This window comes from Burkholderia sp. IT-111MI5, from assembly GCF_949752865.1.
GTDB classification, from domain to species: domain Bacteria; phylum Pseudomonadota; class Gammaproteobacteria; order Burkholderiales; family Burkholderiaceae; genus Burkholderia; species Burkholderia pyrrocinia_C.
The window spans coordinates 1-56132 of sequence record NZ_CATKIF010000033.1 but is presented as its reverse complement, the minus strand read 5'-3'; the positions used below and the strand labels follow the sequence as shown (position 1 = coordinate 56132).

Annotated in this window: 50 protein-coding genes and 2 pseudogenes (1 of these 52 running past the window's edge); 29 read left to right on the top strand and 23 right to left on the bottom strand. The window is 66.2% G+C overall.

What is annotated here, in order from left to right; translation table 11 throughout:
- The 4 genes from ACM6JT_RS22140 to ACM6JT_RS22125 form a co-directional block, all read right to left on the bottom strand.
- Nucleotides 1–104, bottom strand: the start of a protein-coding gene (locus ACM6JT_RS22140) for a metal-dependent hydrolase (protein WP_175747537.1). It extends 802 nt beyond the left edge of the window; the window shows 104 of its 906 coding nt (coding positions 1–104); the start codon lies at nucleotides 102–104; its stop codon lies beyond the left edge, outside the window.
- Nucleotides 101–1036 carry an SDR family NAD(P)-dependent oxidoreductase gene (locus ACM6JT_RS22135; RefSeq protein ID WP_131949467.1) on the bottom strand — a complete coding sequence of 312 codons (936 nt, stop codon included), beginning with the start codon at nucleotides 1034–1036 and terminating at the stop codon, nucleotides 101–103. The genes ACM6JT_RS22140 and ACM6JT_RS22135 overlap by 4 nt, the downstream gene beginning before the upstream one ends.
- Nucleotides 1037–1057: 21 nt before the next feature.
- Nucleotides 1058–2638: a flavin-containing monooxygenase gene (locus tag ACM6JT_RS22130; protein ID WP_414857287.1), complete on the bottom strand. Its 1581-nt coding sequence runs from the start codon at nucleotides 2636–2638 to the stop codon at nucleotides 1058–1060.
- A 247-nt stretch (nucleotides 2639–2885) separates the two neighbouring features.
- Nucleotides 2886–3557: a lysoplasmalogenase gene (locus tag ACM6JT_RS22125; RefSeq protein ID WP_105392479.1), complete on the bottom strand. Its 672-nt coding sequence runs from the start codon at nucleotides 3555–3557 to the stop codon at nucleotides 2886–2888.
- A gap of 408 nt (nucleotides 3558–3965) precedes the next feature.
- Between ACM6JT_RS22125 and speB the strand changes: the two genes are divergently transcribed.
- Entirely contained in the window at nucleotides 3966–4934 is a 969-nt protein-coding gene (gene speB / locus ACM6JT_RS22120; RefSeq protein WP_414857286.1) for an agmatinase, read from the top strand.
- Between the two features lie 228 nt (nucleotides 4935–5162).
- Here the strand turns inward: speB and ACM6JT_RS22115 are convergent, their stop codons facing one another.
- Nucleotides 5163–5537 (bottom strand): MerR family transcriptional regulator, encoded by a 375-nt coding sequence (locus ACM6JT_RS22115; protein ID WP_414857285.1) that lies wholly within the window; start codon nucleotides 5535–5537, stop codon nucleotides 5163–5165.
- A gap of 99 nt (nucleotides 5538–5636) precedes the next feature.
- Between ACM6JT_RS22115 and ACM6JT_RS22110 the strand changes: the two genes are divergently transcribed.
- The 3 genes from ACM6JT_RS22110 to ACM6JT_RS22100 all read left to right on the top strand — a co-directional run bounded on the left by ACM6JT_RS22110 (nucleotide 5637) and on the right by ACM6JT_RS22100 (nucleotide 7256).
- A complete protein-coding gene (locus ACM6JT_RS22110) occupies nucleotides 5637–6464 on the top strand; it encodes an SDR family NAD(P)-dependent oxidoreductase (RefSeq protein WP_034180334.1) in 828 nt (275 codons plus the stop codon).
- Between the two features lie 104 nt (nucleotides 6465–6568).
- A complete protein-coding gene (locus ACM6JT_RS22105; RefSeq protein WP_081938434.1) occupies nucleotides 6569–6865 on the top strand; it encodes a cupin domain-containing protein in 297 nt (98 codons plus the stop codon).
- Nucleotides 6866–7115: 250 nt separating this feature from the next.
- Entirely contained in the window at nucleotides 7116–7256 is a 141-nt protein-coding gene (locus ACM6JT_RS22100; protein WP_165948173.1) for a hypothetical protein, read from the top strand.
- A 331-nt stretch (nucleotides 7257–7587) separates the two neighbouring features.
- Here ACM6JT_RS22100 and ACM6JT_RS22095 read toward each other — a convergent pair whose 3' ends face one another.
- The 4 genes from ACM6JT_RS22095 to ACM6JT_RS22080 all read right to left on the bottom strand — a co-directional run bounded on the left by ACM6JT_RS22095 (nucleotide 7588) and on the right by ACM6JT_RS22080 (nucleotide 11223).
- Nucleotides 7588–8568 (bottom strand): sulfonate ABC transporter substrate-binding protein, encoded by a 981-nt coding sequence (locus ACM6JT_RS22095; protein ID WP_414857284.1) that lies wholly within the window; start codon nucleotides 8566–8568, stop codon nucleotides 7588–7590.
- Nucleotides 8569–8692: 124 nt separating this feature from the next.
- Nucleotides 8693–9532 carry a MerR family transcriptional regulator gene (locus tag ACM6JT_RS22090; protein ID WP_414857283.1) on the bottom strand — a complete coding sequence of 280 codons (840 nt, stop codon included), beginning with the start codon at nucleotides 9530–9532 and terminating at the stop codon, nucleotides 8693–8695.
- A gap of 9 nt (nucleotides 9533–9541) precedes the next feature.
- Complete coding sequence (locus ACM6JT_RS22085) at nucleotides 9542–10105, bottom strand: GNAT family N-acetyltransferase (protein WP_414857282.1); 564 nt, start codon at nucleotides 10103–10105, stop codon at nucleotides 9542–9544.
- A gap of 98 nt (nucleotides 10106–10203) precedes the next feature.
- Nucleotides 10204–11223 (bottom strand): AraC family transcriptional regulator, encoded by a 1020-nt coding sequence (locus tag ACM6JT_RS22080; RefSeq protein WP_414857281.1) that lies wholly within the window; start codon nucleotides 11221–11223, stop codon nucleotides 10204–10206.
- A 433-nt stretch (nucleotides 11224–11656) separates the two neighbouring features.
- Here ACM6JT_RS22080 and ACM6JT_RS22075 point away from each other — a divergent pair, with 433 nt between their 5' ends.
- Complete coding sequence (locus ACM6JT_RS22075) at nucleotides 11657–13021, top strand: MFS transporter (protein ID WP_034180328.1); 1365 nt, start codon at nucleotides 11657–11659, stop codon at nucleotides 13019–13021.
- Between the two features lie 74 nt (nucleotides 13022–13095).
- Here ACM6JT_RS22075 and ACM6JT_RS22070 read toward each other — a convergent pair whose 3' ends face one another.
- Nucleotides 13096–13989 carry a LysR family transcriptional regulator gene (locus ACM6JT_RS22070; RefSeq protein WP_414857280.1) on the bottom strand — a complete coding sequence of 298 codons (894 nt, stop codon included), beginning with the start codon at nucleotides 13987–13989 and terminating at the stop codon, nucleotides 13096–13098.
- A 131-nt stretch (nucleotides 13990–14120) separates the two neighbouring features.
- On the opposite strand from ACM6JT_RS22070, the gene ACM6JT_RS22065 reads away from it, so the two are divergent.
- A complete protein-coding gene (locus ACM6JT_RS22065) occupies nucleotides 14121–15119 on the top strand; it encodes a quinone oxidoreductase family protein (RefSeq protein ID WP_414857279.1) in 999 nt (332 codons plus the stop codon).
- Nucleotides 15120–15218: 99 nt separating this feature from the next.
- Here ACM6JT_RS22065 and ACM6JT_RS22060 read toward each other — a convergent pair whose 3' ends face one another.
- Nucleotides 15219–16733 carry an MDR family MFS transporter gene (locus ACM6JT_RS22060; RefSeq protein WP_414857278.1) on the bottom strand — a complete coding sequence of 505 codons (1515 nt, stop codon included), beginning with the start codon at nucleotides 16731–16733 and terminating at the stop codon, nucleotides 15219–15221.
- Between the two features lie 233 nt (nucleotides 16734–16966).
- On the opposite strand from ACM6JT_RS22060, the gene ACM6JT_RS22055 reads away from it, so the two are divergent.
- Nucleotides 16967–18526 carry a methyl-accepting chemotaxis protein gene (locus ACM6JT_RS22055; protein ID WP_414857277.1) on the top strand — a complete coding sequence of 520 codons (1560 nt, stop codon included), beginning with the start codon at nucleotides 16967–16969 and terminating at the stop codon, nucleotides 18524–18526.
- A 56-nt stretch (nucleotides 18527–18582) separates the two neighbouring features.
- Here ACM6JT_RS22055 and ACM6JT_RS22050 read toward each other — a convergent pair whose 3' ends face one another.
- Nucleotides 18583–20250, bottom strand: a complete 1668-nt coding sequence (locus ACM6JT_RS22050; RefSeq protein WP_414857276.1) for an ATP-binding domain-containing protein — start codon at nucleotides 20248–20250, stop codon at nucleotides 18583–18585.
- A 107-nt stretch (nucleotides 20251–20357) separates the two neighbouring features.
- Entirely contained in the window at nucleotides 20358–21212 is an 855-nt protein-coding gene (locus ACM6JT_RS22045; RefSeq protein WP_034180325.1) for a helix-turn-helix domain-containing protein, read from the bottom strand.
- Between the two features lie 225 nt (nucleotides 21213–21437).
- Here ACM6JT_RS22045 and ACM6JT_RS22040 point away from each other — a divergent pair, with 225 nt between their 5' ends.
- The 15 genes and pseudogenes from ACM6JT_RS22040 (at nucleotide 21438) to ACM6JT_RS21970 (ending at nucleotide 38226) form a co-directional block, all read left to right on the top strand.
- Complete coding sequence (locus ACM6JT_RS22040) at nucleotides 21438–22772, top strand: NAD(P)/FAD-dependent oxidoreductase (RefSeq protein WP_414857275.1); 1335 nt, start codon at nucleotides 21438–21440, stop codon at nucleotides 22770–22772.
- An 84-nt stretch (nucleotides 22773–22856) separates the two neighbouring features.
- Nucleotides 22857–23951 carry a potassium channel family protein gene (locus ACM6JT_RS22035; RefSeq protein ID WP_034180323.1) on the top strand — a complete coding sequence of 365 codons (1095 nt, stop codon included), beginning with the start codon at nucleotides 22857–22859 and terminating at the stop codon, nucleotides 23949–23951.
- Between the two features lie 162 nt (nucleotides 23952–24113).
- Nucleotides 24114–24662: pseudogene (locus tag ACM6JT_RS22030) on the top strand (integrase core domain-containing protein); the annotation flags it as partial.
- Nucleotides 24663–25018: 356 nt separating this feature from the next.
- Nucleotides 25019–25570 (top strand): sigma-70 family RNA polymerase sigma factor, encoded by a 552-nt coding sequence (locus tag ACM6JT_RS22025; RefSeq protein WP_105392523.1) that lies wholly within the window; start codon nucleotides 25019–25021, stop codon nucleotides 25568–25570.
- Entirely contained in the window at nucleotides 25552–26526 is a 975-nt protein-coding gene (locus ACM6JT_RS22020; protein ID WP_105392487.1) for a DUF4880 domain-containing protein, read from the top strand. Before ACM6JT_RS22025 ends, ACM6JT_RS22020 begins: the two co-directional genes overlap by 19 nt.
- Nucleotides 26527–26657: 131 nt before the next feature.
- Nucleotides 26658–27122 carry an Lrp/AsnC family transcriptional regulator gene (locus tag ACM6JT_RS22015; RefSeq protein ID WP_105392488.1) on the top strand — a complete coding sequence of 155 codons (465 nt, stop codon included), beginning with the start codon at nucleotides 26658–26660 and terminating at the stop codon, nucleotides 27120–27122.
- 329 nt (nucleotides 27123–27451) lie between these two features.
- Nucleotides 27452–29812: a TonB-dependent siderophore receptor gene (locus tag ACM6JT_RS22010; protein WP_414857490.1), complete on the top strand. Its 2361-nt coding sequence runs from the start codon at nucleotides 27452–27454 to the stop codon at nucleotides 29810–29812.
- 31 nt (nucleotides 29813–29843) lie between these two features.
- The gene (locus ACM6JT_RS22005) at nucleotides 29844–30599 is read left to right on the top strand and encodes a TonB family protein (RefSeq protein WP_414857274.1); all 756 of its coding nucleotides are present in this window, start codon (nucleotides 29844–29846) and stop codon (nucleotides 30597–30599) included.
- Nucleotides 30600–30622: 23 nt separating this feature from the next.
- Nucleotides 30623–31357, top strand: coding sequence for a MotA/TolQ/ExbB proton channel family protein (locus ACM6JT_RS22000; RefSeq protein ID WP_131949485.1), 735 nt, complete (start codon nucleotides 30623–30625; stop codon nucleotides 31355–31357).
- Nucleotides 31358–31370: 13 nt separating this feature from the next.
- Nucleotides 31371–31793 (top strand): ExbD/TolR family protein, encoded by a 423-nt coding sequence (locus ACM6JT_RS21995; RefSeq protein ID WP_082146233.1) that lies wholly within the window; start codon nucleotides 31371–31373, stop codon nucleotides 31791–31793.
- On the top strand, nucleotides 31790–33562 hold the full coding sequence (locus tag ACM6JT_RS21990) for an ABC transporter ATP-binding protein/permease (RefSeq protein ID WP_414857273.1): 1773 nt from the start codon (nucleotides 31790–31792) through the stop codon (nucleotides 33560–33562). Before ACM6JT_RS21995 ends, ACM6JT_RS21990 begins: the two co-directional genes overlap by 4 nt.
- A 79-nt stretch (nucleotides 33563–33641) precedes the next feature.
- Nucleotides 33642–34865, top strand: coding sequence for a thioredoxin (trxA, locus tag ACM6JT_RS21985; protein ID WP_414857272.1), 1224 nt, complete (start codon nucleotides 33642–33644; stop codon nucleotides 34863–34865).
- A gap of 42 nt (nucleotides 34866–34907) precedes the next feature.
- Nucleotides 34908–36266 (top strand): TldD/PmbA family protein, encoded by a 1359-nt coding sequence (locus ACM6JT_RS21980; protein WP_105392493.1) that lies wholly within the window; start codon nucleotides 34908–34910, stop codon nucleotides 36264–36266.
- Between the two features lie 12 nt (nucleotides 36267–36278).
- Nucleotides 36279–37754, top strand: a complete 1476-nt coding sequence (tldD, locus tag ACM6JT_RS21975; RefSeq protein ID WP_105392494.1) for a metalloprotease TldD — start codon at nucleotides 36279–36281, stop codon at nucleotides 37752–37754.
- A gap of 40 nt (nucleotides 37755–37794) precedes the next feature.
- Nucleotides 37795–38226: a Fis family transcriptional regulator gene (locus ACM6JT_RS21970; RefSeq protein WP_414857271.1), complete on the top strand. Its 432-nt coding sequence runs from the start codon at nucleotides 37795–37797 to the stop codon at nucleotides 38224–38226.
- A gap of 58 nt (nucleotides 38227–38284) precedes the next feature.
- On the opposite strand, the gene ACM6JT_RS21965 is transcribed toward ACM6JT_RS21970, so the two are convergent.
- The 3 genes from ACM6JT_RS21965 to ACM6JT_RS21955 form a co-directional block, all read right to left on the bottom strand.
- Nucleotides 38285–39043 (bottom strand): SDR family oxidoreductase, encoded by a 759-nt coding sequence (locus ACM6JT_RS21965; protein WP_414857270.1) that lies wholly within the window; start codon nucleotides 39041–39043, stop codon nucleotides 38285–38287.
- A gap of 152 nt (nucleotides 39044–39195) precedes the next feature.
- Nucleotides 39196–39567, bottom strand: coding sequence for a hypothetical protein (locus ACM6JT_RS21960; RefSeq protein ID WP_111020042.1), 372 nt, complete (start codon nucleotides 39565–39567; stop codon nucleotides 39196–39198).
- Nucleotides 39568–39602: 35 nt separating this feature from the next.
- Nucleotides 39603–40547, bottom strand: coding sequence for a LysR family transcriptional regulator (locus tag ACM6JT_RS21955; RefSeq protein WP_414857269.1), 945 nt, complete (start codon nucleotides 40545–40547; stop codon nucleotides 39603–39605).
- 166 nt (nucleotides 40548–40713) lie between these two features.
- Between ACM6JT_RS21955 and ACM6JT_RS21950 the strand changes: the two genes are divergently transcribed.
- Complete coding sequence (locus ACM6JT_RS21950; RefSeq protein WP_414857268.1) at nucleotides 40714–41928, top strand: FAD-dependent monooxygenase; 1215 nt, start codon at nucleotides 40714–40716, stop codon at nucleotides 41926–41928.
- A 111-nt stretch (nucleotides 41929–42039) separates the two neighbouring features.
- On the opposite strand, the gene ACM6JT_RS21945 is transcribed toward ACM6JT_RS21950, so the two are convergent.
- Nucleotides 42040–42981 carry an alpha/beta hydrolase gene (locus ACM6JT_RS21945; protein ID WP_414857267.1) on the bottom strand — a complete coding sequence of 314 codons (942 nt, stop codon included), beginning with the start codon at nucleotides 42979–42981 and terminating at the stop codon, nucleotides 42040–42042.
- A 61-nt stretch (nucleotides 42982–43042) separates the two neighbouring features.
- Complete coding sequence (locus ACM6JT_RS21940; protein ID WP_034180944.1) at nucleotides 43043–44140, bottom strand: OpgC domain-containing protein; 1098 nt, start codon at nucleotides 44138–44140, stop codon at nucleotides 43043–43045.
- 382 nt (nucleotides 44141–44522) lie between these two features.
- On the opposite strand from ACM6JT_RS21940, the gene ACM6JT_RS21935 reads away from it, so the two are divergent.
- Nucleotides 44523–45677: a porin gene (locus ACM6JT_RS21935; RefSeq protein ID WP_034180296.1), complete on the top strand. Its 1155-nt coding sequence runs from the start codon at nucleotides 44523–44525 to the stop codon at nucleotides 45675–45677.
- Nucleotides 45678–45720: 43 nt separating this feature from the next.
- On the opposite strand, the gene ACM6JT_RS21930 is transcribed toward ACM6JT_RS21935, so the two are convergent.
- Nucleotides 45721–46632, bottom strand: coding sequence for a LysR family transcriptional regulator (locus ACM6JT_RS21930; RefSeq protein ID WP_034180295.1), 912 nt, complete (start codon nucleotides 46630–46632; stop codon nucleotides 45721–45723).
- 118 nt (nucleotides 46633–46750) lie between these two features.
- On the opposite strand from ACM6JT_RS21930, the pseudogene ACM6JT_RS21925 reads away from it, so the two are divergent.
- Together ACM6JT_RS21925 and ACM6JT_RS21920 are read left to right on the top strand one after the other, a co-directional pair.
- Nucleotides 46751–47020, top strand: a pseudogene (locus tag ACM6JT_RS21925) (aldo/keto reductase); the annotation flags it as partial.
- 140 nt (nucleotides 47021–47160) lie between these two features.
- Nucleotides 47161–47901, top strand: a complete 741-nt coding sequence (locus ACM6JT_RS21920) for a sulfite exporter TauE/SafE family protein (protein ID WP_105392503.1) — start codon at nucleotides 47161–47163, stop codon at nucleotides 47899–47901.
- Between the two features lie 102 nt (nucleotides 47902–48003).
- On the opposite strand, the gene ACM6JT_RS21915 is transcribed toward ACM6JT_RS21920, so the two are convergent.
- From ACM6JT_RS21915 to ACM6JT_RS21905, 3 genes are all read right to left on the bottom strand, one after another.
- Nucleotides 48004–50172, bottom strand: coding sequence for a hypothetical protein (locus ACM6JT_RS21915; protein ID WP_414857266.1), 2169 nt, complete (start codon nucleotides 50170–50172; stop codon nucleotides 48004–48006).
- A 496-nt stretch (nucleotides 50173–50668) separates the two neighbouring features.
- Nucleotides 50669–51055, bottom strand: a complete 387-nt coding sequence (locus tag ACM6JT_RS21910; RefSeq protein ID WP_204421352.1) for an ester cyclase — start codon at nucleotides 51053–51055, stop codon at nucleotides 50669–50671.
- Nucleotides 51056–51101: 46 nt separating this feature from the next.
- Nucleotides 51102–51998 (bottom strand): LysR substrate-binding domain-containing protein, encoded by an 897-nt coding sequence (locus ACM6JT_RS21905; protein WP_131949495.1) that lies wholly within the window; start codon nucleotides 51996–51998, stop codon nucleotides 51102–51104.
- A gap of 504 nt (nucleotides 51999–52502) precedes the next feature.
- Here ACM6JT_RS21905 and ACM6JT_RS21900 point away from each other — a divergent pair.
- The 3 genes from ACM6JT_RS21900 to ACM6JT_RS21890 all read left to right on the top strand — a co-directional run bounded on the left by ACM6JT_RS21900 (nucleotide 52503) and on the right by ACM6JT_RS21890 (nucleotide 55449).
- Nucleotides 52503–53366: a peptidoglycan DD-metalloendopeptidase family protein gene (locus ACM6JT_RS21900; RefSeq protein WP_414857265.1), complete on the top strand. Its 864-nt coding sequence runs from the start codon at nucleotides 52503–52505 to the stop codon at nucleotides 53364–53366.
- Between the two features lie 210 nt (nucleotides 53367–53576).
- The gene (gene bla / locus ACM6JT_RS21895; protein WP_034180287.1) at nucleotides 53577–54476 is read left to right on the top strand and encodes a class A beta-lactamase; all 900 of its coding nucleotides are present in this window, start codon (nucleotides 53577–53579) and stop codon (nucleotides 54474–54476) included.
- Between the two features lie 97 nt (nucleotides 54477–54573).
- Nucleotides 54574–55449: a LysR substrate-binding domain-containing protein gene (locus tag ACM6JT_RS21890; RefSeq protein WP_034180286.1), complete on the top strand. Its 876-nt coding sequence runs from the start codon at nucleotides 54574–54576 to the stop codon at nucleotides 55447–55449.
- Between the two features lie 46 nt (nucleotides 55450–55495).
- Here ACM6JT_RS21890 and ACM6JT_RS21885 read toward each other — a convergent pair whose 3' ends face one another.
- On the bottom strand, nucleotides 55496–55831 hold the full coding sequence (locus ACM6JT_RS21885; RefSeq protein ID WP_175747584.1) for a type 1 fimbrial protein: 336 nt from the start codon (nucleotides 55829–55831) through the stop codon (nucleotides 55496–55498).
- Nucleotides 55832–56132 lie beyond the last annotated feature (301 nt).

The window sequence follows — 56132 nt, the reverse complement described above, 5'->3', positions numbered from 1 at the left end:
AAGTGCGTGACCGGTACGCCCTGCACGTGCCAGTCCTTCGCGCGTTCGGGCGGCAGCGCGAAACGGATGTCGCGCCGCACGGGCATCATGTTCGGGGTCGTCATGATTGTTCTCCTCCCTGATTACCTGCGTTGTTGTAGGTTGCGTGCAGCGGTGCGGGCGCCGGCGCGCCGCGGGCGGCGTCGCGGCGGGCTCTCGCGGCCTCGCGGCGCGTCGCAAGCACGACGAGCGCCTGGTACGCGGACGGCAGGATGCGCGCCATCCAGTCGCCGGCCTTCGCATCGCGGCCGATCAGCACACGGCGCTTGTTGCGGCGCACGCCGGCGAGGATCGTGCGCGCGGCGTCGTCGGCGGTCGTGATGAAGAACTTCTCGAACGTGTCCCGGCCTTGCTGCTCGCTCGCGACCATGAAGCCGACCATGTTCTTCGACACGCGGCTGGCCTGCGCGATGTTCGTGCGGATGCCGCCCGGATGCACGCAGGTCGCCGACACGCCGCACTTCATCATGTCGAGCTCCTGGCGCAGCGATTCGGTGAAGCCGCGCACCGCGAACTTGGTTGCGTTGTAGCCGCTCATGCCCGGTTGCGCGAAGATCCCGAACAGGCTCGACGTGTTGATCACGTGGCCGTCGCCCGATGCCTTCAGGTGCGGCAGGAACGCTTTCGTGCCGTGCACGACGCCCCAGAAGTTGATGTTCACGATCCACTCGAGATCGCTGTAGTCCATCCCTTCGATCGTGCTCGACAGCGCGACGCCCGCATTGTTGAAGATCAGGTTGACCTTGCCGTGTTCCTTCGCGGTGTCGTCGGCCCACGCGAACATCGCGTCGCGCTCGCCGACGTCGAGCACGCGCGTCGATACGCGCACGTTCGGCGCGATCGCGCGGACGATCCGTTCGGTTTCCGCGAGGCCGACGCCGTTCTTGTCGGCGAGCGACACATGGCAGCCGGCCTGCGCGAGCTGGATCGCGAGCGAGCGGCCCATGCCCGAGCCGGCACCCGTGATCGCGGCGACCTTGTTGGCGAAATCTCTCATGTCGTTGGCTCCTTGTCTGGCTCAGGCCGCTTCGGCGGAAGTGGAAGCGGAAGCGGCGGGCGCGGCAACGGGCCGCGCGATCGTGTCGTGCGGTGCGCGATACGCGTGGTAATCGGCGATCGAGAAGCGCGCGGTTGCCTGGCGGAAGCGCCACGTGAAGCCCGGCCACAGCGTCGTGTTCTTGCCCGTGCGCGGATCGAGATACCAGCTCTTGCAGCCGCCCGTCGACCAGATCGCCTTCTTCAGCTTGCCCTGCAGGTCGCTGTTGAACTGCGCCTCGACGAGCGGGCGCACCTCGATCGCATCCGCGCGCTCGCGGCGCATCGCCTGCAGCGCGCCGAGGATGTATTCGATCTGCGACTCGATCATGAACACCATCGAGTTGTGGCCGAGGCCCGTGTTCGGGCCGACGATCATGAAGAAGTTCGGGTAGCCGGGCAGCGTCGAGCCGAGATACGCGTGCGCGCCGTCGCGCCATGCGTCGACGATGTCGAGGCCGCCGCGGCCGACGATCGCGCCGCGCGGATACGGATCGGCGACCTGGAAGCCGGTGCCGTAGATCAGGCAGTCGACTTCATGGCGGCTGCCGTCGGTCGTCACGACCGCGTCGGCCTCGATGTGGTCGATGCCGGTCGTGATCACGTCGACGTTCTTGCGCGACAGCGCCGGGTAGTAGTCGTTCGAGATCAGCACGCGCTTGCAGCCGAGCGTGTAGTTCGGCGTGACGGTCTTGCGCAGCTCCGGATCGGGAATCTGCTTGCGGATATGGCGCAGCGCGAGCTTCTGCACGTTCTTCATCAGCGACGGATGGATCGCGAAGCCGAGCACGCGCGATTCGAGCATCCAGTAGATGCCGCTGCGCACCACTTTCTGCGTGAACGGCAGCGTGCGGAACAGCCATTTCTCGAACCCGGTCAGGTTGCGGTCGGGCTTCGGCATGATCCACGGCGGCGTGCGCTGGAACAGCGCGAGTTCCTTCACGCGCGGCGCGATCTGCGGCACGAACTGGATCGCGCTCGCGCCGGTGCCGATCACCGCGACGCGCTTGCCTTCGAGCGCGTAGTCGTGATCCCACTGCTGCGAATGGAACGCGCGGCCCTTGAAATTCTCGACGCCGGGAATCGCCGGCAGCGCGGCGCGCGACAGGCCACCCATCCCCGACACCAGCACGCGTGCGGACAGCCGCTTGCCGTTCGCGAACGTGAGGCGCCAGCGCTGCGCGGCCTCGTCGTATTCGGCGCGCTGCAGCTCGTGGTTCAGGCGCAGGTGCGGGCCGATCCCGAAGCGCTGCACGCAGTCTTCCAGATACGCGCGGATCTCCGGCTGCGGCGCGAACATGCGCGTCCAGCGCGGGTTCGGCGCGAACGAGAACGAATAGACGTGCGATTGCACGTCGCATGCACACCCGGGGTAATGATTGTCGCGCCACGTGCCGCCGACCGACGCGGCCTTCTCGAGGACGACGAAGTCGGTCACGCCTGTTTGCCGCAGGCGGATCGCCATCCCGAGACCGGCGAAGCCGGTGCCGATGATGGCGATGTCGATGGTGTCGTCCAGGCCGTCGTGGCCGGGTGAACCGAAAGGCAACGTGCGAGCATTCATCCGGGTGTCTCCGATTTGGCTCATTTTTTAATGTTACATTGGTTGATGTAACGATAGTGGGTGAGCCCGGAAACCGCAAGAGGCTAGAAGCGGCGCTCTAAGGGCCTGAAACCAGGCGGGAAAAGGCTGAGCGGGGTTTGGAACAGCGCACTTTCCGCAATGCGGGATACGCGGAAAGGCTCGTCGACACGGGCGGAGCGGGGCGGAGACGAGACCGCCGGCGTGCGGCGGTCTGTTTGAAACGGAATCAGGGGCGGATCGATCCGGCGGCCGTCTCATGGAAAACCCCGGCCACGATCGTGACCTGCGCGAGCGCGTAGAGGCCCCAGATCAGGTAATCGATGCCCGGAAAACCGCCGAGGAACCGGCCGACGCCGATCAGCGTATCGGAGCCGACGAAGATCAGGCTGCCGACGGCCACCAGCGCGCCATGCGTGCGGGCAGCGAGCGCGAAGCTCGCCATCGCGCACAGCACGAGCATGTAGACGGCGACCGGCGCCAGCAGCTCGCCGAGGTGCGGCAGGAAGGCGAGGTAGAACGCCGGCGCGGCGATCCACAGCCCGACCAGCGCGACGATGCGCCAGCCGTGCGGCCGCGCGCGCCAGCGCATGAAGATCGCGCAATAGCACAGATGCGTGAGCAGGAACGCGCCGAGGCCGAGGACGAACGACAGCGGCCAGTCGGGCAGCGCGAGCAGCACGTCGCCGAGCACGGCCGTCGCGAGCGCCGCGCACAGCCACGCGCGTTCGCGCGGCGCGCCGCAGGTGCTGCCTGCCGCGAGCAGCAGGATGCCCATTGCGGCTTTCGCGGCGGCCTGGCCGGGATAGGGCGCAGCGGCAAGCGACAGTCCGTACAGCAGCGCGGCGGCGATGGCGAGCGGCCAGAGCCGGCGGTAGGTGGCGGGAAGCGTGGCGATCAAGGCGGGTGTCTCCGGTTTGTTGTTGTCTGCGGTGGACGGCGCGCCGTCGAGCGCGCGGCTGCGGCCATTATCCGGAAGAAAGGACGGGCGAAAACCGGCGAATCCTTCTAGGACGCAGTCGGGACGGCACGTGCAGGTGTGTGCCCGCCGCCGCCGCGATCCGGTGCTGCCGGGTGACGATGCGCGGGCGTTGCCGCCGGATTTTTTCAACGCGTTGCCCCTGCTGAACCGGGGCAACGGCTCCAGTTCGGCTTGCTATGATCGCCGCGGTATTGCCGTTGTCGTTGTCCCGCACGGCCGCGCGACTGGATGCGCAAGCCGTGCGTGCCCGATGAATCCACGCCGTGCCCGGCCCGCGCGCCCATGCAACGCGAGGCCGAGCCGGCCCCCACGAAAACAGGTTCGACCATGACCGAACTTCTCCACGGCGACGGTGCGATCCGTCGCACGACGCCGTACGGCTCCTCGATCGAAAACACCTATGCGGGCGTGCTGTCGTTCATGCGCCGCAACTATTCGCGCGCGCTCGACGGCGTCGACGTCGCGATTTCCGGCGTGCCGCTCGACCTTGCGACCACCTATCGCTCGGGCGCACGGCTCGGGCCGGCTGCGATCCGCGCGGCGAGCGTACAGCTCGCGGAGCTCAATCCGTATCCGTGGGGCTTCGATCCGTTCGACGATCTCGCGGCCGTCGACTACGGCGACTGCTGGTTCGATGCGCACAACCCGCTGTCGATCAAGCCCGCGATCGTCGAGCATGCGCGCACGATCCTGCACTCGGGCGCGAAGATGCTGACGCTCGGCGGCGATCACTACATCACGTATCCGCTGCTGGTCGCGCACGCGGAGCGCTACGGCAAGCCGCTGTCGCTGATCCATTTCGACGCGCACTGCGATACGTGGGCCGACGACGATCCGGACAGCCTCAATCACGGCACGATGTTCTACAAGGCCGTGAAGGAAGGGCTGATCGATCCCGCGACGTCGGTGCAGGTCGGCATCCGCACGTGGAACGACGATTTTCTCGGGATCGAGCGGCTCGATGCCGCGTGGGTGCACGATCATGGTTCGCGCGCGGCGGTCGAGCGGATCGTCGACATTGTCGGCGCGCGGCCCGCGTACCTGACGTTCGATATCGACTGCCTCGATCCGGCATTCGCGCCCGGCACGGGCACGCCGGTCGCGGGCGGGTTGTCGTCCGCGCAGGCGCTGGCGATCGTGCGTGGGCTCGGGGCGTTGAATCTGGTTGGGGCGGATGTTGTCGAGGTGGCGCCTGCTTACGATCATGCGGACATCACTGCGATCGCGGCCGCGCATGTTGCGTGCGATTTGCTGTGTCTGTGGCGGCAGAAGAAGGTGGCGGGCGCGTTGAAGTAGGGCGGCGCGCACGGCCACGCGATGCAAGAGGCCGGCGGGCAGGGTGCCCGCCGGCATTTTTCATGCGCTACGCGTGACTTCGCCGGATCGATGGCCGTGTGCTGATTGCCCGCCGTGGGGCACGCAAAAAAGGCGCTTCGCGGATTTCCGTGGATGGCGCTTTCCGACCTGACGCGGCCATCGACGTTCCTGTTCGATGCAGCATGACATTTGCACAGCCGCGACTCATCACGCTATTTCTTCTTCGACACAATCGCCGCCAACTTTGGCCAACGCATTCAGCAACCCTGTTCGCAGCGTGATCAACGCGAGACTCTTCGCATCGAGTTCGGCGAGCTTTGCTTGCAGGCACGCGACCTTCTGCTCAACGCCGAACGTCGGACTTTCCCATACATGGACAACGTCGCCAATTTCCGCCAGCGTGAAGCCCAACGCCTTCGCGTGGACGATCAGCCGTATCCGCTGTAACGAAAGTTCGGAATAGCGCTTGTAAGTGTTCGTCGCGTTCGGTTGTGTTGCTTTGTCCAGCAGACCCAAGCGCTCGTAGTAACGGACGGTGTCGCGCGATACACCTCCCCGCTTGCATAGCTCGCCGATGCGCATGCTGCCTCCAATCAATGTCGTGGAGCGTCATTTACGCTTGACCGTTGCCTATAGTCAACGGTTTAGAGTGCAACTCCCGTTCCACTCCATCAGCAAGCCATGAGTCAATCTTTCGATTTTCGCGGAAAAACAGCACTCGTCACCGGTGCATCGTCGGGTATCGGGCGCGCGTTTGCCTATGCGTTGGCCGAACGCGGTGCGAGACTCCTGCTGGTCGCACGCTCTCGCGACAAGCTGCGCGATCTGGCCGCAGAACTGCGGCGCGACCATGCGTGCGACGCCGATTTTCTGACGGTCGACCTGAGCGCGGCCGACGCCGTCGACACGATCGATCGTCATCTGAAGGAGACCGGCACGTTCGTCGATGTGCTGATCAACAATGCGGGCTTCGCAGCATACGGGCGCTTTGAAACGATTCCGTTGACGCGCCAGCGCGATGAAGTTCTGGTGAACTGCGTCGCCGCGCTCGAGCTGACTCATCTTCTGCTGCCGGGGATGCAAGCGCGATCCGGTGGCGCAGTCATCAACGTCGCGTCAACCGCGGCATTCCAGCCCGATCCGTATATGGCCGTCTACGGCGCGACGAAGGCCTTTCTCCTGTCATTTTCGGAAGCTGTTTGGGCTGAGAACCGGCATCGGGGCATCCGGGTCGTCGCGCTATGTCCTGGCGCGACGCAAACGGCCTTTTTCGACGTTGTTGGCGCGAAGGAGGCTGCTGTCGGCGTGCCGATGCCGGTCGCGAACGTGGTGCGGGATGCGTTGTGGGCGCTCGATCGCAACCTGAGCTATCGGGTTGTGGGGGCGCGAAATCGACTGCTTGCGAACTTGCAGAGACTACTGAGCCGCCAGATGTCGGCTCGGCTCGTTGAAAAAATCCTTCGGCCAAGAGAAGATCCGGATTTCGCGGCAACAGATCTGAAGGCTTAGGGCTGCGCCGTTTCCAGATGGTAGTCTCTCGACGTTGCGATCCGCAGATCGTCTTCGGCGGATACCCGACTAACCTCGTTGCCCACTTCGCCGAGGAAACGCTCATGGATCGTCCGCAGGCAGTTCCAACGCAGCAGGTATTCAATGAACGCGTGATAGTCACCGAGTGGCGATTTGCACCCGGCGCCGAGACCGGCTGGCATGTTCACGGGCATGACTATGTCGTGGTGCCGCAAACGGACGGCGAACTTCTCCTCGAGACAGCGCAAGGCAACCGGGAGTCGCAACTGCGCGCGGGGCAAAGTTACGCCGGGTTGAAGGGAGTGGAACATAACGTCGTCAACGCGACCGACCGCGAGGTGGTATTCATCGAGGTGGAGATTCGCCAAGGCAGCTCTTGAGAGGAAGCACAGACGAACGGCCGCTTCGAAGCGGCCAAGCCGACTGAGAGCTTCCGGCCCACACCTGTCCATCTGAGTTACTGGATCAGCGGGCTCCGGCATTTTTGCCTCGGAATAGTTTTGTCAGTCGAAAACGGGGCTGTGCTACGGCAGATCGGTGAACACGCTTCGCGACGGCGAGCTGAAATCAGCGCATACTGTTTGTGTACTCGAGCTTTCTGTCGAGCACTAATACCACTGGAGTAGTGTGATGGCAAAAGGTCAGTTGCGCAGCAATCGCGAAGCAAAGAAACCGAAGCAGCCGAAGAAGCCGCCGCCCGTTTTGTCGCCTTCCAAATCGGTCCAGCCCAGCGTGCGGTTTAGTCCTGCGGAAGGGCAAAAAAAGCGCTGAGGATGAAGTTGCCCAGGCGAATCGTCGGCATCGCATCGATGCCCGACAACGTTGTCGCAAGTTCACCCGTCGAGGCTTCAACGAAGCCTCGCTTGCCACAACGCAGGCGTGGCTCTTCATGCGCATACCGTTACGCTTGCCAATGTCCTTTGGTGCGTGCATAGCCGACGTTTGAAGGTCCGGGCGGCGGCGTCAACGATTGTCCTCTTCTGGACGAACGCCAACAGTTCGCCCGACATTCCCCGAAAATTCGGGAAGAACGAAAAAAGGCCGACGGGCAGGGTGCCAGTCGGCCTTTCTCGTATAAGTGCGCGCTGAGCCGCGCCGTGCGTTACTTCGCCGCGAGCGCGCTCGCCACGCGTTTATCGCTCCACGCATTGTCCGCAACGCTCAGCTTCTGCGGAATCAGCTTCGCCGCATAAAACGCATCGGCGACACCCTGCTGAACCGCGACGATCTTCTCGTCGACCGGCACCGCACCGAACGGCACACGCTTGATCCACGTCTCGACGAGCGGCAGCGGCAACCCGACCTTCGGCGCGATCAGCGCGGCGGTCTCGGCCGGATGCCCGTTGACCCACAGGCCCGTCTCGCGCGCCTGCTTCAGGATTGCGCCGACCACGTCGGCATGCTGTTCCGCGAAATCGCGCGTCGCCTCGTAGAAGTTGTTCGCGGGCGTGAGGCCCGTGTAGTCGGACAGCGTGCGGATCTTCAGCGAATTCTGCGCAGCCGCGTAATACGGATCCCAGACGGCCCACGCATCGACGTTGCCGCTTTCGAACGCGGCGCGCGCGTCGGCGGGCGGCAGGTACACGGGGCGGATCTCGTCGTAGCGCACGCCGGCCTTCTTCAGCGCTTCCAGCAGCAGGTAGTTCGCGCTCGAGCCTTTCTGCAGCGCGACCTTCTTGCCGCGCAGCCCGGCGAGCGAGCGGATCGGCGAATCGGCCTTCACGAACACGGCTTCGTTGTGCGGCGACGGCGGTTCCGCGCCGACGTACACGAAGCGCACGCCCGCTGCCTGCGCGAACACGGGCGGCGGCGCGCCCGTGTAGCCGAAGTCGATGCTGTTCGCGTTCAGCGCTTCGAGCAGTTGCGGGCCAGCGGGGAATTCGAACCATTGCACGCCATAGCCGAGCGGCTTGAGCCGCGCTTCGAGCGAGCCCTGTGCCTTGATGATCGACAGCAGGCCGGCCTTTTGATAGCCGATGCGCACGACCTTGTCGGCGCCGCCCTGCGCGAAGGCCGACGCGGCGGACAGCGCGACGAGCGTGACGGCGGCGGTGCGGGTGATCCAGCGGGTGAAACGAATCATCGAACGGACTCCATGCGAAACGTCTTCGGGAGAGCGGCCGGTGCCGCTCGGTTGGAAGAATCGTCGCATGGGCGGTTGCGCCCGCAAACGAAGCATTGCCGATAAGAATATGACGGCGGCGGCCCTATGCTTTGCCGTCGTCGCCTTGCGTATCGGGCGTACCGGACTGGCGCGCCGCTTCGTCGCTGAGCTTCTTGTCGAGGATCGTCGCGACGCGGCCGCCGAGATACGCGCCCGCCGCGGTTTCGAGCGCGCGGTTCGTCTCGCCTTCGACGAACACGGCCGCGAGCGGGCGCAGGCGCCAGATCGCGTCGACCAGTTCGGGCACGTCGGTGGCCGGCGGCAGCGTGTCGGCGTCGTAGCGGTCGAGCCGCTTCACGACGAGATCGACGAGCAGCCGCGCGATCGCGTCGAAGTGCGGCCGCGCGAGGCTGATCACGTCGAGCAGTTCGCGCGGCGGGATCCCTTCCTTCGTCATCGCGGCCGCCGCCTCGAGCAGCGCGGGGCTCTTCGCGACGAACGACAGGCCGTGCCGTTCGAGCAGGCCGAGCTCGGTCACGCGCGAAAGCTGCGTGGTCGCCTGCGGGCCGAACATCTGCGCGAGCGCGGCGAGCGAATAGGTTTTCGGCAGTTCATGCGACCAGCGGCCGCCGATCGCGTTTTCGAGGCCGAGGATCGAGCGCAGGTCGTGGCCTTCGTCGATCGCCTTGATCAGGTCCTGGATGTTCGACAGCGTGTAGCCGCGCGCGAGCAGGTGGTTGATCAGCTTCAGGCGCGCGACGTGCGTGTCGTCGTAGATGCCGACGCGCCCGCGCTTCTCGGGCGGCGCGAGCAAACCGCGATCCTGGTACGCGCGGACGTTGCGCACGGTCGTGTCGGACACGCGCGCCAGTTCGTCGACCGTGTACTCGTTGCGGGAATCCGCCGCAGCCTCGTCGGGGTGGGAATGAGTCTGTTTTGACATGCGGCCATTCTAGCGCGACGCGGCAGGCTCGGGCGAGGCGGGGAGCGTGCGTGCGCCGTCTCCGAGCGGGCGCTGCAGCAGCGCCGTGTCGATCCAGCGGCCGTGCTTGAAGCCGACCGCCTTCAGCGTGCCGGCCGGCTCGAAGCCGAACGCGCGATGCAGCGACGTCGAGCCGCCGGTGCCGCCGTCGGCGATCACCGCGATCATCTGTCGCCACGGGCCGGCCTCGCAGCGCGCGATCAGCGCCGCGAGCAGTGCGCGGCCGATCCCGCGCCCGCGCTGCGCATCGTCGATGTAGATCGAATCCTCGATCGTGAAGCGGTATGCGCTGCGCGTGCGGTACGGCGTTGCGTACGCGTAGCCGGCCACGCGGCCGTCGCATTCGGCGACGAGATACGGCAGCCCGTGGCCCAGTACTGCGTCGCGGCGCGCGCGCAGCTCGGCGGCGTCGGGCGGCGTTTCCTCGAACGACGCGACGCCGTGGCGGACGTGGTGCGCATAGATCGCGTGGATGGCGGCGAGATCGGCTTCGGTCGAATCGCGGACGATGCAGGCGGCGGGCGTATCAGACATGGTGATGGGGCGACAGGGCGGGGATGCGGGCAAACCACTACTATGCGGGCGATCGCGTGGCGCGTAAAGCGGCGGCCGCGTGCCCGGCGTCGCCGCGTTCAGTTCGGCGCTCGCTTCTTCTGCGTGTCGCGCGGCAACTCGTCGAAGCGGGCGAAGTAGTACGCGGAAAAGCGGCCGAGGTGCCCGAAACCGAACGTCAGCGCCGTATCGGTGATGCTGGCCACCGGGTCGGTCAGCAACTGCACGCGCGCGGCGTCCAGCCGGATGTTGCGCAGCAGCTCCATCGGGGTCGCGCCGTGGTAGCGCCGGCACAGCACGTTCAGCGTTCGCAGGCTGACGCCGGCCGCCCTGGCGAGATCTTCGAGCGAAATCGGCGCGCAGAGCCGCGCGTGGATGAATTCGTGCAGCGCATCCATCTGCCGGATGCCGCCGCGCGACCCGGCTTGCGCCGGCGCGCCGAGCGCTGGCGGCGCCGCGCCGGCATGCGCGGCGGCGGGCGACGGCGGGCAATGCACGAGCAGGAACAGCGCGAGGCTTCGTTCGAAATGGTCGCGCCATTCGGCCCGGATGCCGCCGTCGTCGGCGACGGCGAGCACGTTGAGCAGCGACTGCGCGATCAGATCCCATTGCGATGCGAGCGCCGTCGGCAACAGGAATCCCGGCGCGAGGCCGGGCGCCGCGTCGTCGGGCCGGCGGCCGCAGACCGCGCGCATCAGCGAATCGGGCACCTTGACGATCAGTTGCCGGGTGCCGGACCGCCAGCGAAGGCGGACGCGCGACGTCGGCGCCAGCACGGCGGTGCGCCCTTCGGACACGCCCATCACGTGCCCGTCGCACTCGATTTCGGCGCCGCCCGCAAGCGACGTGTGGACGAGCGAAAAGCCGTCGAACGGGCGCGGGGCGACCTCGACTTCGGCGCCGTACTGCAGCGCGTAGACGCTCAGATGATTCAGTTGCCCCTTGAACAGCGCTGCGTCGGGCACACCATGCTTCCAGCGCAGCGCATGCTCGGCCAGTTCGAGCGAGACCTGCTCGTGCGCGTCCGCGCGCAATCCGGATCGGAACACGCAATTCCGATACAGCGCGGACAGCACTTCCGCATTCGGGGTGAGGGGCATGGGGCGTCTCCTGTGTGGCGTTTTTCGTGCAGCGCATCCAGCGGGCCGCGGATGCGCGTCGTGCCACATCGGTTTCTCTTGTGAGCGAGATATCCTGAAAGGATGATATTGATCTTCGTCAGACTTGTCGAAAGTATCGCAAGAATCGGATAGTCCCGCTTCCGCCAGGGAAAAATCCGGATAGCGCGCGGCCCGCGGTACGCGGCACTGGAAAAAGCGGACTGAGTTCGCGAGCCACGTGCAAATTCCGGATAGTGGGAATCATTGTGGCTTCCTACACTGCGCCGGCATCCGGACGGAAAGCGACGCATTTCACGATGAAATTTCGTACAGCTACTAAATCGATGAGCTGAGCGATCGTATTACTTCGAACGCGTGTGATGCGACGGCTACCGCCGGGCCCGATCCCCACTGGAAAAAGGAACGAAGCTCCATGCGTCAAATCAACCTGCAGGCGCTGTCCGACGATGCGCGGCTGGGCCCGCTGCACGGCGTCGTGCTGTTCTGGTGCGCGCTGATCATCGTGTTCGACGGCTACGACCTCGCGGTGGCCGGCATCGCGCTCCCGGCGATCATGAAGGAGATGGGCGTCAATCCGGCGCAGGCCGGCTTCATGGTCAGCTCGGCGCTGTTCGGCATGATGTTCGGCAACATCGTGTTCGGGACCGTCGCCGAGCGGATCGGGCGCCGCTGGGCGATCGCGGCTTGCCTGACGCTGTTCAGCGTCTTTACCGCGGCGGCCGGGCTGGCGCCGACGCCCGCACTGTTCGGCGCGGCCCGCTTCCTGGCGGGCATCGGCATCGGCGGCGTGATGCCGAACGTGATCGCCCATATGACCGAGTACGCGCCGCGCCGCTTGCGCAGCACGCTGGTGACATTGATGTTCAGCGGCTATTCGGTCGGCGGCATGCTGGCGGCGGTCATGGGCAAGGGGATGATCGAGGCGTACGGATGGCAGTCCGTGTTCGTCGCCGCGGGTGCGCCGGTGCTGCTCGTTCCGCTGCTCGTGAAATGGATGCCGGAATCGCTGCCGTTCCTGATCCGGCGCGGCAGGACCGACGAGCTCGCGCGCATCGCGCGTCGGCTCGATCCCGCATACCGGCATCAACCGGGCGACTGTTATGTCGTCCCGCGCGAAGGCAACGCCGGCAGCGCGCCGGTTCGGCAGCTGTTCGACGACGGTCGCGGATTCAGCACGGTCATGTTCTGGATCGCGTGCTTCATGTGCCTGTTCATGGTGTATGCGCTCAGCTCGTGGCTGACCCGGCTGATGGCGAGCGCCGGCTACAGTCTCGGCTCCGCGCTGACGTTCGTGCTGGTGCTGAACGCCGGCGCGATGGTCGGCGCAATCGGCGGCGGCTGGCTGGCCGATCGCTTTCCGATCAAGACGGTGCTCGTGTCGATGTATCTGCTCGCCGCGGTATCGATCACGCTGCTCGGCTACAAGATGCCGACCGCGCTGCTGTTCGTGCTGGTCGGCCTCGCGGGCGCGTCGACGATCGGCACGCAGATCGTCAATTGCGCGTATGCGGGGCAGTTCTATCCGATGGCGATCCGCTCGACCGGCATCGGCTGGACGCTGGGCGTGGGCCGCAGCGGCGCGATCCTGGCGCCGATCGTCATCGGTCTGCTGGTCGGCATCGATCTGCCGCTGGAACAGAACTTCATGGCGATCGGGCTGCCCGCGCTGGCGGCGGCCGTCGCGGTCGGCCTGATCGATCATCGGCGCTCGGCGTCGCATCGCGATCGCCCGGCCAGTGCCGGCGAGCGTCAGGCGTCGCCTGTCCGGCAGTCCTGAGCGGCGCATCGGCAGGACGCAACCGGCCGGGGATCACGGCCGGCCCGCGCAGTAGCGATTCAGAAGGGGCGGCGTCAGAGCCGCCCGTCCGCCGCGAGTACCGCGTCCGCTATCGCATCCGCGACGCGCTGCACGCGCGGCGAGCGGCGCACGTCCGGATGAACGACGAGCCAGATCTCGCGCTCGATATCGCAGCGCGGCGCGGAAGTCAGCTCGACGAGCGGCGCGGGTGCGGACGACGGTGCCGCACCGGCTGCGGCGAGTGAATCGTCGACGAGAAACCGCGGCAACAGCGCGACCCCCGCGCCGGCGACGCATGCGCGATGCAGCGCCGCAAGGTCGTTCGCGACGAACGCGAAACGGCGCCCGGCCGCGACGCGTTCGAGCCATTGCTGCTGCGGCGTCTGCGCGAGCGCGTCGTCGTAGCCGACGAACGGCCAGGTGTCGGGCGGCGCGTCCGCCCATTCCGGCGACGCGCACAGCGCGAAGCGCATCGTGCCGAGCCGGCGCGCGGCGAGCCCCGGCTCGCTCGGCCGCGACAGCCGCACCGCGAGATCGGCTTCGCGCGCATAAAGGTTCGCCGCATGCATCTCGCCCATCAGGTCGATCCGCAGCGCCGGCCATGCGCGCTGCGCGCGGGCAAGGCGCGGCGCGAGGAAATGGCTGGCGAACACCGGCGACGCCGACACGCGCACGACGCCGTCGAGCGCCGCCGCACCCTGCGCGGCGCGCGCGAACGCGTGTGCATCGGTTTCGACGCGCGCGGCGTGCTCGGCGAGGCGCAGCCCTTCGTCGGTCGGCGGCCAGCCGCGCGGCAGGCGGTCGAACAGCCGGATGCCGAGTGCGGATTCCAGCGCGTCGATGCGCCGTGCGACCGTCGAATGCTGGACCTGCAGCGCGCGTGCGGCGGCCGACAGGCTGCCGCCGCGCATCACCGCGAGGAAGGTGCGGATGTCGTCCCAGCTCATCGGCAGTGCGGACGCGGGAACGGAATCAGGATCGGTCGAATTTTGCACAGTAGATGGGCGATAAACGGGAATTCCGATCGATTATGCACGATGAGATGATCGTGTCACTTCATTCGATTGCGAGGAACGTCATGACTCAAACTGCTACCGCCATCCGGATCGGGATCGACCGCTACGGCGACGCCGGCGTGCTGCGCCGCGTCGATGCGCCCGTTGCGCCGCCCGGCGCCGGCGAGGTGCGGATTCGCCAGACCGCCGTCGGCGTGAATTTCGTCGACATCTATTTCAGGACGGGGGCGCACGCATTGCCCGCGCTGCCGGACGCGCTCGGCGTCGAGGCGGCCGGCGTGATCGACGCGGTCGGGCCCGGCGTGACGGATCTCGTGCCCGGCCAGCGCGTCGCGTATGCGGGCATGCCGACCGGCAGCTATGCGAGCCTGCGCACGATGCCGGCCGGGCGCGTGGTGCCGATCCCGGACGGCCTGAGCGACGACGCGGTCGCCGCCGGGCTGCTGAAAGGGATCACCGTCTATATGCTGCTGCATCGTGTCCGGCAGGTCGGCGCCGGCGACACGGTGCTCGTGCATGCGGCTGCCGGCGGCGTCGGGCTGCTGGCGACGCAGTGGGCGCGCGCGCTCGGCGCGCGGGTGATCGGCACGGTCGGGTCGGCCGCGAAAGCCGCGCTCGTGCGCACGCATGGCGCCGACGCGGTGGTCGATTATCGCGAGGAGGATTTCGTCGCGGCCGCACGCGCGTTCGGCGGCGGCGCGGGTGTCGATTATGCGATCGACGGGATCGGCGGCGACGTGCTGACGCGCACGCTCGGTGCGATCCGTCCGTTCGGGATGGTCGCGAGCATCGGGCAGGTTGCCGCGATCGGCACGCGGCAGACGGTCGATCTCGACGAGCTGGGGCCGGCCCGCTCGATCGCGCTCGCGCGGCCGAGCGTGCTCGGGTTCATCGCACGCGACGTCGCAGGGTATCGCGAAGCCGCGCGCGCGACGCTCGAACGGCTCGCGGGCGGAATGCACGTCGAGATCGGCGCGCGGCTGCTGCTCGAACAGGCGGCCGATGCGCACCGGCTGCTGGAGTCGCGCGCGACGACGGGGGCGGTGGTGCTGGTGCCGTAACGGCGGGCCGCGGCGGATGGGGCGCGCTGCGGGGCAACGGGCCAAAGGCCGCGGCGTGGCGCGCTTCCGGTGCCGGTCGCGGCGCGGCTCGCATGCCGATCAGTTGTGCGTGCGCAGCGGCGCATCGTCGACGAACCACGCGAGTACGAACGCAATCGCGACCACGGTCGCCGCTGCGAGATACACGACGTGCAGCGAGCCCGCGAACGCATGCAGGTATGCGTCGCGCACCGCGTCCGGCAACTGGTGCACGGCACCGGGGCCGAGCGCGGGCGGCAGCTCCGTGCCGGCCGGCAGCGCCTGCAGCATCCGCGCCTGCAGCCCGTGCGAGAACAGCGCGCCGAACGCCGCGACGCCGATCGAGCTGCCGATCGAGCGGAACAGCGTCGCGCCCGATGTCGCGACGCCCATGTACCGGAACTCGACCGTGTTCTGTACTGCGAGCGTGAGCACGGGCATCACCATCCCGAGGCCGATCCCGAGCAGCGCCATGTACGCGTACATCGTCTGCAGCGGCGTATCGAGCGACAGCGTCGACAGCAGCGCCAGCGCGATCCCGCCGGTCAGCGTGCCGGCGATCGGAAAGATCCGGTACGAGCCGAGCCGCGAGATCAGCCGGCCGCTGATCACCGACATCGCGAGCATGCCGCCCATCATCGGCAGCAGCTGCATCCCGGCCTGCGACGGCGTCGAGCCCTTCACGACCTGCAGGTAGAGCGGAATGAACGTGACCGAGCCGAACAGCGCGGTGCCGACCACGAAGCCGATCAGGCTGACCAGTACGAAGGTGCGATGGCGGAACAGTTCGAGCGGGATGATCGGCTCGGCCGCGAGCCGTTCTTCGTAGATGAAGCCGCCGATCGCGACGAGGCCGAGCACGAGCGTCATCCACAGTTGCGGCGACGTCCACGGCAGCAGCGAGCCGCCTTCGCTGGTGAACAGGATCACGCAGGTGAGGGCCGTCGCGAGGAACGCGGCGCCCATGTAGTCGATCCGGTGCTTCACGTGCGCGCTGTGCGGACGGAACGCGATGCCGATCACCGCGAGCGCGAGAAAACCGAGCGGCAGGTTGATCGTGAAGATCCAGCGCCACGACAGATGCTCGACCAGGAAGCCGCCGAGCAGCGGGCCGACGATCGTCGCGAGGCCGTACACGCCGCCGAACATCCCCTGGTAGCGCGCCCGGCGATCGGGCGGGACCAGATCGCCGATCGCGGCCATCGTGACGACCATCAGGCCGCCGCCGCCGAGCCCCTGCAGTGCGCGCAGCACGATCAGCTGCGTCATGTCCTGCGCAATGCCGCACAGCGCCGAGCCCGCGAGGAACAGCACGATCGCGGCCTGCAGCACGATCTTGCGGCCGTACAGGTCGCCGAGCTTGCCGTACAGCGGCAGCACGACGGTGGACGACAGCAGGTACGCGGTGACGACCCATGACAACTGGTCGAGCCCGCCGAGTTCGCCGACGATCGTCGGCAGCGCGGTCGACACGATCGTCTGGTCGAGCGCGGACAGCAGCATGACGAGCAGCAGCGCGGCGACGATCAGCCCGGTCGGCGCGTCGCGGCGGGCCGTCTCGGCGGCCGGCGGAGTAAGGAGGGTGTCGGTTGTCATCGAGATATCTGCCATGGCAGGGAATTGGTTCGAAATATAACGACCAGTGATTGACTAGTCAATTTCTGCCCAGCCTCGATATGTTGCAGCCGTAACAGGAGATTGCCGGCGCGAAAAAAATTGATCGGGATCAGACAGAAAGCGGGGCCGGACTCAAGTTTTCTGCAGGCAAACCGTAATCCAGAGTGCCGCGGACCGATTGCCGCGGCACTTTTCATCGCTCACGTGCCGCCATGAACCTGAACGCCCTGTTTTCCCGTTTCTCGATCCGCACGCGGATCTTCTCCACGCTCGGTCTCGTTGCCGCGCTGCTCGTCGTGTCGGGGCTGATCGGCCTCGCCGGCATGCAGAGCTCGAATCGCGCGCTCGACGAGGCCTATACGCAGCAACTGGCTGCGAAGACCGCGCTGTCCACGGCGAGCCTGAACCTGACGATCGTGCGCACGACGCTCGACCGCGCGCTGCTGCATCCGGAAGCGGCGGAAGTGCCCGATCTCGTCAAGAAGGCCGAGGGCTATCTCGCGAAGGCCGACACCGCCTGGCGCGGCTACGCGGCGATGCCGCACGACGGCGACGAAGGCCCGCTCGCGAGCCGTCTCGACGCCGCGCGCCAGGCGCTGATCGGGCAGGCGCTGAAGCCGCTGATCGACGCGATCCGCGACGGCCGGCGCGACGAGGCCGACCGCTTGCTGATGTCGGTTGCGCCGCCGCTGTCGGTCGCGCTCACGCAGGCGGCCGATGCGCTCGATACGTACCAGGCGGCGCGCGGCAAGGATGTCTACGACACCGCACAGACCTATTACGGCTGGATGCGCGCAGGCGCGATCGCGGGCATCGCGTTCGGCCTGGCCGCGTGCCTCGGCTGCGCGATCGGCCTGCATTACGCGATCACGCAGCCGGTGAACCGGCTGCTGTCGCATTTCCGCCGCCTGTCGGACGGCGACCTGACGTCGGAAGTGCGCTGGTCGTCGCGCGACGAGATGGCCGAACTGGTCAATGGCGTGACGGGCATGCAGCGCAGCCTCGCGGACACGGTGCGCCAGGTCAGCCAGGGTTCGGAAGCGATCTCGACGGCGACGCACCAGATCGCGGCCGGCAACACCGATCTGTCGCAGCGCACCGAGGAACAGGCGTCCGCGTTGCAGGAGACGGCCGCGAGCATGGAGCAACTGACCGCGACCGTGAAGCAGAACGCCGATCATGCGCTCGAGGCGCAGGCGTGCGCGGACAGCGCGAGCGAGATCGCGACGCGCGGTGCGACGGTGGTCGGCGAGGTGATCGGCACGATGAACGAGATCGACCAGAGCTCGCAGAAGGTCGCCGACATCATCGGCACGATCGAGGGGATCGCGTTCCAGACCAACATCCTCGCGCTGAATGCGGCGGTCGAAGCCGCGCGCGCGGGCGAGCAGGGCCGCGGCTTCGCGGTGGTCGCGGGCGAGGTGCGCACGCTCGCGCAACGCTCGGCGTCGGCCGCGAAGGAGATCCGCACGCTGATCGGCGAATCGGTCGAGCGCGTCGCGAACGGCTCGCGGCTCGTCGGCGTGGCCGGCGCGACGATGCAGGACATCCAGCAGGCGATCGGGCGCGTGACGGGGATCATGACCGAGATCGCGGCCGCGTCGAACGAGCAGCGCGACGGGATCGAGCAGGTGAACCGCGCGGTGTCGCAGATGGACCAGGTGTCGCAGCAGAATGCGGCGCTCGTCGAGCAGGCCGCGGCTGCGGCGTCGTCGCTGGAGGAGCAGGCTGACGGGTTGCGTCGTGCGGTGGGGGCGTTCCGGGTGGCTTGATGGATAACGGGCGGCGACGCGGCGGGCATTCGTCTGCCGGCGGCCCGCCCGTTGCGTCAACCCGCCGCGAGCTGCGCGGCCGCGCGTGACGACGCGACGATCAGCAGCTTCATCGTCGCGCGCGTCGCGCCGACGAACAGCTTGCGCGCGGCACGCGCGTCGAGCGTGTCGAAGTCGACTTCGGTGAGGATCACGCACGGCGCCGACTGGCCCTTGAAGCGGTAGATCGAATCGAGCAGCACGTCGCCTTCGCGATATTCGGGGTTGCCGAACAGGTCGTACTTGCCGGTGAAGCTCTTGAGCCGGTGCGGGCCGAGCTGGTCGAGCGGCGCGAGCACCGAGCCTTCGCGGCCGCGATACGACAGCACCGCGATGTCCTGCTTGCGGAAGCCGAGCGACAGCGCGTGCGTGATCGCGCGCTTGGTCGCGTCGATGCAGGCTTCCGCCAACGCGTCGCCCGACATGCCTTCTTCCCCGTAGGCCGACACCGACGGATCGGACCCGTCGAACGGGCTGCCCGAGCGCAGCTCGGCCGCAAGCGGCTCGACGCGCCCGACGACGTCACGCACGAAGTCGAGCAGGTCGCGCGGGCTGCGGTAGTTCGTCAGTGCCTTCAACGTCACCCAGCCGGGCAGCGCGACGGGCTCGCGCATGTACAGGTTCTGCAGCGGATCTTCGAGCCACCACCACGCACCGTCCGGCGCCAGCAAACGCTCCAGTGCGGCCGCCCACGGCGCATGGAAATCCTGCCCTTCGTCGACGACCAGCACGTCGAAGCGCCAGCGTTCGGGGATCGGCGCCTGTGCGAAGCGTGTCTCGAGCCGCTCGAATTCGCCGGGCACCTGGAAGTCGGGCGTATAGCCGCCGTCGCGCGCGACCCAGTCGCACAGCTGGTGGTAGTTCGCGATCTTCGCGCCGGGCGGCGCGATGCGCGCGATGTAGTCGGCGAGCGGCCGGTTGAAGCATACGTAGAGCACGCGCTTGCCGGCCGCGACCGCATCGCGCATCGCCTGCACCGCGAGCTGCGTCTTGCCCGAGCCGGCCGTGCCGGTGACGCGCAGCCGGAACGGCGCGAATTCGAGCTGGCGCGCCCACGCGGCGAGGCCGCCCGACAGCCGCGTGACGAGCGTGCCGGCCTGCCCGACGAGCGCGCTCGTGTCGGGCGTGAGCGCGAGTTCGTCCGCGAGGAAATGGTGGAGCTTCGGCGCGTTCGGGAGACGTTCGTCGTCCTCGGGCAGGATCTGCAGGATCACCTGCGCGAGCTGCGCCTTGCGCGACGCGTCGACGATGCGGTCGGCCGCGACGCCGGCGATCGATGCCTGCCGGATCGAATAGTCGGGGCAGTACAGCAGCGCCTCGACGCCGTAGACGCCCGCGCCGAGCGCGGCCGTCAGGCGCCGGTGCAGTGTTTCCTGCGTGCGCGCGAGCTGGATCGCGACGTTGCGCTCGGTCTGCAGGTAGACCTTCACGAGCCCCTTCGGCGTTTCACGCAGGAAGCCGGCCTTCTGCTCGATCAGCAGCACGCGGCCGGCCGGGCTCACGACGACGAACGCGGCCTCGCCGAACACCGAGAAGGCCTGGTCGGCACGCGTCCAGTGCACGCCGTGATACACGGTGTAGGTGCCGGGCAGCGCGTGTTCGAGCGCGGCGAGCGTTTCGCGCTCGCGTTCGGCCGCGCCGGTCGCGGCGAGGCTTTTCCAGTCGTCGGGAATGAGGCGGGCCATGGAGTCGGGCGGCGTAGGCGTGAACAGGTGCGGCTATTGTACTGAGGAACCTGTTCACGGCCGCACGGACGCAGGCCGTCCGGGAGAGGGGCGGAGGCGGGCGGAAGTTACCCGCGCGCGAGCCGTTTCGCGAGATCGGCGCTGAGGATCGCCATGCGCGCGGGCTTTTCGTAGCAGACGACGTCGAACGTGCGGATCACTTCGCTGATGTCGGCTTCGCTCGCACGGCCGGTGAGCAGGTCGCCCGTCAGCACGAAAATCGGCGCGCCCGGGTTGTCGGACGTACGCACCGCCTTGATCGCGGTCGCGGCCGTGCCGTCGTCGAACAGCCATTCGGTCAGCACCGCATCGAAAGCCTGGCCCTGCAGCGCGTCGACGAACGGCGCGAGGCCGTCGAACGCGGCCGTCGCGAAACCCTGCCGTTCGAGATAGCGGCACAGCTCGGTCGCGCTGACGCGATCGGGATCGATCACGGCGACGACGAGCTTGTCGCTCTCCGCGCGGCGCGGATAGATTTCGATCTTGTGCACGTCGTACGCGTTCTGGTACAGCACGCCCGTGTGGCGCAGCACGCGCCAGCGGCCGTTCTGTTCGTACGCGACGAACTCGGGGCGCGCGCCGGCTTCGAGCGGCGCGCCGATCCATGCGGTGCACGGAATCTCGGCGACGCCCGCGTAAAGTACGGCCTCCTGCGAACAGGCGCCGACCATGCCGGGGTCGAGCGTTTGCGCGCCGAACAGCTGGGCGGCGGGTTCGCCGTACGCTTCGGCGACTTTCTTGATTTGCGCGAGCGTCCAGGGGCTGCTGCCGCGCAGTTTGCGGTGGCCTTGCGAGAAACTCAGGTCGAGGATGCGGCACAGCTCGGTGGTCTGCTGGCGCTTGCCGATGCCGTTGCGGGTCATCAGCTCGCGCACGCGCTCGGCAACCGCGAGGGAATCCGTGGTGATTGCTTCAGTGGTCATGCTACGGGAACGGATCGTGACGTTCAGAACGACGCCTTGCGGCAGTCTCGACGGACAGTCTTCATGACGTCCAGTGGCGAGCCGACCGGCCACGCGCGGAAAAGATAACTTTACCGCAAAATGGTCGTCATTCAGTGTCATGAAAGGTGCGTTTGTGTGAAAGGTGTGTCACGACGTTACCGTAGCAGCTCATATCTCGAACGTATTAACGCCCGACAGGAAACAATGACGACAACCTATCCGCTGCACGATGCCTTGACCCGCGCCGAAACGGCGCTTCCGGCCGAAGCCGACGTCGTGATCGCCGGCGCCGGCATCATGGGCTGCGCGGCCGCGTATTACCTGGGACTGCGCGGCCTGAAGGCCGTCGTGCTCGACAAGTCGCGCATCGCCGGACAGCAGTCGACGCGCGCGTGGGGCTTCGTGCGGCAGCAGGGGCGCGAAGCCGCCGAGGTGCCGCTGATGATGGCCGGCATGCGGATCTGGGAGGGGTTAGAGGAAACCCTCGGTTTCGATCTCGAATGGCGGCAGGGCGGCTGTCTCTATATTGCGGACAACGAAACTGACTGGGCGTCGTTCAACGCGTGGCTTTCCGTCGCACGCGAGCACGGGCTCGATACGCGCACGCTGACCCGCGCGCAGATCGACGAGCGCGTCAGCGGCCTTTCGCCGCAGGCGCGCACGCTCGGCGGGCTGTACACCGCGACCGACGGGCAGGCCGAGCCGCGCCGCGTGGCCGCGGCGTTCGCCGCGCGTGCCACCGAGGCCGGCGCGCGCTTCTTCGAAGGCTGCGGCGTGACGGCGATCGAGACGGCCGGCGGCGCGGTCGTCGGCGTCGCGACCGAACGCGGCACGATCCGCACGCGGCGCGTGATCTGCGCGGCCGGCGCGACCAGCTTCCGGCTGCTCGACGGCGTCGGCATCCGGCTGCCGCAGCAGGCCGTGCGCGGTACCTGCATGCGCACCAACGTGGTGCCGCCGGTATCGGCGTCGACGGTGTGGGGGCACGGCCTCGGCATCCGGCAGCGCAAGAACGGCGCGATCAATCTCGCCGACGACATGCAGGTCGACGTCGACCTGACGCTCGGTCACCTGCGCGGGTTGAGCCTGTTCTGGCCGGAGTTCTGGTCGCAGCGCGACAAATTCCGGCTGCACGTGAATTCGGCCGCGTGGCGCGATGCGCTTGCGCGCATCAACGGCGCGGCCGGGCCGATCGAGCCGCGCGATCCGCAGCCGCAGCCGAATCGCGCGCATGCGCCGCGCGCGCTTGCGAAGCTCAAGGCGATCTTCCCCGCGCTGAAGGACGCGCAGATCGTCGAGGCATGGGCCGGCCTGATCGACGTGCTGCCCGACGGCATTCCGGTGATCGATGCGTCGGGCGTGCCGTCGGGGCTCGCGATCGCGACGGGGTTCTGCGGTCACGGTTTCGCGATGGGGCCGATCGTCGGCCGGCTGCTGGCCGAATGGATCGACACGGGCGCGCCGTCGCTCGACCTGTCGGCGTTTCGCGCGCAGCGTTTCGTCGACGGGACGATGGTGCGGCCGCGCAGCATGCTGTAGCGGACGAATCGATGCAATGATGTCGGGTCGGATCGCTGCCTTCCCGTCGTAGAATCGAGCCCGCATCCTTCAGGAGATTCCCCGTTGGCCTCGCCTTCCGCCCAGCGCCGTTCGTTGCGCTCACGCCTGCGTCGCGCCCGCAATCCGTGGCAGGCGCCGCGTGCGCGCATGCTGTTCACGCGTCCCGCGACGTCGCCGCGGCGCACGCTGCTGTTTCGCGTCGGTGCGGTCGCGCTGTTGTGCGTGCTCGCGTTCCTCGTGCTGTATGTCGATCGCGACGGCCTGCGCGATTCGACCAAGAGCACGCCGATGACCGTCGCCGATCTCGTGTACTTCACGATGGTCACCGTCGCGACGGTCGGCTACGGCGACATCGTGCCCGTCACCGCGCGCGCCCGCCTGATCGATGCGTTCTTCATCGTGCCGATCCGCATCGTCATCTGGTTCATTTTCCTGGGCACGGCGTATCAGTTCGTGATCCAGCGCGTCATCGAGGAATTCCGCATGAAACGTCTGCAAAAGCAATTGTCCGATCACATCGTCGTGTGCGGTTACGGCCTGTCGGGGTCGATCGCCGTGCGCGAGCTGCTCGAGAGCGGCGTCGATGCCGCGACGATCATCGTGATCGATTCGCAGCAGCAGGCGCTCGAGGCCGCGACGTCGCTCGGCGTGACGGGGCTGCTCGGCGATCCCGCGCATGAGGATCTGCTCCAGCAGGCACAGGTGCGCGCGGCGAAGGCCGTGATCATCTCGGTGACCGACGATCCGACCGCGATCCTGCTGACGCTGTCGGTGCGCAGCATCGCGCCCGAGACGAAGATCGTCGTGCGGATTCAGGAGAACCTGTACCAGCGGCAACTGCGGCAGGCCGGTGCGGACGTGATCGTGTCGTCGACGAAGATCGGCGCGCTGCTGCTTGCGGATGCGGTGCATAGCCGCTATATCGTGCCGTTCGTGAACGACATGCTGTCGACGCGCGGGCGCGCGACGCTGATCGAGCGCGAGGCGCTGCCGCACGAGATCGGCTGCATGACCAATGTCGTGCCGGGCGCGATCGTGGTCGGGCTCGATCGCTGCGGGAAGATCCAGTCGTTTTATGAAGATCCGCCATGCCGGATCGAGAAGGGGGACACGCTGGTCGTGATTCAGTCGGCGCGGATTCCGGATGCGGATGTTTGAGGATTGTGCGTGGAGTAAGCGTCAGTATTTTCAATGGATTATCGTTTAAGTTTTCTCCGATTATTCGTTTCATTTCTAGTGTGTAGGCGCTATGCCGGCGATCTGGGGCAACTTCGATCCACGTCGATCGATGGCAATGCGTCCTCGATGAGACGTCCAGTGCTATCGGAGCGCCGCGCCTGCCGGCTCGTCGGGCTTTCTCGCAGCATGTTGCACTACGAGTGCGAAGCCGGACCATGAGAATGAAGCGTTGACGGCGCGTCTGGTGGAGCTGGCGCACGAGCGTCGCCGCTTCGGCCACCGTCGGCTGCATGCCCTGGTGGAACGCGAAGGAACGCACGCCAATCACAAACGGGCGCCCGCTTCCGAGGCGATCCCAAAGCGGTGCGAACAGACCAGGGGCCCGAATTCACGAGCCGCGCGCTCGGCCAGTGGGCCTACGCAAGTGGCGTCACCATGAAGTTGATTCAGGCCGGCAAGCCGACGCGGAATGCGTACATCGAATCGTTCAACGGCAAGTTCCGCGATGAATGCCTTAACGAGCACTGGTCTACGACGCTTGCCCACGCTCGCGCTGTCATCGCGGCATGGCGTCAAGACTACAACGAGCAAAGGCCGCACAGCGCACTGAATTACCTCTCGCCATCGGAGTTCGCGGCGAAACATCAGGCAACAGCGGATGCTCCTGCCGCATTCCAGGAGCTGGTTTAAAGGGACTTTGCTAGAAGTCCATTGGCGCTATTGATGGGGCAGGTCATACAACCACAATCGTCGTCATGTTCCGACGGATCAGGGGCGAATCGCCGCAGCGATATCTGGCAGCCAGTTGAGCGAGCATGATTCGGGGCGGCCTGCGGCTCCGCGACGTGATCGGGGCGTCCTGGTCGTCCCGGCGTCGCGAATGACCGCCCCGGACGTCGGGTTTTGGATTGGTATCGCGCCGGTATGCGGCGATTTTGAAATGGCATACTACGACACCAATCTAGCGGGGCATGACGTTGCATTTGGGCAGATGATTGGCATCCTGCAGCGCACGCCCATCGCGCCATCGCTTTGGAAATTGGCACATGAGCACTGGCCCGGCAGCACAGCCTCTCGACAAGCTGGAAAGGAGCGACGACGAGTCGCCTCATTCCCGCTCGGTTTGGCTTGCCAACGAGTTTCGGGCCAGCTACGGATGGCTGAAGGCGAAGCTGCTGCGTCGTGTCGGATCGCCGGCCGATGCCGAGGATCTTGCGTCGTCGTCGTTCGAGGCGCTTGCCGGCGTCGATGACCCGCCGGGTATTCGCGAGCCTCGAGCGTGGCTGACCGTCATCGCCCAGCGTCTCACCTTCGAGATGTGGCGCCGCCGGGATCTCGAGCGCGCTTATCATGAGGCGCTCCTCACCGTCGAGGAGCCCCTCGCGCCGTCCGCCGAATCGATCGTCGAGATTTCCCAGGCATTGTTCCTGATCGATCAGGCGCTCGATGGATTGTCTCCGAAAGCGAAAAGTGCCTTTATCTACAGCCAGATCGACGGCCTCACGTATTCCGAGATTGCCGCTCGACTCGGCGTCTCGACAAGCATGGTTCGCAAATATATCGCCCAGGCGCTTACCCGATGCTTTCTGATCAGTTGAAGGCCCCGCGTGGCGCCGGCCCCGTCGATGCGTGCGCGGAGGAAGCCGTTCAGTGGGAGGTCCGGTTGCGTGCCGAGGACGCCACGCAGCAGGATCGCGATGGCTTCGAGGCATGGCGCCGCGCCGATCCCGCGCACGAAGCGGCGTGGATACGGCTCCAGGAAGGGCTGGCGCGGTTTGCCTCCCTGCGGAACGCGCCCGGCACGGCGGTGCGAAGCGCGCTGAACGAGCCGTCTCGTGCGAGGCGCCGCATGTTGAAGGCTGGCGCCGGGGTGGGGGCGCTGGCGCTGGCCGCGATCGGGACGCGAGAACTGGTCCGGGCGTATTCGCTCGACGCCGACTATCACAATGGCGATCGGACGCCGCAGGCCGTGGCGCTGAAAGACGGGACACCGATCGTCCTCGGGGCATCGGCGCGTGTTTATTGGACACGGGACGGCGCACGCGGCGACGTCTATCTTGCGTCCGGCCAGATCCTGACGAGTCCCGCCACGACGAACCGCTCGCAGTTCGCCGTGAGGACGCGGGACGGGACGGCAATCACGAGCCACGCTCGCCTGAGCGTCGATACATTGCGATATCACACCGTGGTCGCGGTGCAGGGGGGGGATGCAACCCTTGCGACGCCGCGCGGCGGCAGTGTCCGCATCGGCGATGGTTCGGTCTGGTCGCTATCGCCGGGGCGCATCGCCCGCATGCCCGAGACGGCCGCCGACATCTTCGCCTGGAGCCGCGGCACGCTCGTCGTCCTGGATCGCCCGCTGCCCGACATCCTCGAGACGCTGGGCCGCTACTACGGCGGCTATATCCGGTTTCCGCGGGCCGCGCTCGCTCGCCGGGTCAGCGGCGTGTTCCCACTCAACGACGCCGAGGCGGCGCTGCGCCAGCTCGCCAATGGCCTGGGACTTTCCCTTGCCGTGTATGGCAAGGTTCTGGCCGTCGCCTCAGAGGCTTGACGCCGCGCCCCGTTCAGCCGGGGCGCAAAAATTTTTTTCTTTCCCGGTGTCACTTTTCCCGCTTCGTTGCACAAGGTGAATGAAGGCGTCCGAATGCCTGCGACGCTTACCTTGTCCCGAAGGGGGGAACTGTGATCGACCATATCGACAAGGCCATCCTGACAGTCCTGCAAGAGGACAGCACGCTTTCAGTGGCGGAAATCGCCGATCGCGTGCATTTGTCGACGACGCCTTGCTGGCGCCGCATACAGAAGCTCGAGCAGGACGGCGTCATCGCCCGCCGAGTCGCTCTGCTCGACGCCGACAAGCTCAATGTCGGCGTGACCGTGCTCGTCGAAATCAGGACTGCGCAGCATACGGCCGCCTGGCTCAAACGCTTCTGCGACGTGGTCGCCGACATCCCCGAGGTGATCGAGGTGTACCGCATGAGCGGTCACATCGACTACCTGCTGAAGGTGGTCGTTCCGCACATCGCCGGGTATGACGGCGTGTACAAGCGCTTGATCAGCGAGCTGGAAATTTTCGATGTGAGTTCGAGTTTCTCGATGGAGACCATCAAGCATACGACGAGGTTGCCCCTCGATTACGTTTGCTGATTTTCTTGTCTGCGGATTCCGCCTGCCGGATTGAATTTTCAAAGACGGCGCATTCGGTGGGAATAAAAAACCGGAAATGGCGCGAAGGACGAATTCTTTCAAAAAAGTATTCCGGGCGGGATCGCTAGACTTTTTCATGTGGATGAGGAGCCGGCAAGCCTGCCGGGGCCAGCGGCCTCGAGCGAAGCCGGGAGTGAAGGGGGGAAGGCATGCCGTTGCGGTCGACCGCTTCTCGACTTCTCGATCGTGTGGAACAAGACAGGCGTTTTGCCGAAATACAACCGACTAGGGATGGGTGCATCGTGGGGATCAAGTTCGACGGCAAGGGTATGGCCCGCAACGTTGCGGCAATGGCGATCGCAATGGCGGTTGCCCAGACTTTCATGGTGTCCGCGGCGTATGCGCAACAGGCGGAACAACGCACCTACCATCTGCCGAGCGGTCCGCTGGACCGCACGTTGGTGGAGATCGCCAGGATCGCGCAGCTTCCGTTGAGCTATGACGCGTCATTGGTGCAGTCGCTCAAATCGGCGCCGGTGGACGGCACGTATTCGGCCGAGGCCGCGATCCGCAAGGCCTTGCAGGGCACGGGCCTCGACCTGGTTCCGACGGCGAACGGCGGTTACACGCTGGCTCACGTCAAGGCGGATGCCAAGGGGGGGGCGTCGGCGCCGGCCGCTGCCGGTGCCGCGGCGACCACGGCGCAGGTGGACACCACCTTGCCTCTCATCAGCGTGGCGGCCAGCAGGGATTCAGGCGGTACCGGCTTCGTCGCGGAATCGTCGTCCACCTATGCACGCTCGGACGTCCCGCTCAGCGAGACGCCGAAATCGGTCAGCGTCATCAATGCGGCGGTGATCCAGAGCCAGGCTGCTCAGTCGCTCTCCGATGTGCTGAGGAATGCTTCCGGTGTCGTGACGCGGCCGGGGCCGCTTGGCGTGCCGCAGTACGTGATTCGTGGGTTTGTAGCGCAAAACCTCACATCGGATGGGCTCGCGACTGTCGGGTCCGCGCCCAATGTCACGCCGACGATCGCCATCTCGAGCGTTGAAGTGGTCAAGGGGCCCTCGGCCATCGTGAATGGCAACAGCCCGCCGGGGGGCGTCATCAATATCGTCAAGAAGACGCCGCAGGCCGATCCGTTTCACGAAATCCAGTTGAGCTACGGCTCCTACGGCGCCACGCAGATCGCGCTGGACAGTACGGGCGCGATCACCGACGACAAGAAGCTCCGATATCGCTTCGTCATCTCGGGCGAGCGGGTCGGCCAGAACGCCATGGGATATGACGGCGAGCGAAATTTCTACTTTGCCCCAACCCTGCAATGGAAGGATTCGACCACGGATTTGACGGTGGGCTATGAGCGCACCGTCAATCGCGAGCCGGTTCCCCAATTCACCGTCGGCTATGCGAAGGGTGATATCTACCGAAACTATATCGACAAGCCGCTTGGCACACCGTCCGATCACTTCGGTGCGCAAACCGACAATGTTTTCCTTCGCCTCGAGCAGAAGCTTTCGAAGTCGCTCACCTTCGTGAGCAAGGCTTCCTACACGCGGACCCAACAGGTGCAGCAGGCCTGGGCAACGGCCACGCCGCTCTCGGCAACTAATGGTGCGGCGTTCTTCAACTTCGATTCGATCACAGATTTCTACAGCTGGAGCTTGCAGAACTACGTGCGAGCCAAGTTCGATATCGGCGGCGCGAAAAATACCGTGATCGCGGGTTGGGATCTTATCCACTATAACCGGTATCAGTCCGACACCACGACATTTAAATTCATTTCGGTGCCGAACATTTTCGGGTCGTATTCGCTTCCTTCACCCGATACGGGAAACCTGGCGCCGACATCCGCCAGCAGCTTCACGCAAACCGGTTTGTATCTCCAAGATCAGTTCTCCTACCAGAATTTTCACGCACTTGCGTCGGTGCGCCGGGATACCTACACGACAATCACGACGGGCGGCAGCGCTTCACCCGGAAATCATCAGAACGCTTATAGCCCGAGCCTCGGCCTGCTCTACGAACTGACGTCCGAGGTTGCCGCCTACGCCAGCTACAACCGCGGTTTTCAGCCGGGCACGGCGACTCAATTCGGTGGCGGTGTGCTCCCCCCGCAGATCAGCCAGCAAGTCGAAGTGGGCATGAAGTTCAATCTACTGGACGACAAACTGGCCATCACGACCTCGGCCTATCGCACCTCGTTCAGCAACTACAACGTCTCCGACCCGGTCCATCGCGGTTTCTATCTTCCCGCCGGCGGTGCCGTCAGCCGGGGATTCGAAGCTGAGATCAGCGGCCAGCCGTTGCCCGGCGTCAACCTGGTAGGAAGCTACACGTATAACGACTTCGTGCAGCCCTCGGGGACCAAGCTCGCGGTCAACCTGCCCAAGAACAGCGCCAGCCTGTGGGCCACCTACAACTTCCGCTCCGAGAAGCTCCAGGGTTTCGGTGTCGGCGCCGGGCTGTTTTTTGCGAGCGGGCAGTACATCGGCTCGGGCTCGGCGTACCGCATCCCCAGCCAGGTGGAGACGGATCTCGGTGTGTTCTATCGAAAGAAGGGATACGGCCTCAATCTTTCGATCAAGAACGTGTTCAATCGCAAGCTCTACTACAGCAGCACGACGTCAACCCTGATCCCGATGGGACCGGAGCGGACCGTCATGCTCACCGGCACCTATGATTTCTGACACCCTCGATACTCGGCCGTGGAGCGGCGGCATGTCGAATCCTGAGCGCATCACTCATTCGCGGGCGCGATTGCGGCGCGCGGCGATCGGGGGCGCGGTCGTGCTGGCGCACGCACTGGGGCTGTATCTGATCGTTCATCGCAGCGTGGACCTGACCCGGCTAGAGGCCGACCGGGCCTCCGGTGCTTCGGTTCAGGTCAGGCTCGTTGTCGCGCCGACGCCCGAGCCCGTCGCGCGGCCGCAGCCCAAGCCCGAGCCCAAGCCTGAGCGGAAGCCGGAACCCAAGCCCAAGCCCGTCGAAAAACCGGTGGTTCGAAAGACGGCGCCCTTGCTTTCCTCGGATGCGCCGGCCGCACGAACGGTCGAGCCCGCAAGGACCGAGCCCGTCAAACCGGTCGAGCCCGCGCCGTTGCCGGTTCGGGCGCCCAGCGCGGCCGCGCCCACCGCTGCGGCGCCGTCCGAACCCGCGCCGGGGCCCAAGCTGCTCGATACCCCGAAGCAGATCAGCAGCGCGGAACTCAAGCAGCTCGGTTGCCGTATCCCGCAGCCGGACTATCCGCCGAAGGCACGGCGGCTGGAGCAGCAAGGCACGGTGGTGGTGAGGCTGAACATCGGCGTGGACGGTGCGGTCAAGACGGCGCGGGTTGCGCAAAGCAGCGGCTATCCGCTGCTGGATGCGGCAGCGCTGGCGGCGATCGAGGCCGGCCATTGCCAGCCCTACACGACTGCCGGTATTGCCCGTGCCGTAGAGGCCGAGCAGCCGATCGCCTTCAACCTGAATGACTGACCTGGAATAAACGGAGCAAAAAAATGGAACAGTACGGCATCGCCAACGTCTGGCAGCAGGGCGACTTCATCACCCGGTTCATCTTCGTCTTTCTTCTCGGCATGTCGATCGTGTCGTGGTTCGTCATCGTGACCAAGGGCTTGGCGAATCGACGCCTCGAGACCATGGGAAAACGTGCGCAGACGCGCTTCTGGTCCACGCCGTCGCTCGATGACGGCATCGAGGCCCTGGGCGACGGCACCGACAATCCGTATCGCGCCGTGGCGCTTGCCGGCCGTGAGGCGAACGACCAGCAGGCCGGTGGCGACGCGTCGCTGCAAGGAAGCCTCAGCAGCAGCGAATGGGTGGCGCGCGGCCTGCGCAACGCCTTCGACGACGAGGTTGCCCGCCTGCAGAACGGCCTGGCCATCCTCGGGTCGATCGGCAGTACCGCGCCGTTCGTCGGCCTGTTCGGGACCGTGTGGGGCATCTATCACGCGCTGATGGCCATCGGCGTGTCGGGACAGGCCAGCCTCGATCATGTCGCGGGCCCGGTCGGCGAGTCGCTGATCATGACGGCGATCGGCCTGTTCGTGGCGATCCCCGCCGTGCTCGGATTCAACTACGTCAATCGAGGCAACAAGCGGGTGAGCCATCGCCTGAACCGGTTCGTGCACGAGTTGCACGTGTACTTCGTGACAGGCGCCAAGGCCCGCTGCGACGTTCGCCCGGTGCCCGCGGCGCCGGCGACGAGCAAGCGCGTCAACGCCGCCGCCTGATCGGGAGCCAATCGTGTCGATTCTCATGGATGGCAACAACGACGAAGGCGTGATGAACGACATCAACATGACGCCGCTGATCGACGTCATGTTGGTTCTGCTGATCATTTTCATCGTGACGCTGCCTGTCATCAACAAGGCGGTGAAGGTCGATCTGCCCAAGGCCGCGGCACAGCCCGCCCAGTCGAAAACGCAGGACATCGACCTGTCGATCACGGCTGACAAGACCGTGCTGTGGAACAAGGATGTGGTCGACGATGCCGCGCTGAAGCTGCGTGTCGAGGCGGCTTCGAAGCAGGGCGATCCTCCGGCCGTCAACATCAATGCCGACGAGCACGTCGAATACGGGAAGGTCGCCACGATACTCGCGGCGCTGCAGGGCGGCGGGCTGAACAAGATCAATTTCGTCATGCAACCGACCAAGGGCCAGCAATGATCGGGAATCGGGCATTCCCGACGGACCGGGCCGAGGATCGGGACGCCAGACGCCGCTTTCCCACCGTCTGGAAGCTGATCAAGCCGTACTGGACCACCCGAGAGGGCATGCTGTCGGCATTGATGCTCGCCTATGTACTCGGTGCGGGCTGGAGTCATACGTATATCGCGGTCTGGCTCAATCGATGGACCGGCACGTTCTATGACGCCGTGGGATCCGGCAGGTTTCCGGCGCTGCCGCACTTGCTGTTGCAGTTCCTGCTGGTGTCGATGGCCGCAGCTGCGCTGACGGTGTCCACGGTGGTGCTGCAATCGATCGTCGAGATTCGCTGGCGGCGATGGCTGACGACCTGGCTGGCCGATCAGTGGCTGGCCAGCCATACCTACTACCGCATCGAACGCGACCGCGCGCTCGAGAACATCGATCAGCGTATCGCGGAGGATGCGAAGCAGTTCGTCAGGGACACCTTGTTGCTGTCGATGGGTGTGCTCCAGGTACCGGTGAGCATCGTGAGCTTCAGCGTGGTCTTGTGGTCGATCGGGCGTTCGCTGAACCTCGATATCGGCGGACACGAATACAGCATCCATGGATACCTGGTCTATGCCGTTTTTCTCTATCAAGGCGTGATTTTCGGCGCCACCCATCTTCTGGGGCGGCGCCTGATCACACTCAACGCCAAGCAGAACCGCGTGGAGGGAGACTTCCGCGTGCTGATGGTGCGGGTGCGCGAGTTCGCCGAGCAGATCGCCTTCTTCGATGGCAAGGACGCGGAAAGCACGCGATTGAACGGCGCCTTCCGCCTCGTCGTTTCGAATCTCTATACGCTGTTGTGGGTCAACACGCGGGTCTCGCTGTTTACCAATATCGTCGGGCAGTTCAGCCTGGTGGTGCCTACCTTGCTGGTTCTGCCGCAGTTGATGACCGGAGGGCTGACGCTGGGCGGGTTGATGCGGTCGAACAGCGCATTTAATTCCGTGTCGAGTTCCCTGGCCTTCTTTCCCCAGGCTTATCTGGGATTCACCGCGTGGCGCGCTGAAGCGAACCGGCTTCGGGAATTTCTCTACGTGAACGCGCTGGATTCGCGGGGAAACGTCGTGTTGACCGCCGGCGAGAGCGGAGCCGTAGGCGCCAACGGGTTGGTTCTGCGCGACGCAGCCGGCGCGGAGATTGCCCGTGTGCCCGACTTCTCGCTCGCACCCGGTTCGCGCTGTCTGATCCGTGGGCGCTCCGGAAGCGGGAAAAGCACGCTGCTCAGAGCGCTCGCGGGCCTCTGGCCCTACGGCGAGGGCATCGTCACCTGCAGTGCCGAAGGAACGATGTTCGTTCCGCAGCGCAGCTACATCCCCGTCGGCACGTTGAAGGCGGCGATCGCGTATCCGCACGAGGAATCGACGTACACCGACGGTCAATGCGCGGACGTCCTGCGCGCATGCGGCCTCGATGCGCACGTTGCATCGATGCTGGACGCCGATCGCTGGAGCGACAGGCTTTCCGGCGGAGAGCAGCAGCGGGTGGCGTTCGCACGCGTGTTGCTGGCCAGCCCGACCACGATATTTCTCGATGAATGCACGTCGGCGCTCGACACCGAGAGCGAGCGAACGCTCTACCAACTGCTGATCGACCGGCTACCTCAGGCCACGATCCTCAGCGTCGCGCATCGAAAGGAGTTGCTGGCCTTTCATCAGCAGACCCTCGACTTTTCACCGGAACGGGCATCCGCGGTCGCGGCCGGCCTGACCGGCCCGGCTTCGTCTGCTTGCCCGGCATGACACCGTGATCCCGTCAGGACGCTTGCTCCTCACCGGGGGCAAGGTCCGACGAAACCGAACTTATGGACAGGAACGTGAAATGAGCGATTTGAAAAGTGTGACCGCCGCGAGCTTCGAGGCCGACGTGATGATGAACAGCCGTCCGGTGCTGGTCGACTTCTGGGCCGAATGGTGCGGGCCGTGCAAGGCGCTGGCGCCGACGCTCGAGAAGGTGGCGCGGAACTTCGACGGCAAGGTCGACATCGTCAAGGTCAACGTCGACGAGCATCCGTCCTTGCGCGAGCGTTTCGGTGTGCGCGGTATTCCCGCCCTGGTGCTCATGAACGGCGGCCATGAGGCGGGCCGCATCGTGGGACCGCGGTCGGCCACGCAACTGGCGAGTTATCTCGATGCGCACCTGGGAACCGTCACGCAGCTGGCCAAGCCCGAAGTGACGCTTCGCGCGTTCGGCGGCGATCCGCAGGTGAAAGCGGCTCGCATCGCACGGTTGCTCGATTATCTGGAGCACAAGCAAGCCGCGCTGGGCACCCCCATGTGGCCGGAAAAGATCAGCGGCGCACTGGAATTCGTTGCCGACTCGCGTGATCCGGACGAGTGCGCGTCCGTGTTGGGCATGCCGACCGATGTGGTCGACGCGGTGACGGTCCTGTCGAGCTATCGAGGCACCCATTTCAAGGCGGCGCTGTTCGTGGCGGACTGGCTGGAAAGCGTACCGGTCGGCGCGAACCTCTCGACGCTGCCCGGCCGGCTGCTGATGTCGATCCTGTCGAGCCGGATTGTCTCGGACACGCTGGAGGGGGAATCGAGGTTGCTGGCGATTCGTGACGAGCTGGTTTCGCTGCACGCGGCGGAAATGGACGGCTCCCCGGTGGCGGACGCGAACTGGGCGGACGTCAGGCAGGCATCCAGGGAGGCGGCGGCCGAACTCGGCGACGGGAGTGCTGCCGTGGCCGCCGAGGTGCTGGAGGTCGCTTCGTCCTCGTTGGCCCGGAATCCGGACATGTTGAAGGAGTTCGTCTTTTCACTTTGCGGCTCCATGCGGAAATGGCTGCAGGTCAAATGCAACTGGGGCGCGCAGGACGATGCGCGCTTGAATCAATTGGCGGAAGGGGTCTTCAAGCAGGCAATCGACGCCGGCGTCGAGCCGCCGAGGGGCAGCGCGCTGATGGAGCGTGTGGCGGAGGTCGATCCTCAACTCGTGGGGCGTTTCCTGTCTTATTACGAGGACGGCCATCTCGCCGCGGCCGAGCGGGGCAGCGCGATCGGCGACATGCTGATTCAGCTCACCGGGCAGACCGCCTGAGGCATTCAACGACACGATGCCGCATGGCGGAGGAGCAGGCTGATGCAATCGAGCAGTACGCAGTTGCAAACCGTCGCTGCTGAGCTGGCGAGTTCGGCGGAGCGCGTGATCGCGTTCGCGCGGCAGGCGGGCGCGGAGGGGACGCGCGTGGAGATCGAGGCCGCCGAATCGAGCGCCGTGACCGTGACGAACCGGGTGCAGACGGAACGCAGTTTTTGCGGCACCCTGGAGATGACGGTGACGGTGTTTCGCGACGGAAAACGTGCTTTCGCGAAATCGTCGGACCTGTCGGACGACGGGCTGAGAAAGATCGTTCGCGCGGCGATCGAGAGCACCGCCGCAACCGAGCCCGATCCCGCGGCCGGATTCGCCGATTCGAGCCAGTTGGCCAGGGACTTTCCCGATCTCGATCTCCATCACCCGCTGAATTGGTCGCTCGACGACATCGGTGCCCATGCGCAACGCGCCGAGGATGCGGCGCTCGCACATGACCCGTCGATCAAGGCGTCGAAGGGCGTAACGGTGAGAACGATGTCGGGCACGTCGTTGCTGGCCACGTCGGCGGGGTTCCATGCGACAGCGCCGTGGTCCGTCCATTCGATCGCATGTGCGCCCGTCGCGTTCGGCGCCGGCGAAAAGCAGATCGGTTTCTGGGGCCATGCAAGTCGCGCATTCGACGATCTCGCGAAACCGGAGGAGGTCGGGGCGCTGGCCGCCAGGCGAGCCATCGACGCGCTCGGCGCGACGCAAGTCCCCACGCAGCAATGCCCGGTTCTGTTCGAGCCGTCGGCGTCGCTGGGGCTGCTGGCCGAACTGGTGTCCTCGGCATCGGGGGATGCGCTCTACCGGAGCGGATCGTTCTTGAAGGATGACATCGATTCGTCCTTGTTTCCGCCGCATGTCCAGCTTGACGAGGATCCGTTCGTCAAGCGCGGGATGGCCAGCCGCTGCTTCGACAGCGACGGCATTCCGGGCGGGCGCCGCAAGGTGGTGGAGGACGGCCGCCTGCGCGGGCTGTTTCTCGGGCTTTATGCGGCGCGCCGCTTGAACCTGACGCCCACCGGCAACGGCTATGGGCCTCACAACCTCGAAATGCGCAGTACACGGACCCGGCCCGGCGACGACTTCGCCGCGATGCTGAGGAAGCTGCATCGCGGACTTCTGGTCACGGAGATGGTTGGCGGCGGCGTGAACCGCTTGACGGGGGATTTCTCCCGCGGCGCCAAGGGGTTCTGGGTAGAAGACGGCGAGATCCGGTTCCCGGTGAGCGGTATCACGATAGCGTCGAATCTCCGCCGGATGTTCGGCGGACTACAGGCGATCGGCAGCGACGCGTTGACGAGGGGATGGGCGACCTCCGGATCGTGGCTGATCGATGCAATGAAGATCGGGGGAGCTTGAAACATGAGTGACATGAAGCAGCGGCAGGTATTACGGCCTGCCCGCGAGGAGATCCGCACGCTGGCGCGGCACGCGCTGCTGGACCGGCATGGCGTCGACGAGACGGCGCTTTTTTCCGCGATGGGCGTCGCGCTCGGCCAGCGATGGGATTTTGCGGATATCTTTCTCAAGGAAACGACCGCGGAATCATGGTCGCTGGAAGGGGGGGCCGTGCGCGCGAGTTCGTATCGTTGCGATAGCGGCTTCGGACTGCGCGTGTTGAAGGGAGAACAGGCGACGCTGGCGAGTTCGCAACGCATCGACGCGATGGCGCTCCGGCATGTTGCGTCGCGGCTGTGCGAAACCGGAAGCGGCATTTCGCGTGACGGCTCGGCAGCGATGCAGCGCAGGCCGGCCGCATCGGCACGATCGTTCTACGACCCGGCTCATCCACTGCGGACGATGGATGGAGCGGACAAGATCGCGCTTCTGAAGACGCTCGACGAGATCGCCCGGGCCGCCGACCCGCGCGTGATCGAAGTGCATGCCGTGCTGAGCGCCGTGCACGAAACGATCTGGATCGCGCGATGCGACGGCCTGAGTTGCGGCGATGTGCGTCCGCAACTGTCCTTGTGGATCAACGTGCGCGTCAGGTCCGGCGCGCGCGTTGAGGGCGCTAGCGGGGGGATCGGCGGGCGCTATGGCATCCAGACGTGGGATGACGACGAACTTCGCACATTCGTGCGGGAACGTGTGACGGCTGCCCTCACGAAGCTGCAGGCGCGGCCGGCGCCGGCCGGAAAAATGACGGTGGTGGTCGGCCCGGGCTGGAATGGCGTCTTGTTGCACGAAGCGGTCGGCCATGGACTGGAAGCCGATGGCGTGCGCCGCGGGACGTCCGCCTTCGCGGGACGCCTCGGCGAAAAGGTGGCATCCGGGAATGTGACCATCGTCGACGACGGAACGCTCCAGGGGGGCCGCGGTTCCTTGAATATCGACGACGAAGGGTGTGCGACGCGGCGCACGACCTTGATCGAGAACGGCGTGCTGCGCGCGTACATGCAGGATGCGCTGAGCGCGAGGTTGATGGGAATGGAGCCGACCGGAAACGGCCGCCGCGAGGGTTACGCCTCGCCGCCCATGCCGCGCATGACGAACACGTTCATGCTGAACGGGGACCACGAGCCGCAGGAAATCATCGAGTCGGTGCGCAACGGTATCTACGTGTCGGGCCTCGAGGGCGGCCAGGTCGACATCACGAGCGGTCAGTTCGTTTTCGAGGCATCCGAGGCCTACCTGATCGAAAACGGCAGGATTACCGAGCCGGTCAAGGGCGCGACGATCACGGGCCACGGCCCGGACACCATACGGAACATCAGCCTGGTCGGCAACGATCTCGCCTGCGATCCCGGCAGGGCGACGTGCAGCAAGGCGGGGCAGTCGATCCCGGTGGGCGTGGGCCAACCGACCGTGAGGGTGGATGAAATGACCGTTGGAGGCACCGCGTAGTCATGGCCGTCGAGGCGGCGCATTGCCGGTGGAATAGAACGTGAACAAATGGGCTCATCGTCTCAGTCAGTCCAGCCGCATGCAACGTGAGGCGAAAACGGAACTGCTGCCCTTGCCGAGGCCGATACGCGATGCCTTGTCACTGGAGTATCACCTTCAGCTCGAAGCGCTGCATGCCGGTGTGGGGTCGCTTGTCGCGCTTCAGGTCCTGATGAGGACCGTGATCGCCACGGGCATCCTGTGCGAATACGGGTACGGGGATGTCGAGGACGCTTCGTACAAGGACCTGGAAAAGATCGCAAACCACGCGTTTTCCTCCGGCCGCCAAGGGCATTTCCATTTCGATGGCGACGCATTCCATCTTTTCGCCAGGGTGCTGACAACGCATGATTTGCAGCTGGAAGTCGCCCCCGTCAAGGTGATCGACGAAGTCGCGAAGCGCCTGGAGCGATACTGCAGGGCGACTCAGTGATCGGGCTCTGAAGAATTGGCCGTTGCGGCGAGCGCAACGCGCTTTCGCCCGCAGCGCGCTATCCGCGCCCAACGAAAGGCATCGCGGTCGCCATGATCGTCATGTTCAGGATGTTCGTGTCGAGCGGCAGGTTCGCCATCTGGACGACTGCGTTCGCGACATGCGCGACGTCCATCCGCGCCTCGGGCGCGAGGCTGCCGTCCGCTTGCGGGACGCCTTGCGTCATCCGGTCCGTGAGCGAGGTCGCCGCGTTGCCGATGTCGATCTGGCCGCATGCGATGTTGTACCGGCGGCCGTCCAGCGCCAGCGATTTCGTGATCCCGGTCACCGCATGCTTGGTGGCCGTGTACGCGATCGTATCGGGGCGCGGCGCGTGCGCCGAGATCGAGCCGTTGTTGATGATCCTGCCGCCCTGCGGCGTTTGCGCTTTCATCAGGCGCCACGCGGCCCGCGCGCACAGAAAGACGCCGGTCAGGTTCGTCGCGACGACGCTGTTCCACACGTCGAATTCGTATTCGTCGAGGGCAACGGGCGGGGCGTTGCGTCCGGCATTGTTGAACAGCACGTCCAGCCGGCCGAACTGCTGCGCGATTTGCGAAAACGCGCGGTCGACCGACGCCTCGTCGGTGACGTCGGCGGGAAACACCTGCGCGTCGCCGCCGGCGGCGCGGATGGTGTCCTGCGTTTCGCGTAACGACGCCTCCGTGCGTCCGAGCAGCGCGACGGTGAAGCCGGCCTGGGCGAGTGCGATTGCTGCTGCCCGACCGATGCCGGAGCCGGCGCCCGTGACGGCGGCGAATTTCTTCGAGACAGACATGGCTTGATTTCCTGCGGGTTGAGTAAGGAACGAGGCGGCGGGTGACCGATGTCATCGCCATTTCGGCAATGTAGTCGAAATGCCCGGTGCACGGTGTCGAACGACATCGTCGAGCGCGCTCGATACTGCGATGCTGGCCGGCACTTGATCGATTAAACCGCTGCGTCCTTCGGGTCGCCCGGCAGCCGATCGATCCGACTTCGCGTCAGGCACTGTGGCCAGGTCGCCGCCACCCCGTTATGCCCGACGACGACAAAGTTCGTGAAGGCGCGATCGGAAACGAGCATCTGGCCTTTGCCGATGTTCTCGCCGATAAAGGTGATCGCCGGTTCGATCGGCAGAAAATCGCCGATCTTGCGGCGGACGTGGATCAGGACGTCCGCGGCGCCAATCGTCGAGAGCATTTTCCGAAGCAGGTCGCGATCGATGCTGCCGGTCGATAGCAGATGTATCCACTCGCATTTGACGAGATCGACTTCGGGGCGATGCTTGAGATAGAGCGAATGCACGCGTCTGGGATTCATGGATTTGGGTACCCGTGATTGCGCGATAACCGCGACTATTTCTTCCGCCCGGGCCCAGCCTTCCGCGCCCGCACACCCGTCTCCGCGAACAGATCGACCACCACGCCGCGCAGCCATCGGTTCCCTTCGTCCTGATTGACCCGCGTATGCCACAGCATATGAATCGGCGCACCGGGCAGCGTGACGGGCAACGCGCGCCAACCCAGCGAAAACGGCGCGGCGAGCTGCAGCGCGAGATGCTCCGGCACGGTCGCGATCAGGTCGGTGCGCTGCAGGATATAGCCCACGCTCATGAAATGCGGCACCGTCAGCCGCACCCGGCGCTTCACGCGGCGCCGCTTCAGCCATTCGTCCACCTGCCCGTGGCCGGTGTCGGCCGACACCACGACCAGATGCTCGGCGTCGCGCCATGCCTCGACCGTCAGCGCCGCATCCTCGAGCGGATGCCCGTGCCGGAACAGGCACACATAACGCTGATCGAACAGCCGGCGCTGATAGAACCCGCCCTTGAGTTGCGGCAGCAGGCCGATCGCGAGATCGACGCGGCCGTCGGCCATCTCGTCGCTCAGGTTGACGCTCGTGTTGCGCACGGTATTGAGCGCGATGCCCGGCGCCGCTTGCGACAGGTGTTCGAGCAGCGCGGGGAGAAACACGACTTCGCCGATATCGGTCATGCCGATCGTCAGCGTGCGCGCGGCGCGCAGCGGATCGAAACCGGTCTCGGGATTGAGCGCGGCATGCAGCGTCGCGAGTGCGTGCGACACGGGCTCCGCCAGACGCAGCGCGAACGGCGTCGGCACCACGCCGCCCGGCCCGCGCACGAACAGCGGATCGCCGAGCCGGCGGCGCAGCTTCGCGAGCGCGTTGCTGACGCCCGGCTGGCTCATGTTCATCTGCTCGGCGACGCTCGACACGCGCCGCTCCTGCATCAGCCGCTGGAAAAGCAGCAGCAGGTTGAGGTCGATCTCGCTCAGTTCCATGGGTTTCGCCTTGCCCGGCTCATTGCATTCGGTGATGAAGCAGATTCATTTCATTTTATTGCGGGATGAATGTCCACTCCTGAAACTACCGATACGGCGCATGCATTCGACATGACCGCTGCGCAGCCCGCAGACCCCACATCTGAATATCGGAGACACCTTCATCATGCAGACGAACCCGAAGATTGCGATCGTCGGCGCCGGCATCGGCGGCCTGACGCTCGCACTCGCGCTGCGCGAGCACGGCATCGACGCGCAGCTCTACGAGCAGACCGACGCGTTGCGCGAAGTCGGCGCGGCCGTCGCGCTGTCGGCCAACGCGACGCGCTTCTACGAACGCATGGGCTTGCGCGCGGCCTTCGACGCGGTGTGCGCGGACATCCCGGGCCTGGTCTATCGCGACGGGCGCAGCGGCGCGGTGATCGGCCATCATCGCGGCGAACCCGACTATCGCCGGCAATTCGGCGGCGCGTACTGGGGCGTGCATCGCGCCGATCTGCAGGCCGTGCTGTCGAAGGCGGTCGGTCTCGACTGCATCCATCTCGGCCATCGGCTGGTCGATCTCGCGCAGGATGCCGATCGCGTCACGCTCGCGTTCGACAACGGCGAGCGCGTCGAAGCCGATCTCGTGATCGGCGCGGACGGCGCGCGCTCGATCACGCGGCGCTGGATGCTCGGTTATGACGATGTACTGTATTCGGGCTGCTCGGGCTTTCGCGGTGTGGTACCGGCCGCGCGCATGGACCTGCTGCCCGATCCCGACGCGATCCAGTTCTGGGTCGGGCCGCATGGGCATCTGCTGCACTACCCGATCGGCGACAACGGCGACCAGAATTTCCTGCTGGTCGAGCGTCATCCGTCACCGTGGCCGTCGCGCGACTGGGTCATGCCGGCGGAAGAGGGCGAGCAACTGCGCGTGTTCAGGGGCTGGCATCCGGCGGTGGTGCAGATGATCACCGCCGTGCCGATCAGCCAGCGCTGGGGGCTGTTCCATCGGCCGCCGCTCGGCCGCTGGAGCCGCGGGCGCGTGACGCTGATCGGCGACGCCGCGCACGCGCTGGTGCCGCATCACGGGCAGGGCGCGAATCAATCGATCGAGGATGCTGTGGTATTGGCGGCGCAACTGGCGAAGGCAGGCCCGGGCAACTGGCGCGAAGCGCAGGAAGCGTACGAGCGCCTGCGTCGCGGCCGTACGCGCAAGGTGCAGTACGCGTCGATTTCCGCGGCCGACGTGCTGCACCTGCCCGACGGGCCGGCCGCGCAGGCGCGCAACGCGCGTCTGGCCGAACGCGACAGCGTGCTGCATCACCTGGACTGGATTCACGATTTCGATGCGCTCGCCGAGGCGCCGAGCGAGCGGCAGGGCGGCACGTGGCTTTGAGCCCGAAGTGTGCGCGTGGGTCGCGCGCGCAGCGCATCGCTCCTGTCGACGGACGACGGGCCGGGCATCGGCCGGCTTGACGAAAACGGGCGGGGCAACGCCCGCCCGCCGTCACTTCACGCACTCGAGCGCGTACTTCAACCCCTGCCCGAGCAGCCCGCGCCACACGTCCCACGTATGCCCGCCGTCGACGATGCGCAACTCGGCCGGGTTCTGCGCACGGCGCAGCTGCGTGTACAGCACGCTCGATTCGGCCTGGATCGTCAGGTCGTCGTCGCCGGCGGCGATGAACATCGGCACGCGCCAGCTACGCGCGAAATAGCCGCGCATCAGCGCCGGGTAGTTGAGTTCGTGCCACACGCGCGAGTCGAACTGCCGGTCGCCGAACACGCCGACATAGCGCGCGGCGGAATTGAGCGGCGGCTCGTTCGCATAGATCGCGGGGCTCAGCAGCATCGCGCCGCAGAACAGGCCGGGTTCGAGCAGCGAGAAGCGCAGCGCACCGAAACCGCCCATCGACACGCCGCCGATCGCGCGGCCCGCGCGCTGGTTCGACACCGCGAAGTGCGCTTCGACTTCGGGCAGCAGGTCGTTGAGGAACGCGCTCTGCATCTTCTCCTTGCGGTCGACGTACCAGTGGGTGCCGCCCTGCGGCATCACGATCACGACGGGGGGAATCTCGCGGCGCTCGATCAGCGTGTCGGCGGTGGCCTGCAGCCGGCCCTGCGTGATCCAGTCGTTCGCGTTGCCGGCATTGCCGTGCAGCAGGTACATCACCGGATAGCGCGCGCCTTCCGGGTTATAGCCGGGCGGCAGGTAGACCGTGTACGACCAGTCGCGCTTCAGCGATGCCGACCGGAACGTGCGCAGCGCGACGCTGCTGCCCGGATTGACCGGCGGCTCCTGGGCGGCCGGCGTGACCGGCGCGGCCTGGGTGGCTTGGGTGGCCGACGGCGGCGCGGGCGATACCGTCGGCGCGGCCGGTGTGGCGCGGGCGGTGGCGATGGAGCCGGCGATCAGGGCGACGGCGAACGGTAGGGCGAGTCGGCGCATGGCGAATCGTTTCAGGAGAGGCGCCGGCTATCGTAGCAGCGGCGCATGACGGCGCGGCGCGTCATTGCCGCGAACGGAACGGCAGCCGCGCGACGAGCGGCCCGTAGAGTTTGGCGACGAGATACAGCAGGCCCATCGCGACGGCATCGGCGGTCAGGCCGAGCGGCACGTCGAGATAGCCTTCGGTCGCCTGGTAAAGCAGCGAATCGACCGCGAGCGAGATGCCGGTGCCCGCGACGAAGCACAGCAGCCCCTGCCGGCCGATCGTGCCGATCCACGGCATCGCGTGCGCGACCTTCTTCATCCAGCCGAGGTGCACGAGCTTGGCCGCGAGCCACGCGATCGCGAGGAAATTCACGAGCCGCAGTGCGCCGAGATTCTGCTTGATCGACGGATCGGTCGGGAACGGTTCGATGCGCAGCCGGTAGTACGCGCCGGCGGCGACGATCGCGAGCGATACGGCCGTGAGCAGCCAGCCCTGCGGCCTGGGCGCGAGCGTCTGGTAGACGGGCTGGCAGCGCGCGATCACGCCGAGCACGAACAGGAACTGCCACGCGAACGGGTTGAAGTCCCACGGCGCGCCTTCGACGGTTGGCAAAAAGCGCGCGACGTGCGGTGCCGCGTACCACAGCGATCCGCTGAACGCGAGCATCAGCCACGGCTGCGTGCGCGCGAGCGGCAGTGCGAGCGGGACGAGCAGCGCGAAGAACGCGTACATCGGCAGCACCGACGCGAGGTACGGCTGGCGGCGGAACAGCAGGATGTCGCGCAGCGCGGCGAGCGGCTTGTGGAGCAGGCCGTCGAGATCGTTGGTCGGCATGTTCGGGCCGTCGATCGCGAACGCGTTCAGCGCGGCCGTGATCAGCAGCATCAGGCCGGCCGTCACGAGGAACGCGCGGTAGATCTCGAACGCGCGCAGGATGAAGCGCTGGCGCGCGGCGGCCTCGTCGTGCCGCTCGGCGAGCGAGTTGTACGCGATCGCGGTCGCGAAGCCGCCGAGGAACACGAATACCTCGGCCGCGTCGCACAGCGCGTACGCGTGCAGCGTCACGCGCGACAGGATGCTGCCGCCGATATGGTCGACGACGATGACGAGCAGCACGAGGCCGCGGAAGAAATCGAGCTCGGCGTAGCGGCCGGCCCGGGCAGGCGCGGTCATCGGACCGCCGCCCGGCGCGGGTCGCGTGCGCGGCCGGCACATGCCGCGCATGAATCGGGGTGAAGCATGACTTCGTGAAGAAATGGCGAACGGATGCGCATTGTGCCACCGATGCGACGCTTGTCGGGTTTACGCGGATGGCGGGCCGGACTGCCGCTGCCGACAAGCCCGGTCAGGCTGTCTGCGCAACGGGGCAGTTGGGAGAGCGCAACGCTTTGCGCGCGGTTTCCTTACCCCGATGGACGGACGATTTGCGACGTGACACCATTTTGTCCTCACGCGGCCGCACACCGCGTCGTCCGCCCTGCGGGCCATACACAAAACAGACGAAACAATTCGCCGGGCGCTCGGCCCGCCCGGCCCTCGGCTCCGGAGATCCGTCATGAAGAAGCACGTCATTTTTGCAGCCGCGCTCGCTGCCTTCGCCGCGCCGGCCTTTGCCCAGAACAGCGTGACGCTGTACGGCCTGATCGACGAAGGCTTCAATTACACGAACAACGTGAACGTCAATGGGGTCGGAAAGACGAATTACCAGCTCGCGAGCGGTTTCGCGCAAGGCAGCCGCTGGGGCCTGAAGGGCAGCGAGGATCTCGGCGGCGGGCTCAAGGCGATCTTCACGCTGGAAAACGGTTTCGACGTGAACAACGGCCGGCTCAACCAGGGCGGCCGCATGTTCGGTCGCCAGGCGTTCGTCGGGCTGAGCGAGTCGCGCTTCGGCACGCTGACCTTCGGCCGCCAGTACGATTCCGTCGTCGACTATCTCGCGCCGCTGACCGCGAACGGCAACTGGGGCGGCACGCTGTTCTCGCACCCGTTCGACAACGACAACACGGACAACTCGTTCCGCGTCAACAACACGGTCAAGTACGCGAGCCCCGACTGGAACGGCCTGACGTTGGGCGGCACGTACAGCTTCAGCAACAGCACCGGTTTCTCGAACAACCGCCAGTACAGCATCGGTGCGCAGTATTCGCTGGCCGGCCTGCAGGTCGCGGCCGCGTACCTGCAGGCGAACAACCCGGGCATCGGCAGCGCGGGCGCGATCGCGGCCGACGACGCGAACTTCGTCGCCGATCGCCTGCGCATCTTCGGCGGCGGCGTCAACTACACGTTCGGCCCGGCAACGGTCGGCTTCGTCTACACGAAGACGGACGTGAAGAACCCGGTGTCGACCGTCTACCTGCCGGCCTCGACGTTCGCCGGCCTCGGGCTGACCGCGACGAAGTTCCAGAACTTCGAGATCAACGGCAAGTACCAGCTCACGCCCGATTTCTATCTCGGCGCGCAGTACGTATACACGGACGGCAAGTTCGATGCCGCGGCCGGCTCGTTCAAGCCGAAGTACCACACGGTCGGCCTGATGGCCGACTACAGCCTGTCGAAGCGCACCGACGTCTATCTGCAGGGCGCGTGGCAGAAGGTCGGCGGCGACAAGACCGGCACGGCGGCCGACGGCGGCTACGTCGTCGGGACGGACGGCCCGTCGTCGTCGTCGAACCAGTTCGCGGTGCGCGCCGCGATCCGCCACAAGTTCTGAACGGGCGGCGGCCCGGGGCCGGGGTGCCCCGTGCCGGCCCTTGTCAGCCCGCCTGGCGCGTGCCGCCGAGCGTTTCCGCGAGCCAGTCGACGAAGATCCGCACGCGCGGCGCGAGATGGCGCCCGTGCGGGAACACCACCGACACGGGCAGCGGCTCGGCATGCCATTCCGGCAGCACTTCGACCAGCGAGCCGTCGGCGAACAGCGGCGCGAGCCCGTCGCGCGGCGCCTGGATCAGCCCGAGGCCGGCGAGACAGCACGCGAGATACGCTTGCGAGCTGTTCACCGACACGATGCTGCGCATCTTCACCGTGTGCAGCTCGCCCGTATCCATGTCCGCATATTCCCAGTCCAGCTCGCGGCCCGTACGGCTCGAGAAATAACCGACCGCGACGTGGTCGGGCAGTTCGTCCGGTGATCGCGGCGTGCCGTGGCGCGCGAGATACGCGGGCGACGCGCAGTTGACCTGCGCCATCTCGCCGATCCGCCGCGCGACGAGCGACGTGTCGGACAGCACGCCGACCCGCACCGCGCAGTCGATGCCGTCGGAGACGAGATCGACGAAGCGGTCGGTCGTGCTGATCATGACGCGCAGGTCGGGATAGCGCGCATGAAAATCCGGCAGCGCCGGAATCACCTGGTTCAGCGCGAAGCGCTCGGGCAGGTCGACGCGGATCACGCCGCGCGGCGACGCGCGGGCGTCCTCGAACAGCGATTCCGCATCGTCGAGATCGGCCAGCAACTGCACGCAGCGCTCGTAATAGGTCGCGCCCTCGGCGGTCAGCGCGACGCGCCGCGTCGTGCGCTGCAGCAGGCGGATATTCAGGTGCTTTTCCAGATACTGGACGGCGTTGCTCACCGTCGGGCGCGGCAGTTGCAACTGCTCGGCCGCTTTCGTGAAGCTGCCGAGATGGGCGACGCGCGCGAAGATGCGCATTGCTTGCAGGTGGTCCATGCGGGGCAGGAGCGTTGGCGGGTTGGAACAGGCTCCATTGTTAATCAGCGCGGAATGGTTGGGTGGAGCGTTTCGCGTTTATCGCGCGCCGCGATGCGCCGACGATCCACCCGTGAAGGTCGACGTGCTGCGCACGATCGCCGACGAGAAGGGCAGCAATCCGGCCCGGGTCACGATCGCGTGGGTGCTGTCGCACGGCATCGACATCGTGCCGCTGGCCGGCGCGCACAAGCGCACGCAATTGAAGGACGCATTGCACGCGCCTGGATTGCAACTAACGGTCAATGATCCCTCTCGCATCGAAACGGCGGTTCCCGCCGGGGCGGCTGCCGGTGACCGCTATCCGGCTTCACCGATGGCTCACTTCGACAGCGAGCAGGCGCGGGGGGGATCCATGGAGCCTGAACGGTTGCCCGACAAGCCCGCCCGACGGGCCCTAGCCAGCCTCAGGCAAAACCAGATGGCGGGCGGACTGACGGCGGTTCACCATCGGCGCCGTATTCAACCCGACCGGACGGAACGCCCTCCATGCAAATTCATACGCTGACGATCATCGTGCTGGTTTTCCTGCTGGCCGGCGCGGTGAAGGGAATGATCGGGCTCGGGCTGCCGACGATCGCGATGGGGTTGCTGACGCTCGCGATGCCGCCGTCGGCCGCGGCGAGCCTGCTGCTCGTGCCGTCGTTCATCACCAATGTGTGGCAGTTGTGGCTCGGCCCGTCGTTCGGGCCGTTGCTGCGTCGCTTGTGGCCGCTGCTCGCCGGTCTCGCGATCGGCACGCTGACGGGCGGACTGCCCGCGCTCGCGGCCGGCAGCACATGGACGCATGCGGCGCTGGGCGTGGTGCTGATCGCCTACGGGCTGTGGGGGCTGGCCGCCGCGCGGCTGCCCGCGCCGGGGCGTCACGAAACCTGGCTGTCGGCCGTGGTCGGCTACCTGACGGGTGTCGTGACGGCCGCGACCGGCGTGTTCGTCGTGCCGGCCGTGCCGTACCTGCAGGCGCTGCGGCTGTCGAAGGACGACCTGATCCAGGCGCTCGGGCTGTCGTTTACCGCATCGACGATCGCGCTCGGCTTGCAGTTGCGCGTGACGGGCGCGCTGCAGACGGTCGATCTCGGCGTGTCGGCGCTCGCACTCGTGCCGGCTCTGGCCGGAATGGCCGGCGGGCAATACGCGCGGCGCGTGATGAGCGAGCAGGCGTTCAGGCGCTGCTTCTTCGTCGGGCTGATTGCGCTCGGTGCGTACATGGCCGCCTCGGGTTGGCTGTAAGCGGGTATCGCCGCGGAGCGTGATGCCCGCCGTCCCGAAACATCCCGAAGCCGGTTTCTGCTGTCGGCTTCGGGAGCGATAACAGGACGGCGGTCGCACCGCTCAGGCCGGATCGGCGTATTTCAGCGTCCAACCGAGCGTGCGGGTCGTGCCCGCGCCGAGCGCAAACGGCTTCGTCGTGCACGCGAAGTTCGAATGCAACTGGCCGATAGGCGTCGTCGACAGCGGATTCGTCGCGCCGTTTGCCGTGTCGAAGGCGGACAGCACGCAGTTGTCGAACCCGGATGCCGCATAGCCGGTCGCAGCGCTGTTCGCGTATGCCACCGATATGCCGTCGCCGTTGGCGTGCGTGGACGCGAAATCCGCGAACGACGTGAAGTCCGTCTCGACCGACAGGTTGCCGGCGAGCGTGCCCGAACTCAGCGTATCGCTGCGCGCGACCGTGCCGTGCGCGAACGTCAGCACCGTATGCACCTGCAGGTCGAGATCGGTCGTGTACGCCGCGTTCTTCGACGCGAGACGGAATTTCGCGGTATCGAACGACACGATCACCTGGCCGTTGGCCTGCTGCACGTTCAGGTTCCTGTAGTACGTGACGGGAATGTAGGTCTTCCCGTTGTACGACACCTGCGGCACCAGCAGCGCATAGCCTAGATCGGTCGTGCCATAGATCAGCTTGTCGGAGAACGGTACCGGGTAGTACGGCGTGAACGAGTTGTAGTCGGGCGCCTGGCTGAGGTTCAGGTTGATCACGCGCCGGCCGTCGCGTACGGTGAGCAGCGCCGCGCTGTACGGATGCGCGGTGTCGCCGGGCTGGTTGTACCAGGTGAGCGTGTAGCGCGGCAGCGCGTCGAGCCATGCGTTGTAGTCCGCATCCGCCATCGGCGCCTTGCCGCCGAAGCCGAGCTTGTTCCACCACGCGTTCACGTACAGGTACTGGTGCAGCAGACTGAAGTTCTCGCCCATCACGCGCGGCTTGCCGCGATACGTGTCGGTGCCGCGGCCCTTGACCCACATGTTCACCGACGGCGTCGGCAGCGACGGGTCGTACCAGTAGGTGTCGAAGCGATGCGCGGCCCGGTAGATGAATGCATACGCGACCTGCTTCTCCTGGTCGGACAGCACACCGGCGTTGGCCGCGGCCGTCAGCACTTCCATGAACGCGGAATCGCCGTACGGGCCGATCGAGCGGCCGTAGTTGAAGCCCTGGCCGTCGGTGTTCAGCTGCGGCAGGATCAGGTCGACCGACTTGCGCAGATAACCCTTCAGCTCGGGCGTGAGATTCGCTTCGTTACCCATCTCGAACGTGCGCTCGACCACTTCGCCGATCAGCAGCGTGCTGTAGCGGTCGAAGCGCGCCTGGTCGTAATAGGTCGTGTGCGTGTTCGACGCTTCGTCCGAGAACCCGCCCGACGAATCCTTGCGGATGTGGTTCGCGAGCGTGTACAGCAGCGCGTCGCGCGCACCCATCGTCGCGACGGACGGATCGGTCGCCGACGCGAACGACGGGCTGCTCCAGCCGAGCTTCTGCCGCAGCCCGGCGATTCCGTAGGACACCGCATAGTAGTTCTGCGCGGTGTTGAGCGACGCGATGTCGATCGGCGTGCCGGCGGCCGGGCACGTACTGGTCTTGCCGCTCGCGTCGGGGCCGAACATGTCGCAGAAGGTGAGCCGCTGCTGCAGCGTCGCGAGCATCGCGTCGCTGAAGACTTCGTTGAGCATCCCGTGCGCCTTGAGGTTGTTCAGCGCGACGAGGTAGTAGTACTCGCCCCACGACGTGTTCGCATACGCGTAATTGCTGCCCGACTGCGCCATCATCGCGGTCGTGATCGTCTGGTACGTCGCGAGGTAGCTCGCGTATTGCGGGTCGCCCTTCGACTTCATGTCGATCAGGATGTACGACAGGCCGAGCGCGAGCTTGCCGGGCAGGAATTTGTCGCCGGTGTTGGTATCGAGCACGTGCACCGGCGTGCCGTCGCCGAGATCCATCACGACCTGCGTGAAGTCGGGCGATTTCCGGATCAGGTCGAACAGCGCGCGCATCTGGCCCATCATCGTGGCGGGAATGTTCGTGCCGGCCGGCACGCTGGTGTCGGGCGCGCCGTAGACGAGCGCCTGCAGCGAGTTCGCCGCGAGTGTGGGTGTCGAAGGCGGGGGCGACGACGACTGCGGCGGCGTGTCGGTCACGTCGCTGCCGCCGCACGCGCTGACGAACAGGACGGAAAGGGCGCTGAGCGCGGCGCCGAGCGCGAATCTGCTGCGCGGATGCATTGTGTCTCCAGTTTGAATAGTGATGAAGGACGGGCAGGTGTGGCCGTTGCCGCGCTCGACGCCCGTACCTGACCTCCGCCTTGAACCCTGATCCCTGAAGACGGATGGCCTGAATCACAACTCGAGCGGGCAAGCGTTCCCCCTGCGCGGGCCGAGGCCGGCGTCGCGCTGATACATTGGAAAACGTTTTCCAAATTTAGGCATCGAACGGCTTGATGTCAATGAACTTTGACGTCGGAAGCGCCGGTAGAAACCCGAATAGTGGGAAGAGGGAGGTGTGGGGCGAGATCGGGATTACGCGGAAATTGCGGGGAATTTTTTCCGAAGTCGATTGGGCGAAGCGCAGGATACCGATACTGAAGCGCCAGGCGGGCTCGCTCTCCTGCGATGCGCGTTTGATCACATTTTAGAGAAAACGTTATCCATAAGGATCGAAACGAATCGAGCCGGGCGTCGGCGCATCGATCATGACCGGCGCCCGGCCGCGCCGGCGCTGCTAAAGCTGAGCCTCGATCGCCGCCTTGTCGATCACCGACCAGACCTGGCGGATCTTGCCGTCGTGGAACTCGTAGAACACGTTCTCGGCGAACGTGACCTTCCTGCCGTCGACGGCGAGCCCCATGAACGTCCCTTTCGGCGAACACGCGAAGCGAAGCCGGCTCGCGACGCGCGGCGGCTCGCACGCGAGCAGCCGGATGTCGAAACGGAGATCGGGAATGTCGCGAAAGTCCTGTTCCAGCATCGCGCGGTAACCGGCGAGGCCGAGCGGCCGGTCGTTGTGGATCACGTTGTCGTCGACATACTGGCCGAGTGACGGCCAGTCCTGCCGGTTCAGGCAGTCGATATACGCGCGGTAGCGGGTGGCGAGATCGGTGTCGGTCATGGCCGTGCCTCCGTTTGTCGATGGGGTGGGTCGAATGCGGCGCGCGTCACCGCGGTGCTGTTTCGCCGGACAAAAACGCCACGAACTCCCGCGTGTACTTCGGCAACGCGTCGAACGACCGCGCGCAGAGCGTCAGCTTCCGGTGGCTCCACGGATCGGCCAGCTCGACGAGCCGCACGTCCAGCGTCTGCATCGCACGCTCGGCCGCGTGCCGCGACACGATGCCGATGCCCACGCCGCTCGCGATCACGCGGCAGATCGCGTCGAAGCTCTTCAGTTGCACGCGATAGCGGATCCGCTTGCCGAGCGCGCGCGCCTGGTCGGCCAGGTGCACCTGCAGCGCGCTGCCGTCGGTGAGGCCGATGAAGTCGGCGTCGGCGATCGCGTCGAACGCGACCTTGTCGTGCGACGCGAGCGGATGCGCGGCCGGCACGACGACGATCAGCCAGTCCTCGCGGAACGGTTTCTGTTCGAGTCCGCCGAGCCCGACCGAATCGGCCACGATGCCGACCTCGGCGGTCTTGTTGCGGATCGCATGCACGATCTCCTGGCTCGAGCGCTCCTCGACGCTGATCGACAGCTTCGGATGATGCGGCAGGTAATCGGCCAGCGCGTCGGGCAGGTATTCGCTCAGCGACGCCGTGTTGCACAGCAGCCGGATATGGCCGCGCAGCCCCTGACCGTATTGCTGCAGTTCGCCGCGCATGTGGTCGATCTGCTGCAATACGGTGCGCGCGTGGTGTTCGAGCGCGCGGCCGGCGTCGGTCGCCTGCGCGCCCGACTTGGTCCGGTGCAGCAGCGGCACGCCGAGCTCGTCCTCCATGCCGCGGATGCGCTCGCTCGCGGCCTGCAGCGTGATGTGCGTGCGTTCGGCGCCGCTCGTGATCGTGCCGGCCTCGCAGATGTTCAGGAAGAGCCGCAGGTCGGTCAGGTCGAAGCGCATGATGGGCGGGGAGCGATAGCGTTGGAATGGCCGATAAGTTAGCAGGAACCGCAGCGCCGGTCTCAGGCGCAGCCTGAGACCCGATTCGCCGGTTCCGCATTTTCGGGGCACGATCGATGCCCGATCATGGCCGCATCTCGACACCGGGGGAGCCAGTCATGCAGATCGATTCGTCGTGGGGTGTGTCGTTCAAGATCGCGTTGCATGTGTTGTTCCTGTGCATCGGCATTGCGTGGGCCTGTTCCGAACTCGTCGCATGGCTGCGTTGAGCGCGGCGGCACGCTCCTATTGAAATCAATCCGTCATAGTCTCCTGAGACGAAAATTCTTCCGTTTTCACGCGAAAAGACCATCAAGTTTTTCGGGATCGGACCGTATTACCGGTAGCGAATGTCGGCCGGCGTCCCGTTCGTGATCGTTTGTCATCATTGTTTGCATCCGGTTACACGTCGGCCGTTCCGTTTTTGAGATGCTTGAAAGATTGTCAAATCGGAGTTGATCGTCCATGAAAACGCGCGAGATTTGCCGCAACGCGGCGTGGCTGCCGGGCCTGGCCGCCGTGCTCGTCATGGCCGGTTGTGCAAATACGCAGTCCGTCCCGCCGAGCGACACGCTGGCGGGGCAGCCGTCGCCGTCGAGCCAGCCCGTCGCCGGGCCGTCGGCCGCCACGCTGCCGCCGGCGCCGATTCTCGTCGCGCAAAAGTACGTGGTGAAACGCGGCGACACGCTGACGGGCATCGCGTCCGCGAACAACTGCAGCGTTGCCGACCTGCGCACCTGGAACAAGCTGGGCGCGAACGGCAAGCTGCGCAAGGGGCAGGTGCTGCGCATCGTCAGGCAGCAGCCGCTGCCGCCGTCGTCGGGCACGGCCGGCACGCAGGCCGCCGCGCCGGCCGCGGCGAGCGATGCGGTGGCCGGCAATCAGGCAACGGCACAGGCAACCGCATCGACGGCGAGCGACCGTCAGGTCGTGAAGGAAACGAAGCGGCATGCGGGCGGCGTCGTGCTCAAGTGGCCCGCAAACGGCAAGATCGTCGAGGGGTTTCGGCCGGGCCAGAACCGCGGCATCCAGATCGCCGGCCGGCCGGGCGACCCGGTTCGCGCGGCGGCCGACGGCCGCGTGATGTACGCGGGCACCGGCCTGAACGATTACGGCAGCCTGATCATCGTCCAGCACAACGCGGATTTCCTGACCGCCTATGCGCATAACCGCAAGCTGCTCGTGAAGACGGGCGACATCGTACGCCAGGGCGATGCGATCGCCGAGATGGGCGACCTCGACAATTCGCGCGTCGCGCTGCTGTTCGAGGTGCGGCGCGACGGCAAGCCGGTGAATCCGATGCCGTATCTGCCTTCTTCGCAAGGATGAAGCCGGGCCGTTCTGCTGGAACGCGACGACTGTCGCTGCTAGGCTAGGGGCTGTTTGCGAATCCCGCGCTTCGCGCGGGGCCGACGAGCGTCTTTCGGGGATGCGGCGACGAATGCCGTCGCGGGCGGCCGTCGGCGTGAACGGGCGTGCATCGCCGATGCGCGCCCGCGTTGCTTCGTGCCATCGTTTCCGACAGAACACACCTCATCCATGGAACACTCTCCGACACGCCGCTCGCTGTTGCTTGCCGCCGTTGCCGCACCGTTCGTCGCCGCGTGCACGTCAGCGCCGGTCGCCGACCAGGGGCGCGCCCACGCCGCGCAAGCCGAACTCGCCGCACTCGAGAAAGCGTCGAACGGCCGGCTCGGCGTCGCCGCGCTCGATACGTCGAACGGCGTGCGCATCGCCCACCACGCGCGCGAGCGCTTTCCTTTGTGCGGCACGTATGCGGTCGTCGCCGCCGGCGCGATACTCGCGCGCGGCGCGCTCGACGCGTCGCTGCTGCCGCGCCGCATCCTGTACCGTCGCTACGAAGTCGTGTCGGGTTCGCCGATCACGGAAAGCCATGTCGACACGGGCATGACGATCGCGCAGCTTTGCGACGCGATGCTGCGCTCGGGCGACAAAGGCGCGGGCAACCTGCTGATGGGCGTGCTCGGCGGCCCGCAGGCCGTCACGTCGTTCGCACACGAGAGCGGCGACACGACGTTTCGCCTCGATCACTGGGAACCCGAACTGAACAAGGCCGTGCCGGATGACGAACGCGACACGTCGACGCCGGTCGCGATGGTCGACACGCTGCAGCGGCTGCTGCTCGGCGACACGCTGCGCGAACCGCAGCGCGCGCAACTGACGGAATGGATGGTCGGCGGCGCGCGCGGCGCGACCGGCATTGCGGCGGGCGTGCCGCCCGGCTGGCGCGTCGCGGACAAGGCCGGCACGGGCGGGTACGGCACGACGACCGACGTCGCGGTGCTGTGGCCGCCGTCGCGCGCGCCGCTCGTGATGGCCGTGTCGTTCACGCAGCCGCAGGCCGACGCTGCGGCTCGCGCGGACGTCGTCGCATCGGCGGCGCGCATCGCGGCGGGCGCACTGGCCGCAACGGCCTGAGCGGCGCGCGCCTCGCGCAAAGCCGGCGTTTGGCTTATCGTGTCGGTCAGCGCGCGCCGGCGTCGGCGCGCGGTCCTTCCGTTTCCTGTGCCTTTTCATGCGCCGACTTCCGCCCCTGCACGCGCTGCAGATCTTCTCGACGGTGGCTCGCCACCGCAGCTTCACGCGCGCGGCCGAGCAGCTATGCATTACGCAGGGTGCGGTGAGCCGGCAGATCCAGACGCTCGAGGCGCATTACGGCTTTCCGCTGTTCAAGCGCCATGCGAAGGGCCTCACGCTGACGGCCGAGGGCGAGCAGCTGCTGCCGGTGGTCAACGAGAGCTTCGCGCGGATCGAGGACATCTCGATGAAGCTCACGCGTCAGCGCACCGATCTCGCGCTGAAGGTGCCGACCTGCGTGATCCGCTGGATGCTGCCGCGCATCATGCGCTTCCAGGGCGAGCATCCCGATCTCCATGTGCAGATCACGACCGCGTGGCAGCACGTCGTCGATTTCTCGACCGAGCCGTTCGACGCGGCAATCGTCTACGGCACGGCGCCCCCCGGCGCGGGCATATTCGCACTGCCGCTGTTCGACGAACGGCTGACGCCGGTATGCGCACCGGAGTTGCGGCAGGCGTCGCCGCTCGAGGCGGTGGGCGATCTCGCGCGTCATACGCTGCTGCATCCGACCCGCGACCATCGCGACTGGCGTGCCTGGCTCGATCATGCGGGCGAGCGCGGCGTCGATCCCGCGCGCGGGCCGACCTTCGACACGCTCGATCTCGCGACGAACGCGGCGATGCAGGGCTTCGGCGTCGCGATCGGCGACGTGACGCTTGTCGACGACGACGTCAGCGCGCGCCGGCTCGAACGGCCGTTCGACATCGTGCTCGAGACCGGCGCACGCTACTTCTTCGTCTATCCCGAGAACATCGGCAACCAGCAGAAGATCCGCGCGTTCAGCGACTGGATCGCGCGCCATCGCGACTGACGCGCGGCCGCGCCGGACCCGCCGCGCGCCGCGCGGGCGGCCGGTGTTACTGGTAGGTCACGACGGCGATCATCGGCGCGAGATTGTTGCCCGGACGGTTCGGTAAAACGATTGCGCGCGAGGCCTGAGTAAAGGTCGTGGTCTTGACGGCCTGCATGCTCGCCGCGTCGACGAACGCGATCTGGCCGGTTGCCGGCCGCGGGCAGTCGGCGCGCACGCGAGCGGGCGCGGCGTTGGGCGTATCGAGCGCGAACGAGCAGGGCGGCTCGACGATCATGCCGGAGAAGTAGATGGTGCCGGACGCGCCGGCGGCAAAGGACGAGGACGTGGCCAGAAGCGAGGCAGCCAGAGCGAACGAGGCGGCGAACAGGCGATGCTTCATGACAGGCTCCAGAGAGGAAGCGCGTCGCAGCGGGGCCGCTCGGGTGGCAGTCCGTCAACGCCGCGATGCTGACTGCGTAAACGGCAAATCCATCGGACCTCTTGAATGAAAAAACGGAAATAACGGGAATAAGCAAACAGCGGCGTATTCCTTCAATCAATTTATCTCAAAATTGAGCGGCCGCAAGCCCGGGTAATGCCGGTGTAGTAAACCAGAGGGACGGTTGCCGGCGGACGCCGTTTTTTGCGGGTGAATCGTTGCGGAATCAACGAATCGGTAGTAGCGCGAAGCGTCGTTCGCC

What these genes read in the sequence shown, in the direction of transcription:
- ACM6JT_RS22065 (WP_414857279.1), top strand. Translation starts at nt 14,121, where the DNA reads ATGACTCAAACTGCTACCGCCATCCGGATCGGGATCGACCGCTACGGC.
- ACM6JT_RS22100 (WP_165948173.1), top strand. Translation starts at nt 7,116, where the DNA reads ATGGCAAAAGGTCAGTTGCGCAGCAATCGCGAAGCAAAGAAACCGAAG.
- ACM6JT_RS21890 (WP_034180286.1), top strand. Translation starts at nt 54,574, where the DNA reads ATGCGCCGACTTCCGCCCCTGCACGCGCTGCAGATCTTCTCGACGGTG.
- ACM6JT_RS21885 (WP_175747584.1), bottom strand. Translation starts at nt 55,831, where the DNA reads ATGAAGCATCGCCTGTTCGCCGCCTCGTTCGCTCTGGCTGCCTCGCTT.
- ACM6JT_RS22005 (WP_414857274.1), top strand. Translation starts at nt 29,844, where the DNA reads ATGTCGAATCCTGAGCGCATCACTCATTCGCGGGCGCGATTGCGGCGC.
- ACM6JT_RS21900 (WP_414857265.1), top strand. Translation starts at nt 52,503, where the DNA reads ATGAAAACGCGCGAGATTTGCCGCAACGCGGCGTGGCTGCCGGGCCTG.
- ACM6JT_RS22050 (WP_414857276.1), bottom strand. Translation starts at nt 20,250, where the DNA reads ATGGCCCGCCTCATTCCCGACGACTGGAAAAGCCTCGCCGCGACCGGC.
- ACM6JT_RS22105 (WP_081938434.1), top strand. Translation starts at nt 6,569, where the DNA reads ATGGATCGTCCGCAGGCAGTTCCAACGCAGCAGGTATTCAATGAACGC.
- ACM6JT_RS21960 (WP_111020042.1), bottom strand. Translation starts at nt 39,567, where the DNA reads ATGAATCCCAGACGCGTGCATTCGCTCTATCTCAAGCATCGCCCCGAA.
- trxA (WP_414857272.1), top strand. Translation starts at nt 33,642, where the DNA reads ATGAGCGATTTGAAAAGTGTGACCGCCGCGAGCTTCGAGGCCGACGTG.
- ACM6JT_RS22085 (WP_414857282.1), bottom strand. Translation starts at nt 10,105, where the DNA reads ATGTCTGATACGCCCGCCGCCTGCATCGTCCGCGATTCGACCGAAGCC.
- ACM6JT_RS22060 (WP_414857278.1), bottom strand. Translation starts at nt 16,733, where the DNA reads ATGACAACCGACACCCTCCTTACTCCGCCGGCCGCCGAGACGGCCCGC.
- ACM6JT_RS21955 (WP_414857269.1), bottom strand. Translation starts at nt 40,547, where the DNA reads ATGGAACTGAGCGAGATCGACCTCAACCTGCTGCTGCTTTTCCAGCGG.
- ACM6JT_RS21990 (WP_414857273.1), top strand. Translation starts at nt 31,790, where the DNA reads ATGATCGGGAATCGGGCATTCCCGACGGACCGGGCCGAGGATCGGGAC.
- ACM6JT_RS22075 (WP_034180328.1), top strand. Translation starts at nt 11,657, where the DNA reads ATGCGTCAAATCAACCTGCAGGCGCTGTCCGACGATGCGCGGCTGGGC.
- ACM6JT_RS22135 (WP_131949467.1), bottom strand. Translation starts at nt 1,036, where the DNA reads ATGAGAGATTTCGCCAACAAGGTCGCCGCGATCACGGGTGCCGGCTCG.
- ACM6JT_RS21945 (WP_414857267.1), bottom strand. Translation starts at nt 42,981, where the DNA reads ATGCGCCGACTCGCCCTACCGTTCGCCGTCGCCCTGATCGCCGGCTCC.
- ACM6JT_RS21965 (WP_414857270.1), bottom strand. Translation starts at nt 39,043, where the DNA reads ATGTCTGTCTCGAAGAAATTCGCCGCCGTCACGGGCGCCGGCTCCGGC.
- ACM6JT_RS21910 (WP_204421352.1), bottom strand. Translation starts at nt 51,055, where the DNA reads ATGACCGACACCGATCTCGCCACCCGCTACCGCGCGTATATCGACTGC.
- bla (WP_034180287.1), top strand. Translation starts at nt 53,577, where the DNA reads ATGGAACACTCTCCGACACGCCGCTCGCTGTTGCTTGCCGCCGTTGCC.
- ACM6JT_RS22130 (WP_414857287.1), bottom strand. Translation starts at nt 2,638, where the DNA reads ATGAATGCTCGCACGTTGCCTTTCGGTTCACCCGGCCACGACGGCCTG.
- ACM6JT_RS22095 (WP_414857284.1), bottom strand. Translation starts at nt 8,568, where the DNA reads ATGATTCGTTTCACCCGCTGGATCACCCGCACCGCCGCCGTCACGCTC.
- ACM6JT_RS22000 (WP_131949485.1), top strand. Translation starts at nt 30,623, where the DNA reads ATGGAACAGTACGGCATCGCCAACGTCTGGCAGCAGGGCGACTTCATC.
- ACM6JT_RS22045 (WP_034180325.1), bottom strand. Translation starts at nt 21,212, where the DNA reads ATGACCACTGAAGCAATCACCACGGATTCCCTCGCGGTTGCCGAGCGC.
- ACM6JT_RS22080 (WP_414857281.1), bottom strand. Translation starts at nt 11,223, where the DNA reads ATGCCCCTCACCCCGAATGCGGAAGTGCTGTCCGCGCTGTATCGGAAT.
- ACM6JT_RS21980 (WP_105392493.1), top strand. Translation starts at nt 34,908, where the DNA reads ATGCAATCGAGCAGTACGCAGTTGCAAACCGTCGCTGCTGAGCTGGCG.
- ACM6JT_RS21930 (WP_034180295.1), bottom strand. Translation starts at nt 46,632, where the DNA reads ATGGACCACCTGCAAGCAATGCGCATCTTCGCGCGCGTCGCCCATCTC.
- ACM6JT_RS21915 (WP_414857266.1), bottom strand. Translation starts at nt 50,172, where the DNA reads ATGCATCCGCGCAGCAGATTCGCGCTCGGCGCCGCGCTCAGCGCCCTT.
- ACM6JT_RS22020 (WP_105392487.1), top strand. Translation starts at nt 25,552, where the DNA reads ATGCTTTCTGATCAGTTGAAGGCCCCGCGTGGCGCCGGCCCCGTCGAT.
- ACM6JT_RS21920 (WP_105392503.1), top strand. Translation starts at nt 47,161, where the DNA reads ATGCAAATTCATACGCTGACGATCATCGTGCTGGTTTTCCTGCTGGCC.
- speB (WP_414857286.1), top strand. Translation starts at nt 3,966, where the DNA reads ATGACCGAACTTCTCCACGGCGACGGTGCGATCCGTCGCACGACGCCG.
- ACM6JT_RS22070 (WP_414857280.1), bottom strand. Translation starts at nt 13,989, where the DNA reads ATGAGCTGGGACGACATCCGCACCTTCCTCGCGGTGATGCGCGGCGGC.
- ACM6JT_RS22110 (WP_034180334.1), top strand. Translation starts at nt 5,637, where the DNA reads ATGAGTCAATCTTTCGATTTTCGCGGAAAAACAGCACTCGTCACCGGT.
- ACM6JT_RS21940 (WP_034180944.1), bottom strand. Translation starts at nt 44,140, where the DNA reads ATGACCGCGCCTGCCCGGGCCGGCCGCTACGCCGAGCTCGATTTCTTC.
- ACM6JT_RS22025 (WP_105392523.1), top strand. Translation starts at nt 25,019, where the DNA reads ATGAGCACTGGCCCGGCAGCACAGCCTCTCGACAAGCTGGAAAGGAGC.
- ACM6JT_RS21905 (WP_131949495.1), bottom strand. Translation starts at nt 51,998, where the DNA reads ATGCGCTTCGACCTGACCGACCTGCGGCTCTTCCTGAACATCTGCGAG.
- ACM6JT_RS22055 (WP_414857277.1), top strand. Translation starts at nt 16,967, where the DNA reads ATGAACCTGAACGCCCTGTTTTCCCGTTTCTCGATCCGCACGCGGATC.
- ACM6JT_RS22010 (WP_414857490.1), top strand. Translation starts at nt 27,452, where the DNA reads ATGGCCCGCAACGTTGCGGCAATGGCGATCGCAATGGCGGTTGCCCAG.
- ACM6JT_RS21935 (WP_034180296.1), top strand. Translation starts at nt 44,523, where the DNA reads ATGAAGAAGCACGTCATTTTTGCAGCCGCGCTCGCTGCCTTCGCCGCG.
- tldD (WP_105392494.1), top strand. Translation starts at nt 36,279, where the DNA reads ATGAAGCAGCGGCAGGTATTACGGCCTGCCCGCGAGGAGATCCGCACG.
- ACM6JT_RS22115 (WP_414857285.1), bottom strand. Translation starts at nt 5,537, where the DNA reads ATGCGCATCGGCGAGCTATGCAAGCGGGGAGGTGTATCGCGCGACACC.
- ACM6JT_RS22090 (WP_414857283.1), bottom strand. Translation starts at nt 9,532, where the DNA reads ATGTCAAAACAGACTCATTCCCACCCCGACGAGGCTGCGGCGGATTCC.
- ACM6JT_RS21950 (WP_414857268.1), top strand. Translation starts at nt 40,714, where the DNA reads ATGCAGACGAACCCGAAGATTGCGATCGTCGGCGCCGGCATCGGCGGC.
- ACM6JT_RS22040 (WP_414857275.1), top strand. Translation starts at nt 21,438, where the DNA reads ATGACGACAACCTATCCGCTGCACGATGCCTTGACCCGCGCCGAAACG.